This window comes from Kitasatospora sp. NPDC057692 (assembly GCF_042799475.1).
Taxonomy (GTDB): domain Bacteria; phylum Actinomycetota; class Actinomycetes; order Streptomycetales; family Streptomycetaceae; genus Kitasatospora.
The window spans coordinates 1-55,760 of sequence record NZ_JBHVIV010000038.1 but is presented as its reverse complement, the minus strand read 5'-3'; the positions used below and the strand labels follow the sequence as shown (position 1 = coordinate 55,760).

The following is a 55,760-nucleotide window of genomic DNA, read 5'->3' as shown; positions in this document are numbered from 1 at the left end:
CGCCCCCGCCGGCCGGGTTGGAGTCGTAGAAGACGAGCGAGACCACCGGGTTGGCGGCGATGTTCCGCGAGTGGAGGGTGTCCAGCCCCGACTGCCAGTAGAACCGGTCCTCGTCGTCCCAGGCGTGGGCCACGGGGGCCACCCAGGGGACGGCCTGCGGGGACGCGGTGCCGAGGGTCAGGTAGCGGGTGGAGCGCAGAAGCTCGCGGGCGGAGGTGCAGAGTTCGTCGTCCGAGCTGGGCATGAGTGCCTCCGGTTCGGTGTCGGTTGCTCCCACCGGGCGTCCTTCGGCCGGGCGCCGGGACGCCGGTTCTTCGCGCCCCCAACTGTACCGACCTCGGGCGACGGCCAGTAGGGGGCCGCGCCGTCAGAGCGAGGTGCTGAACACGTTCTGGAGGACACCCCCCTGGGCGACGTTGACGACGCCGCCGCGGCTGACCCGGCTGAAGTGCCCGAGCACGCGGTGGTCGAGGACGGCGACGGACAGGTCGCGGGTGAGGGCGCCGACGGTGGCGGGCGCGACGCGTTCCTGCACCAGCCAGCCGCGGTGCCGCGGGGAGCCCACGAGCGCGGCCCACTCCTGCGGGCCGTGCTCGCATCCGAGGTGCACGGTGTTCCCGAAGTACCCGTAGGGGGCCTTGAGCACCAGCCGGTCGCGCTCGGCGACGGCCCGCCCGACGGTGATGCCGTCGCCCAGCTTGCGGCTCCAGGGCACGACGGCCGGCAGAACCGCCCGCAGGTCGGGCGGGAACAGGTGCTCGAAGCGGGGGTCGGACAGCACGGCCAGGCAGAGCTTGTTCTCCGCCACCCACCGCTGGGCGAGGACGTTGGGGACGACCAGCTCGCCGTCGGTCACCGCCGCGCAGAACCGGTCCCAGCCGCGGACGGGGCGCGGGTCGGCCGGGATGTGCTTGAGGTGGCCCAGCCGCGGGCCGCTTCCGGGGGCGTAGCCGGACGGGTCCATCATGGCCGCCGTCCGGCCGCCGCGCCGGGCCTGTTCGGCGATCAGGTGGCGGTCGTGGCTCCGGCCCCTGGTGTGGAAGAGACCGAGGTGCCGGGTCTCCTCCTCGGTCAGGCCCCGGGCCCGGCCGTGCGCCACCAGCCAGTCCGCGAACCAGCCCTCCTCCTCGAAGCGGGCGGCCGGCACCCGCCACCGGTCGAGGAGGGCGCCGACCTCGGGCGTCCGGCGCCAGAACCGGGCCACCGCGCCCGCGCCGAGCAGGCTCCCCGGGCTGCTGGCGTTGAACTCCAGGATCCGTGCGGTGCCCAGCCGGTCGCCGAACAGGTCCAGCCGGCAGAGGTCCACGGTGAGGGACTCCGGGCGCGGGTGGCGCACGATCCAGCGGTGCAGGACCGGCGGCACGTCCAGGAAGGCCTGGAGGAAGGGGTTCCCGGGATAGGCCCGGACGATCCGCTCCAGGCAGTCCACGGCGGCGAGGACGCGCCGGTGCAGCAGCGGCCCGGCCACCGGGTGGAGCACGCTGACGGCCGGCGGTACCGGGAAGGGGGTGGGCGGCGGGGAGGAGACGTACACGCGCTCCTCCAGGACGCGTCGGCGGACCCGGTCGCGGGCCGTCAGCAGCGCGGCGTGCAGCGGGTGCGGGGCCGTGCCAGGGAAGGCGGTCAGATCGCGGTCCGGGTCGATGAGCGGCAGGTCGTCCACGGGCCGGTCCTCAGAGGTAGAGCGGGTGGAGGCGGCCGGTGCGGGCGACGTTGAGCCGCGCCTCGTGGCCGGTGCGGACGAAGGCGGAGACCAGCCGCCCGTTGACGGCGCCCACGGCCAGGTCGTGGTGGACGGGGGAGCCGCCGGGCCCGCCGTGCAGCCGGGGGCTGGGGAGGTACTCCTGGACCAGCCAGCCCTCGGCCGCGGCCCGGTCGACGGCCTCGGACCAGGCGGCGTCGCCGGTCTCCGGGCCGACCACCACGCCGCGGCCGTTGGCGTCCAACGGGCTCTTGAGGACGTAGCGCCGGCGCTCGCGGGTGATCCGGCGGACGGTCGGGCCGTCGCACCGGGCGAGGTTGCGCGACCACGGGACGGCCGGCTGGACGCGCCGGTGGTCCTCCGGGTCGAAGAGGTCGGCGAACCGGGGGTCGGAGAGCACGGCGAGGCAGAGCTTGTTGTCGCCGATCACGCGGGCGCGCAGGCCGTTCTGCACGAACAGGGCGCGTTCGCGCACGGCCCGCAGGTACGGGCCCAGGTCGCCGGCCAGCACTCCCAGGTCCCGCATGCCGATCTTGGCGTAGGCGTGCCGGAGGGGCCGGCCGTCCAGGGCGGCGGCGCCGTCCGGGCCGGTGCGCAGCTCGCGCGGATCGGCGTGCAGGACGCGGACGCCGAGGGCGGTGAGGCCGTCCTGGTAGGACCGGACGGCGTTGCGGTCGGCGCGGTGCGGGTACAGCAGCGCCACGGCGTCCGGCCGCTGGCCGGTCTCCCGCTCGGCGAGGTCGAGCAGCCAGCGGCCGGTCCACGCGGTGTCGTCGGCGGGCAGCGGCCGGGGCAGGGCGATCCCGTGCCGGGTGAGCAGCGGCCGCCAGGCGGCCCGGGCCCGGCCGACCACGGCCAGTCCGCCCGGGCCGTTGGCGTTGGTCTCCAGCACGCCCCACCGGCCGTCGGGCTGGGGCAGCAGGTCGAGCCGCAGCAGGTGCACCCGGGTGTCGCGGGCGGCCGCCGCCTGGGCGCGCAGCGACTCCGGGAGGGTGAGTACCCGGTGCAGCCGGGGGTCGTGCTCCCAGGCGGCGACGACGGCCTCGATCATGCGGTGGTAGGCGGCGACGAAGGCCGCCAACTCCTCGCGCAGCCCCGGCCGCAGGAGCAGCGGGAGGCCCAGCGGCCGGGCCTTGTGGACGGCCGGGTCGCCGACCGTGTGCGCCTCGGCCACCGCCCGTCCCTCGGCCGTCCCGGCCACGTCGGCGACCTGTCGGGTGAACGCCTCGTCGAGTCCCGACCAACTTCCGCCGCCGGCGCCGATGTCATCGGTCATGAGCAGCACCCCGCCCCTCAACTGGTGGAACGCCCGGACGGCGGACCGAGAGTAGTGGTACCGCTACTCGGCCCCAAGTAGGCATTGGTCCAGACCTATTGACTGGCCTTGCCGTCGCTCCTACGATCCGGACCGGCACATCCCCCACATGTCCCCACCCTGAGCCGGGCGTCGCGCCCCCACAGCGACGGTCATGTCCATGACGCCCGGCGGGAAGCGAGCACAGCATGTTCCGTCGGAGGTCGCGTACCCCACAGCCGCAGCGGGCGGCCGTGGAACGCGCGTCGCAGGTCCACCGGACCGGCGGCGCCCAGCCCGGATCGACCCTCCTGCAGCGCTCCCTCGCCGGGGCGAGCGCCGCCGTCCTGATCGGTGCCGGCCTCGCCGTGGCCGGTACGGTCAGCGCCGGGGCCGCCACCCCCAACCTGGTGTCCAACCCCGGCTTCGAGAACGGTCTCTCCGACTGGACCTGTTCCGGCAACTCCGGTGCGGTCGTCAGCAGCCCGGTGCACGCCGGCAGTTCGGCGCTCAAGGCCACGCCGGGCGGCCAGGACACCGCCCAGTGCACCCAGACCATCAGCGTGCAGCCCAACTCCCAGTACTCGCTGAGCGCCTTCGTCCAGGGCAGCTACATCTACCTGGGCGCCACCGGCACCGGCCTGGGCGGCACGACGTCCACCTGGACCGGCGGCAGCGCGTCCTACAGCCAGCTCAGCGTCAACTTCTCGACCGGTGCGAACACCACCTCGGTGACGGTCTTCCTGCACGGCTGGTACGGGCAGCCCGCGTTCTACGCGGACGACGTGACGCTCTCCGGCCCCGGCGGCACCACCACGCCGCCGACCACTCCGCCCACCACCCCGCCGACGACGCCTCCCACGACGCCGCCGACCACCCCGCCGACGACGCCGCCCACCACGCCTCCCACGACGCCGCCGACCACCCCGCCGGGCTCCACCTGCCCGACGAAGCCCAAGCCCGCGGGCAAGGTCCTCCAGGGCTACTGGGAGAACTGGGACGGCGCCGCCAACGGCGTCCACCCCGGCATGGGCTGGACCCCCATCACGGACAGCCGGATGGCCCAGCACGGCTACAACGTCATCAACGCCGCCTTCCCGGTGATCCTCTCGGACGGCACCGTCCTCTGGGAGGACGGCATGGACGCCGGCGTGAAGGTCTCGACCCCCGCCGAGATGTGCCAGGCCAAGGCCGCCGGCGCGACGATCCTGATGTCGATCGGCGGCGCCGCCGCGGGCATCGACCTGAGCTCCAGCACCGTCGCCGACAAGTTCGTGGCGACCGTCGTCCCGATCCTCAAGAAGTACAACTTCGACGGCATCGACATCGACATCGAGACCGGCCTGTCCGGCAGCGGCAGCATCAACACGCTGTCCGCCTCGCAGTCCAACCTGATCCGCATCATCGACGGCGTGCTCGCCCAGATGCCGGCCGGCTTCGGCCTCACCATGGCCCCCGAGACCGCGTACGTCACCGGCGGCAGCGTCACCTACGGCTCGATCTGGGGCTCCTACCTGCCGATCATCAAGAAGTACGTCGACAACGGCCGGCTGTGGTGGCTGAACATGCAGTACTACAACGGCAGCATGTACGGCTGCTCCGGCGACTCCTACCAGGCCGGCACCGTGCAGGGCTTCACCGCCCAGACCACCTGCCTGAACAACGGCCTGACCATCCAGGGCACCACCATCAAGGTGCCCTACGACAAGCAGGTGCCCGGTCTGCCGGCCCAGCCCGGTGCGGGCGGCGGCTACATGGCGCCGAGCCTGGTCAGCCAGTCGTGGAGCGCCTTCAGCGGCCAGCTGAAGGGCCTGATGACCTGGTCGATCAACTGGGACGGGTCGAGGGGCTGGTCCTTCGGCGACAACGTCAGGTCCCTCCAGGGCCGCTGACGGTCCGCTGAGGTCCTCGGTCGCTCCCCGGCCGGGGAGGGGGCACACCGCCCCTTCCCCGGCCGGTTCCCGTTGTCAGCCGATGACCGAGCTCGCCCAGTCGTTGTAGGCCCCGAGGTCGGAGCTGTAGGACTTGCCGCTCAGCCAGATCCTGCCGCCCCAGCCGCCGTTGTCCCGGGCCAGCCCCGCGGCGTCGCTCGACTGGTTGTTGCGCCAGGACGAGGTGACGTCGTTGAAGCCGTACTGGCCGAGGTTCTGCCACTTGTCGTCGCGGAACATCAGTCGGCGCCCGCGGCCCTGGATGTGCTCGTAAAGGCAGACGTAGCCGTCGGAGCACTCCGGGAGGGCGAGCCCGGGGTTCGCGAGCGCGAGCTCGTCGGTGGCGCGGCTGTAGCCCGTGGCCCGGTTCGCCTCCTCGTGCGTCCGGTAGCAGCGCACCGCGTCCACGGACCGGACGACGCAGCTGGCGGCGCCGCCCCAGCCGTCCCGCGCGAGGTTGATCGTCCGGCCGCCGTACGCCGCGACCACGCCGGGGCGGGAGACCGCGGACTGCCCGGTGCCGACGGCCGCCGCCGGGACGAGGCCGGCGCTCAGCACGCCGCCCGCCGTCAGAACGGCGGCCGTGAGGACCGCCTGGAACTTCTTCATGTCTTTCCCCCGTGATGCTCGGCCCGGGGCGGATTCCCCGGTGTGTTCCGATGCCACGACGGTACGAAGCGCGGGCCGCGCGCCGCATGCGGCCACGGGTTGAAGTTCGGGTAAACCTGGGGCGTAGCCCCGGCCGCCCTCATCCCGGCGGTTGACGGACCCGCCGCGCCGGCCCCGGAGCCGGCGCGGCCGGCGGCCCCGTCCTCGCCCGACCGGGTGGCAGAGCCGTCCGAACGGCGTCGGTGCGGCGGTCGCGCGGACCGGGCTTCCTACGATCCGCACATGACACAGCACGCACTGTCACTCCTGGCCGACGGTCTGAAGATCGACTGGGCCAGGATGCCGACCTACAACACGATCATGTCGGTGGCCGCCGGCGCCGGACTGCTCCTCGTGGTCGCGCTCGGCCGCAGGTTCCTCGCTCCCGGGCCGATCGCCACCCTGGACGGCTGGGCGCTGGCCTTCAGCGCCCTCGGCTTCACCCTCGTCGTCACCGGCCTGCACATGACCCTGACGTGGCCGCTCGCGGGGCAGGGCTTCCCCTTCGACAACATCATCTTCGGCGAACCGGCCCTCGCCTTCGGCGTCTTCCTGCTCTCCGCCGCCTTCTACCTCTGGAAGCGCGGCGCCGAACTGCTCGGCGAGGAGCGGGTGGCCCGCACGGCCCGGATCGCCGGGCCCATCTCGCTGTTCGTCTTCGGCATGGGCCTCGCCTGCTTCGGCATCGCCGCCGCCGGCTGGAAGTACACGCTCTTCGCGGCCCCGCCGGAGGAGCCCATCTCCGGCGAGTTCTCGGACTGGCCGTGGCTGGAGGCGAGCTTCATGTCGGGCCTGTACGTGCTGGTCGGCATCGGCGCGCTGCTGTTCCCGCTCGCGCTGCGCCGCCCCGCCGGGTGGCCCGTGCCGGTGGTCGGCGTCGCCTGGGGGCTGTCCGGGCTCGCCTTCCTCGTCTTCGGCGGACTCAACTACTTCACGCACATCGGCCTGATCGTCAACACCATGTGATCCGTGCCGCTCCGGGCCGCGGACTCCTGACGGGGGGCAGGCCCCCGGCCGGGGCCGGTCGGCTGGCGGGGGCGGCGCGGCGCGGCGCGTCATGCGCGGACGGGGGACGGCGCCGGGGCGGGCGGCGGTGTGCGGTCGCGGCGGGGCAGCAGGAGGGGACTGGCCAGCATGAGCAGCCCCGCCACCACGAGCGCCGCGCGGGGGCCGGTGGCGCCGGCGAGCAGCCCGCCGAGGGCGGTGAGCACGGCGATGGCCGCCTGCTGGCCGATCGACCAGGCCGACAGGGTGCGGGCGACGAGCTCCTTGGGCGTGTGTTCGAGCCGGTAGGCGGCGAGCACCGGGTTGAACAGGCTCATGTTGACGATGATCGCCAGCTCGACGGCGATCACGGTCACCAGGCCGACCACGCCGGGGCGGACGAAGGCCAGGCCGATCAGCCACACCGCGCGCAGCGCGCCGACGGTCCGCAACACCCGGTGGCGGCCGTGCCGGGCCACCACCCGGCCGGCCAGCCGGGAGCCGATCAGGCCGCCGAGGCAGGGGGCGGCGAAGGCGAGGCCGTACTGCCAGGGCGCGAACCCGAGCCGGCCGAGCATCAGCACGGCCAGCAGCGGCTCGGTGGCCATGATCAGGCCGGCCACCAGCACGCTGTTGAGGTAGAGCGCCCGCAGGCCGGGATCGCCCAGGAGGTGCCGCCAGCCGTCGAGCAGGGCGCCCGCCCGGGCCCGGGCCCCGTCGGGCGGCCGCGGCGCCTCCTCCCGGCCTCCGATCGCGCCGATGCCCAGCGCGGACAGCAGGTAGCTGCACGCGTCGGCCAGGACGGTGGTGACCGGCCCGAACAGGCCGATCGCCGCCCCGCCGAGCGGTGGTCCGACGGCGATGGCGCTCCAGTTCGTCGACTCGAACCGCGCGTTGGCCACCAGCAGGTCCTCCGGCCGGACGAGGGCCTTGAGCTGGGCGCCGCTCGCCGCGTTGAACGCGATCCTGGCGGCGGCGACCACGGCGGAGACCGCCAGCAGCTGTGCGAAGCCGAGCCGGCCGAGGGCGTAGGCGACCGGGATCGACGCCATGGCGGCACAGCGGACCAGGTCCATCGCGATCATGACCGGGCGCTTGCGGCGGAACTCCACCCACGGCGCGAGCGGCACCGCGATCAGCGCGCCGACCGCCGGTCCCGCCGCGGCGAGCGCGGACACCTCGGCGGGACCGGCGTGCACCACCAGGACGGCGATCAGCGGGAGGGCCCCGAACCCCAGCCCGGACCCGTAGGCGCTCGCCGCGTAGGCCGCCCACAGCCAGCCGAACCGCCGGCCCAGCGCTCTCCTTCCCGTCATGCCCCGCACCCTCCCCTGTACAAACGAGTGTTGACCGGTGAGAGCCAACAGGACCGGATAGAGCGGGGTCAAACAACCGGATCGCCGGATCTTGACAACTATCGGTTGTTCACTAGGGTGGGTCGGCATGGACCTCGAAGCCGTACGCACCTTCGCCGCCGTCGCCGAGGCGGGCCAGTTCCAGAAGGCGGCCGCCGACCTGTCGATCACCCAGCAGGCCGTCTCCAAGCGCATCGCCGCGCTGGAGCGCGACCTCGGCGTCCGGCTGTTCGACCGCACGCCCCGCGGCGCCGAGCCCACCATCGACGGGCAGGCGTTCCTGCCGCACGCGCGCGAGCTGCTGCGGGTGGCCGAGCGCGCGGTCGCGTCCGTGCACGCCGGCCGCCGGCCGCTGCGGGTCGACGTGATCAGCTCGCGCGGCGCCGGCTCGGGCCTGCTGCGCGACTTCCACCGGGCCCACCCCGCGACCGAGCTGGACGTGCTGATGCTGCTGGAGATCGACGCCGCTGTGGCCGCCATCCGGTCCGGGGCGATCGACGCCTCGTTCCGGGCCGTCGCCGCGCCCGGACGGCGCCTGCCCGAGGACATCGAGGCCGTCCGGGTGGTCGACGAGCCGCTCCAGCTCCTCACCGGCCCCGGCCACGCGCTGGCGGGCGCCCGGTCGGTGACCCTCGCCCAGCTCGCCGGGCACCGGATCTGGATGCCGGGTCTGCTGCCCGGCAGCGAGTGGGCGGCCTACTACGACGACCTGGTCGCCGAGTTCGGGCTCACCATCGAGGCGACCGGGCCCAACTTCGGCTCCGACGCGCTGCTCGACACCGTCGCCGACACCCCGGCCCTGGCCACCTTCATGGGCGGGCTCACCCGCCTCGTCTGGCCGGCCGGCCACGGGCTGCGCCTCATCCCGGTCACCGACCCCGTGCCCGTCTACCCGCACGCCCTCCTGTGGCACCGCGACAACCCCCACCCGGCCCTGGCCGCCCTGCGCGCCCACCTCGCCACGGCGGCACCCGCCCCCGACGCCCCCGGCACCTGGCGCCCGGCCTGGGTGATCGAGCGCTGAGCGGACCGCGGGTCCGCCGGTCCGCCGACCGCCGGGACTCACCGGCGGCGTATTCTCCGGCCGGTTTCCACCCGTACGGTTGACCGCCGGCCGCCTCCGGCGCTTGGCTCTCCCCGGGGCCGCCGGCACGGGCAGCAGCGGCGGGCCGGACCGACCACCAGGGAACCATCCGGGGAGGACGCATCACCATGGAACCGACGAACCGAACGGCCCGCACCCGCCGCCTGGCCCGCGCCGCCTGTGTGCTCGCGCTCGCCGCGGTCGTCACCGCCACCGCCGCACCCGCCCAGGCCGCTCCGGCCTGGGGCCCCACCGTCCAGGTCGACCTCGGCCCGGACGGCACCCGGGCGGACGGCCAGTCGCTCAGCCTCGGCATCAGCGGCAACGGCCGCTACGCGCTGTTCGGCTCCTCCGCGACGAACCTGCTGGCGGGGACCGCGGCCCCCGTCTACGGCCTGTACGTGCGCGACCTGCGCACCGGGCGGATCGAACTGGTCAGCCGCGCCGAGGACGACACCCCGCTGACCAACGTCAGTGATACGGCGGGCATCAGCGGCGACGGCCGCTACATCGCGTTCGCCGCCGAGGCGAACGGGGCGTTCAACCTCTACGTCCGCGACCGCGTCCGGGACCGCACCCGGCTGCTCACCGGCCCGTGGTCGGGCGTCCACCACTTCTTCCAGCCGTCCATCAGCGCCGACGGCCGGTACATCGCCTTCATGTCGTCCGACGCGGACGTGGTGCCCGGCGCCCCCGTCACCCCGGACACCCGCAACGTCTACGTCACGGACCGCGTCACCGGCGCCACCCGCCTGGTCAGCGTCGGAGCCGACGGCCAGGCCGCCGACGGCCCGTCCGAGAGCCCGACGATCAGCGCGGACGGCCGGACGGTCGGCTACGGCTCCAAGGCGACGAACCTCGTCCAGGCCGCGCCCGGGGACACCGCCGACCTGCTCCGCCCGCGCCGCACCACCCTGTACGCCACCGACCTGCGCCGCGGCACCACGGTGGTGGCCGGCCTCAACCCCGACGGGACGCCCGGGTCGGCGGACCAGGTGCTCACCCTCAGCCCCGACGGCCGCTTCGCCGTCTACGGGCTCGGCGCGTTCCCGCTGCCGGGCGGCAAGTCCCGCACCGAACTCTTCCTCAGCGACCTGCGGACCGGCCGGGTGAAGAGCCTGCGGACCTCGGCCAACCCGGACGCGATCTGCTGGGGGAGCCCCGGGGCGGCCGTCACCGACGACGACCGCTGGGTCTACTTCTCCGGCGGCTGCTCCGACACCATCATCCGGGCGCCTCAGGCCCGGTACGACCTCTACCGCCAGGACCTGAGGACCGATCGCATCGAACTCGTCAGCACGGCCGCCGACGGCACGGAGGAGGACGGCTCCTCGACCCTCCCGTTCGTCACCGACAACGGCCGTACGGTGCTGTTCTCCAGCGTCAGCGGCAACCTCGTCCCCGGTGACCCCGGCGTCGTCGACTGGCACGTCTACGCCCGCTCGCTGGGCGGCAGGTGAGCGGCCCGGCGGACGGCCGGACCGGCGGTCAGACCGCGTGCAGGCCGTGCGCGGTGAACACCGCGCGGGCCGCGGCGGTCTGCTCGGCGGTCGGGGCCGGGGTGTCGGCGAGCGGGAAGTCGAGGCCGAGGGCGCGCCACTTGGCGGCGCCGAGCTTGTGGAAGGGCAGCACGTCGACCCGGCTGACGTTGCCGAGCGAGGCGGCGAAGGAGGCGACCCCTTCGACGTTCTCGGCGGGGTCGGTGAGGCCGGGGACGAGCACGAAGCGCACCCAGACCTCGGTGCCGAGCCCGGCCAGGCGGCGGGCGAAGTCCAGGGTGGGGGAGAGCCGGCGGCCGGTCACCTGGCGGTAGAGGGCGCGGTCCCAGGACTTGACGTCCAGCAGGACCAGGTCGGTGTCGGCGAGCAGGGCGTCGTCGGCGCGGGCGCCGAGGTAGCCGGAGGTGTCCAGGGCGGTGTGCAGGCCGAGTTCGTGCTTGAGGCGGTGCAGGAGTTCGCCGGTGAGCGCGGGCTGGAGGAGCGGCTCGCCGCCGCTGACGGTCGCGCCGCCGCCGGAGGCGCCGATGAAGGCGGTGTACTTGGCGGCCTCCCGGACGATCTCGTCGGCGGTGACCGGGCGGCCGTCGCTCAGGTAGCGGGTGTCGGGGTTGTGGCAGTACTGGCAGCGCAGCGGGCAGCCGGCCAGGAAGGCCACGAAGCGGGTGCCCGGGCCGTCGACGCCGGTGGACAGGTCCCAGGAGTGCAGCATGCCGGTCGCGGAGGCGGCGGGGGCGGGGGCGCCGTCGGTCATCGCGTTCTTCCTCTCCAGCGGTACGGGGCGCCGCCGGTGCCCGGGGTTCCGGGGCACCGGCGGCGCGGGGGCGGGTGGGGGCGGCGGGGCTACAGCGCGTCGTGGAAGGTGCGGTTGATCACGTCGAGCTGCTGCTCGCGGGTGAGCCGGACGAAGTTGACCGCGTAGCCGCTGACCCGGATGGTCAGCTGCGGGTAGTTCTCCGGGTGGGCCATCGCGTCCACCAGGGTGTCCCGGTTCAGGACGTTGACGTTCATGTGGAAGCCGCCGACGGCGGTGTAGCCGTCCAGCACGCCGACCAGGTTGGTGACCCGCTCCTCCGCCGTGCGGCCGAGCGCGTCCGGGGCGACGGTGTGGGTGAGCGAGATGCCGTCCTCGGCCTCCGCGTAGGGGAGCTTGGCGACCGACAGCGCGCTCGCGACGTAGCCGTGGCGGTCGCGGCCGTTCATCGGGTTGGCGCCGGGCGAGAACGGCTCGCCCGCCCGGCGGCCGTCCGGGGTGTTGCCGGTCTTCTTGCCGTACACCACGTTGGAGGTGATGGTGAGGACGGACTGGGTGTGCTCGGCGCCCCGGTAGGTGGGGTGCTTGCGCACCTTGCGCATGAACTCCTCGACCAGGTGGACGGCGATGGCGTCCGCGCGGTCGTCGTTGTTGCCGTACGCAGGGTACTCGCCCTCGATCCGGTAGTCGGTGACCAGGCCCGTGCCGTCCCGCACCGGGGTGACCTTCGCGTACTTGATCGCGGACAGCGAGTCCGCCGCCACCGCGAGGCCGGCGATGCCGCAGGCCATGGTGCGGCGCACGTCCCGGTCGTGCAGCGCCATCTCCAGGCGCTCGTAGGCGTACCTGTCGTGCATGTAGTGGATGACGTTGAGCGCGTGGACGTACGTCCCGGCGAGCCACTCCATCTGCTCGTCGAAGCGCGCCATCACCTCGTCGTAGTCGAGCACCTCCGAGGTGATCGCCCCGGTGTCGGGGCCGACCTGCTCGCCCGACTTCTCGTCCCGGCCGCCGTTGACGGCGTAGAGCAGCGTCTTGGCGAGGTTCACCCGGGCGCCGAAGAACTGCATCTGCTTGCCGACCGCCATCGCCGAGACGCAGCAGGCGATCGCGGTGTCGTCGCCGAAGCGCGGGCGCATCAGCTCGTCCGACTCGTACTGCACCGAGGAGGTGTCGATCGACACCTCGGCGCAGAACTCCTTGAAGCCGAGGGGCAGTCGGGGCGACCAGAGGACGGTCAGGTTGGGCTCGGGCGCCGGACCGAGGTTGTACAGGGTCTGCAGGTACCGGAAGGAGGTCCGGGTGACCAGGGTGCGGCCGTCCGCGCCCATGCCGCCGATCGACTCGGTGACCCAGGTCGGGTCGCCGGAGAACAGCTCGTCGTACTCGGGGGTGCGCAGGAAGCGGACGATCCGCAGCTTGATGACGAAGTCGTCGACCAGCTCCTGGGCCTGCTCCTCGGTCAGCAGCCCGGCGTCGAGGTCGCGCTGCAAGTAGACGTCGAGGAAGGTCGAGGTGCGGCCGAGCGACATGGCCGCGCCGTTCTGCTCCTTCACCGCCGCCAGGTAGGCGAAGTACAGCCACTGGACGGCCTCCCGGCCGGTCGTGGCCGGCCCGGCGATGTCGTACCCGTAGGCCGAGGCCATCGCCTTGAGCTCGCCCAGCGCGCGGATCTGCTCGGCGAGCTCCTCGCGCAGGCGGATCGTGTCCTCCAGCCGCGCCGGGTCGGTGGGGGCGGCGTCAAGATCCGCCTTCTCGGCGAGCTTCGCCGCCACCAGCCGGTCCACGCCGTAGAGGGCGACCCGGCGGTAGTCGCCGATGATCCGGCCGCGGCCGTAGGCGTCCGGCAGGCCGGTGACGACGCCGGCCTTGCGGGCGGCCCTGATCTCGGGTGTGTAGGCGTCGAACACCCCGGCGTTGTGGGTCTTGCGGTACTCGGTGAAGACCTTCTCCAGCCCCGGGTCGACCGGGTAGCCGTAGGTCCGCAGCGCGCCGGCGACCATCCGCCAGCCGCCGTTGGGCATGATCGCGCGCTTGAGCGGGGCGTCGGTCTGCAGGCCGACGATCAGCTCCCGCTCCCGGTCGATCCAGCCGGGGGCGTGTGCGGTGATGGTGGAGGGGATGTCGTACGCGACGTCGTGGACGCCCTTGGCACGCTCCTCGGGGAAGCGCTCGGTGATCCGCCGCCAGACCGCGAGGGTCCGCTCGGTGGGGCCGGCCAGGAAGGCGGCGCCGCCCTCGTACGGGGTGTAGTTGCGCTGGACGAAGTCGCGCACGTCGACCGCGTCCTGCCAGGGGCCGCCGGCGAAGCCGTCCCAGGCTCCGGCCGGGGCGGAAGCGGTCCGCGGCTGCGTCTGCTGCGAGGTGGTCATCTCGGGGGTGTCCCTTCTCAGGCCTGGTCGCCGTAGTAGGCCTGGCGCATCAGCCGCTGCATGTCGGCGAGCAGCGGCATCCGGGGGTTGGCGGGGGCGCACTGGTCCTCGTAGGCGTTCATCGCCTGCTGCGGCAGCGCCGTCAGGAAGGCCTCCTCGTCGACCCCGGCGTCCTTGAAGGAACGCGGGATGCCGACCCGGTCGCGCAGCTCCTCGACCGCCGCCGCGAGCGACTCGACGCCCTGCTCCGGGGTGGCGGCCGGCAGGCCGAGCGTCCGGGCGATCGCCTGGTAGCGCTCCGGGGCCACGTAGCTCTGGTACTTGGGCCAGCCGGTGACCTTCGCCGGGGCCGAGCCGTTCCAGCGGATCACGTGCGGCAGCAGCAGCGCGTTGGTCCGCCCGTGGGCGACGTGGAAGGTGCCGCCCAGGGTGTGCGCCATCGCGTGCACGGCGCCCAGGAAGGCCGAGCCGAAGGCCATGCCGGCGATCGTCCCCGCGTTGTGCATCCGCTCCCGGGCCTGCGGGTCCTCCGGCCCGGCGGTCACCGCCCGCTCCAGGTTCTCGAAGATCAGCCGGATGCCCTGCAGCGCCAGGCCGTCGGTGAAGTCGTTGGCGTAGACCGAGACATAGGTCTCGATGCAGTGGGTGAGGGCGTCGAACCCGGTGTCGGCGGTGACGTCCGCGGGCAGCCGGGTGGTGAGCGCCGGGTCGACGATCGCCACGCTCGGGGTGAGCGCGTAGTCGGCGAGCGGGTACTTCTGGCCGGTGGCGGTGTCGGTGATCACCGCGAACGGGGTGACCTCGCTGCCGGTGCCCGAGGTGGTCGGGATGCACACCAGCCTGGCCTTCTCGCCCAGGTCGGGGAAGGTGAAGGCGCGCTTGCGGATGTCGAAGAACTTCTCCTTGAGGTCCGCGAACTCCACCTCCGGGTGCTCGTACATCAGCCACATCACCTTGGCCGCGTCCATCGGCGAGCCGCCGCCGAGCGCGATGATGGTGTCCGGCTCGAACTCCCGCATCAGCTCCGCGCCCCGGCGCACCGTATCGATGCTCGGGTTGGGCTCGACGTAGTCGACGACCCGGACCTCGACCGGCTCCCGGCGCCGGTCCAGCACGCCCCGGATCCGCTCCAGGTGGCCGATCGCCACCATGGTGTGGTCGGTGACCACCACGATGCGGTGCGCGTTCGGCATGCTCGCCAGGTACTTGACGGAGTTGCGCTCGAAGAAGATCTTCGGCGGGACCTTGAACCACTGCATGTTGGTGTTGCGCCGCCCGATCCGCTTGATGTTCACCAGGTTCAGCGCCGAGACGTTGCCCGCCACCGAGTTGTGCCCGTAGCTGCCGCAGCCCAGGGTCAGCGAGGGCGTGAAGGCGTTGTAGACGTCGCCGATGCCGCCCTGCGAGCTGGGCGCGTTCCAGATGATCCGGCAGGCCTTGACGGCGTGCCCGAACTCCTCGGTGAACGCCGCGTCCTCGGTGTGCACCGCGGCCGAGTGCCCGAGCCCGTCGAACTCCACCATCGCGGCGGCCAGTTCGACGCCCTCCCGGCGGGATCCGGCGGTCAGCACGGCGAGCACCGGGCAGAGCTTCTCCCGGGTGAGCGGCTCGGCCGGGCCGACCTCCTCGCAGTCGGCGAGGATCACCGAGGTGTCGGCCGGCACCTCGAAGCCGGCCGCCTCGGCGATCTCGGCGGCGGTGCGGCCCACCACCTCGGCGTTCAGCTTCGCACCCGCGCAGGAGACGCCGTCCCCGACGCCGAACACGTACCGCTCCAGCAGCGCCTTCTCCTCGGCGCTCGCGTGGTGCGCCTTCAGCCGGCGGAACTCGGCGAGCGCGGCGTCGCGGATCTCCGCGTCCAGGATCACGGCCTGCTCGGAGGCACAGATCATGCCGTTGTCGAAGGTCTTCGACAGCACGATGTCGTTCACCGCCCGGCGCAGGTCCGCGCTGCGCTCGACGTACGCCGGCACGTTGCCCGCGCCGACGCCCAGGGCCGGCTTGCCGCAGCTGTAGGCCGCCCGCACCATGCCGTTGCCGCCGGTGGCGAGGATGGTCGCGACGCCCGGGTGGCGCATCAGCTCCTCGGTGGCCGCCATCGACGGCTCCTCGATCCACTGGACGCAGTGCTCCGGTGCCCCGGCCGCCACCGCGGCCTCGCGGACGATCCGGGCGGCCTCGGCCGAGCAGCGCTGCGCGGCCGGGTGGAAGGCGAAGACGATCGGGTTGCGGGTCTTGAGCGCGAGGAGCGCCTTGAAGATCGTGGTGGAGGTGGGGTTGGTCACCGGTGTGATGCCGGCGACCACGCCGACCGGCTCGGCGATCTCCACGATGCCGTCGATCTCGTCCCGGCGCACCACCCCGACGGTCTTCGTCCGGGCCATCACATGGGTGACGTTCTCGCAGGCGAAGACGTTCTTGACGGCCTTGTCCTCGAACAGGCCCCGCCCGGTCTCCTCCACCGCCAGGACGGCGAGGCCGGTGTGCTGGGCCAGTGCGGCCAGGGAGGCCTTCCTGACGATGTGGTCGATCTGCTCCTGGGTGAAGGAGGCGTACTCCTCCAGGGCGGTGAGGGCGGCGGCGACCAGCCCGTCGACGCTGACGGGTGGGGTGGGGAGAGCGCTCGTGGGCGACGGCTGCGCGTCGCGCTGCGGGCGGGTCGTCATGCTGGACTGCCTTTCCGGTCATCGTCCGACATCGGGCGCCGTGGGCGCCTTCGATTCCAGGTTCCTTGCTCGGGGGCCGGCGGGGATCCGCCCAACGGGACCTGTTCGCGGGTCCGAAGGTCCCTGCCGCGGCGGGTGGTTGGCCCCGCCGCGGCGGCCGGGGTCAGTCGTGCGGGACGACCGCGACCGGGGCGTGCGCGTGGTGCAGCACCGACTGGGCCACCGGCCCGAGGTGGGGTCCGGTCAGCGGGTGCCTGACCGCCCGCCGGCCGAGCACCACCAGCGAGGCGCCGTGCGAGGCCTCCACCAGCGCCCGGCTCGGGCTCCAGGGGCTCACCGCGGCCTCGACCGGGACCTGCGGGTACTTCTCCCGCCAGCGGGCCAGCGCGTCCTCCAGCCGGAGCTGCTCGGCGGCGGCCATCGCCTCCCGGATCTCGGCCTGCTCGACGGGCGCCCGGGTCGTGTAGGTGTCGTGGGAGGTGCTCCGGCTCTCCACCGCCCGCAGGCCGACGCCGTGGTCGGCGGCCTGCTGGAAGGCGAACTCCAGGACGGCGTCGCACGAGCGGTCGCTCTCCACGCCCACCACGACGTCCCCGGCCGCGTCGCCGTCCTCCCGCGCCGCGGCCGCCCGGACCAGGACGACGGGGCACAGCGACCGGGCGGCCGTCCGCAGCCCGACCGAGCCCACCAGCAGCCCGGCGAACCCGCCGAGGCCGCGCGACCCCAGGACCAGCAGCTCCGCCCGCTCGCTCGCGGCGGCGAGGGTGTACGCCGGATGCCCGGGCTGCACCTCGCAGGTGACGTCCAGCTCGGGCAGCGCGGCGGCGACCCCGTCGCAGAGGTCGGCCACCCGGCCGGGCAGGGCGGCCCCGCCGCCCAGGTCGCGCTCCAGGGCGTCGGCCTCCGTCCCCGCCACGTGGATCATCCGCAGCGGGAGCCCCCGCCGGCCCGCCTCGCGGGCGGCCCACTCGGCCGCGGCCGCGCTCGGCGCCGAACCGTCGATCCCCACCGTCACGTTGTGCGCCATGCCTGCGCCCTCCCGGTCCTCGGCGGTCCGCGCCACCGGTGTGCGCGGCCCCGTTCGACCACCAGCGTCCCGCCGGCCGGACGCCCGGCCCCAGGGTCCGAGCAGCCCCATCCGCCCGCCGAAGGTCCCGGGGCGGCTGCGCCCTTCGGGCCGCCGCGCGGGCGTTCGCCGAGGCGGCGGGCGGTCCGAGCGGGCCGCCCGGGACCCTCGGGCACATCGCACCGGGACCGGTGGCGGCCGGGAGGGGGTCCTCCGGCCCTGCCTCCCCGGCGCCCGCCCCCGGAGGATCGGTGCCGTGAACACGGCGACGCGGTCGAGGTGTTCACGTCCCGGCTCCTTCAGGAAAGGACGTTCCGATGACCCAGCTCCAGAGCCCGCCCACCGTCGGGATCACCGTCGCGACCCGCGGCCAGGTCTCGCTCGCCGCGCCCGACTACGCCCGGGCGAAGGTGGAGGCCGTGCTCCGCCGGATCCACGAGCCGGTCCTGGCGGTGCGGGTGAAGCTGACCCAGGAGCCGCACCACTCGGTGGCCCGTCCGTCCGTCGCCCAGGCCGTCGTGGACCTGAACGGCCGTCCGGTCCGGGCCCAGGTCGCGGCCGCCACCATGCAGGAGGCCGTCGACCGGCTCCAGGACCGCCTCGGCACCAAGCTCGCCAAGGTGCGCCAGTGCCACCACACGGGCGCCTGGGTCGGCCGCGGCGGCGAGGAGCACAGCCCGCAGCACGTCGAGCGGGCGGCGCCGGAGCGGCGGATCGTCCGGCACAAGGCCTACGGCCTGGCCCGGCAGAGCGCCTGGGCCGCCGTGCTCGACCTGGAGGCGATGGACTACGCCTTCCACCTGTTCACCGACGCCGGGAGCGGGGCCGACAGCGTGGTCTACCGCGACGCCCGCACCGGCACCCACCGGCTCGCCTCGGTCGGTGCGACCGCCGAGCCCGTCCCCGGACTGACGGTGAGCCCGGCCGCCGTACCGGAGCTGACGACGGACGGGGCGGCGGAACGCCTCGACCTGTCGGGCCTGCCGTTCGTCTTCTTCACCGACACGGCCACCGGGCGCGGGAACGTCCTCTACCACCGCTACGACGGCCACTACGGGCTCATCACACCCGCCCGCGACTGAGCGGCTACCGCCCTCCGGTCCACCCCCGACCGGCGGCCCGGCCGGGGAACGGTCGGCGGACGTCCGGTCGAGCACCGGGCGGGGAGGCCCCCTTCGCCCACCGCGATCGGCGTCCACACCGTCCGGCCCCCGGACGGCCCGGGTGCGGCAGGCCGACGCGGATCCCGGGGCCCTCCGCCCGGGCCTCCGGCGTTCGGCGGAGGGGCGGCTCATCCCCAGGTCGCACGAGGGCGGGTGCGGCGGCCTGGAGAATGGGCCGGTGGCCTTGATCCTCCGACGCGCGTTCACGGTTCCCGGCCGACGGCGCCGGGGGCCGTGGCGTGCGTTCGCGGAGGTGGCCGGCGGCGCCGTGCTGGTGCTCGTGACCCAGCTGATCCTGCAGGGGCCCGGCCCGTCGGCCGAGGTCCGGTTCCTCCTGGCCGCCCTCGCCCTCGCCCTGCTCGCGGTGCGGCGCCGGCGGCCCGTGGCGAGCCTGCTGTGCGTCTCGGCGGTCCTGGGCCTGCTGCCCGCCGCCGGGCTGCCGGCCGCCATGACCGCGTACACCACCGCGCGCCGCCTGACGGCTTCCCGGCGGCGGGGGGCCGTGCTGCTCGCCGCGGCCGCCGTGACGACGCTGAGCTGCGGCCTCTCCGCCCCTGTGACCGGGCTCGGCGGCCACTCCTTCGGGTTCGCGACCGGCGCCGTCCTGGCCACCACCGTGCTGGTGGTGCCGGGGCTGCTGGGCATCGCGCGCGGACAGGAGGACCGGCTGCTGGGCGCGCTGCGCGAGCGCGCCGCCACCGCGGAGGCCGCCCGCCGGATCGCGGACAGCGAGGCCCGGTTGCACGAGCGGTCCAGGATCGCGGCCGAGATGCACGACCTGATCGGTCACCGGCTCAGCCTGATCTCCCTCCACACGGGCGGTCTGGAGATGGCCCTGCAGAAGGAGTCGCCGGAACTGCGGGACGAGGCGGCCCTGGTGCGCAGGACCGTCGGGGACGCGATGCGGGAGCTGCGCGAGGTCCTCGACGTCCTGGGCCCGCTGGACCGCGACACCGGGACCGGTGCCCTGACCGGTGCCACGGGCACCCGGCCCGACGTCGAGGCGCTGGTCACGGAGTCGCGCAGCTGCGGCATCCCCGTCGACCTCCGCTGGGAGGGGCCCGACCTGGACGAGCGGCCGGCGCAGGTGCGGCGCGCGGTGCACCGTGTGGTGCGCGAGTCGCTGACCAACGTGCACCGCTACGCCGCCGGGGCCCGGGTCGCCGTGGCGGTCACCCACACCGCCGACGGGGTCGAGGTGCTCGTGCGCAACGGGCCGGCGCCGGTGCTCCCGCGGGCGGCGGACGGCGCGGGTTCGGGGCGCGGCCATGCCGGGCTGCGGGAACGGGTGGCGCTGCTCGGCGGTGTGCTGGAGGCCGGCCCCACACCGGTCGGCGGCTTCGCCGTGACGGCCCGGATCCCGGCGCGGCCGGACCCGGAGGCGTACCCGGTCGCCGTGGAGCTTCCGCCGGGAGGAACGCCGTCCGGCCCGTCCGCCGCCGACGCGACGGCCGAGCGGCCGCCCACCGGTCTCCGGCGCCGTTTCGTGGGGACCCTCGGCGCGTTCCTCGGACTCCTGGGCGTGGGCGTGATGATGATGGGCAGCCTCGTGCTGGTCGGTCAGGCGTTCCCCGACCCCGAACCCCGCAGCCAGGAGCCGCCCCGGATCGGGATGCCGCGCGCGCTGGTCGAGCAGGCCGTGTACGGGGACAGCGCGCCGGCGCGCGCGGCGGCGACCGGCCGCGAGCCGGCCCGGCCCGAGGCCGTGACGGACTGCCTGTACTCGACCCTCCCGTTCGAGGGCCCCGCCGCGGACGGCGAGCGGGACCCCGACCGGCTCGGAATCACCAGGTACTGCTTCCGTGGCGATACCTTGGCAGCGATCGACCGCTTCACCGTGCCGCTCGTGTCGCGCACACCACCGTGGGAGTCCCCGTGACCGACCTTCCCCTGTCCGGGCACCGCCCGGTGCGGGTCCTGCTCGCCGACGACGAGGAGCTGATCCGGCACGGCGTGCGGCTGATCCTGCGCCATGCCGAGGGCATCGAGGTGGTGGGCGAGGCGTCGAACGGCGAGGAGGCCGTGCGGACCGCCGCCCTGACCCGGCCCGACGTGGCCCTCGTCGACATCCGGATGCCCGTGCTCGACGGCCTCGCCGCGATCGGACCGCTCCTGGAGCTGAGCCCCCGGCCGCAGGTCGTGATGCTCACCACCTTCGGCGACGAGAAGAACGTGACGCGCGCGCTGCGGTACGGCGCCACCGGGTTCCTCCTCAAGGACGAGGGCCCGCAGGAGCTGATCAGCGCGGTACGGGCCGCCGCCGCGGGCGACGCGGTCCTGTCGCCGGGAGTCACCCGCACCGTCATCGAGCGCATGCTCGACGGCGACGCCCGCGGCCCCGGCGCCGGACCGGGCCGCGGGGCGGACCCGACGGAGCCGCTGGACGCGCTCACCGACCGGGAACGCGACGTCCTCACCCTGCTGGGCCAGGGCCTCGCCAACGCGGAGATCGGCCGCAGTCTGGGCATCGGCGTGGGCACGGTGAAGACCCACGTCAGCGCCGTCCTGGTGAAGACGGGCACGGGCAGCCGCCTCCAGGCCGCGGTCCTCGCCCACCGCGTCGGTCTGGTGACCTGACCTGACCGGCGCACCGGCGCACCGGCGCACCGCGCACCGCCTCTGTCGAAGGACGGAGACGGCCGTCCGCCCGGAGGACCACCCGCACCCCCGGGTCCGCCCTCCGGCAGACGCCCCGTTCAGGCCCTGAGGGCGACGGTCCGGGCGTCCGGCGCACCGAGGATGAGGAGCAGTCACCCACCTCGTCCCGTCAAGCCCGGAGCCCTTATGCCGATGCAGGCCGCCGCCCCCGTTCCCGCCCGTCCTTCCACGGATTCCGCCGCCGCCCGGGCGACCGGGTTGTGCAAGGTCCACGGCCACGGGGAGACCCGGGTCGTCGCCCTGGACGAGGTCTCGGTGGAGTTCGAACGCGGCCGGTTCACCGCGATCATGGGCCCGTCGGGCTCCGGCAAGTCGACGCTGATGCACTGCATGGCGGGCCTCGACCGGGCCACCGCGGGCTCCGCGCGGATCGGCGGCACCGAACTGACCGACCTGAACGACCGGCAGCTCACCCGGCTCCGCCGGGACAGCGTCGGCTTCGTCTTCCAGGCGTTCAACCTGCTCCCCACCCTCACGGCACTGGAGAACATCACCCTGCCGTCGGCCATCGCGGGCCGCAGGCCCGACCCGGCGTGGCTGGAGACGGTCGTGGCGGCCGTCGGCCTCTCCGGGCGGCTGGGCCACCGCCCCGCCCAGCTGTCGGGCGGCCAGCAGCAGCGCGTCGCCGTGGCCCGGGCCCTCGCGTCCCGCCCGGAGATCGTCTTCGCGGACGAGCCGACGGGCAACCTCGACTCCCGCTCCGGCGCCGAGATCCTGGGCTTCCTGCGGGAGTCCGTCCGCCAGTGGGGCCAGAGCGTCGTCATGGTCACCCACGACCCGGCCGCCGCCGCGTACGCCGACCGCGTGGTCTTCCTCGCCGACGGCCGGCTCACCGACGAGCTGACCGCACCGACCGCCGAGGGCGTGCTGGACCGGATGCGCCGGTACGACACCGGCGCGCGCACCAGCTGACCCGGCGGCCGTCCGCCCTCCGCCGTCCGGCCCGCGCCCGCGCCCGCGCGGCCACCGCCTGCCGCCCGGCCACCGCCACACACCCAGACCACCGCCACACACCCCGGAAGCGGGAACCGCACCCATGCTGCGAACAGCCCTGCGCAACGTCCTCGCGCACAAGGCCCGACTGGCCATGACCGCCCTCGCCATCACGCTCGGCGTCGCCTTCGTCTGCGGCACGCTGGTCTTCGGCGAGTCCGTCACCCATGCCCTGCGCGGAGCATCCGCCCGGAGCCTCAAGGACGTCGCCGTGTCCGTCCAGGCCGCCTCCCGGCGGGCCTCCGACAAGGAGGCGGACGACACCCTCTCCACCGCGCTCACCGGCGAACTCGCCGACCAGGTCCGGGCCCTGCCCGGCGTCACCTCCGTGCACCCGATCGTCAACGGAACCGCGACCCTCGCGGCCAAGGACGGCCGACCGCTCAACGCCGACAGCAGTTGGCAGAACCTGGCCACCAACCACGCACCCGGCACCCCCGGCTCCGACCGTGACGACCGTTTCCCCCTGAACGCCGGACGCGCCCCCGCCACCGGCGGGGAGATCGCACTCGACCGGCACACCGCGGAGAAGGCCGGCTACGCCGTCGGTGACACCGTCCGCTTCGCGACCGAAGGCCCCACGCTCACCGCGACACTGGTCGGCACCGTCGACACCGACGACCCGCGGGTGACCGCGGGCGGCACCCTCGCGCTCTTCGACACCGGCACCGCACAGCGGCTCTTCCTCCAGGCCGGCCGGTTCGACGAACTCGCCGTCGCCTCCGCCCCCGGCACCGACGACCAGGCCCTCACCGATCGGATCCGTGCCCTGCTGCCCACCGACGGCATCACCGTCACCTCCGGCGCCCGGCTCGCGGACGAGCAGGCCCGGCAGATCGCAGCCGGCACCAAGGAACTCACCCGTACGCTGCTGGCCTTCGCGGGGGTCTCCCTCTTCGTCGGTGCCTTCGTGATCGCCAACACCTTCGCCATGCTGACCGCCCAGCGCAGCCGGGAGACCGCCCTGTTGCGCGCGGTGGGAGCCTCCCGCCGCCAGGTCGTGCGAACGGTGCTCGCCGAAGCCGCCCTCCTCGGGCTCGGGGCCTCCGCCGTCGGCATCGCCCTGGGCACCGGCATCGCGGCCGCCACGCGTCCGATCCTGAACGCGGCCGGCGCGGGCCTGCCGCCGGGCCCCCTGATCGTCTCCGTGGACACGCTCGTCCGCGCCCTGCTGGTCGGCGTCGGCGTCACCGTACTCGCCGCCTGGCTGCCGTCCCGGAAGGCGGCCAGGACCGCACCGGTGGAGGCCCTCACCGCCGTCGACCTGGCACCACCCCGGCGCGGCCTGCTGCTCCGCAACAGCCTCGGCACCCTGCTCACCGGCGCCGGCGTCCTCGTCATGCTGTACCTCGCCACGCGCCGGAACGGCTCCGACGCCAACCTCGGAGCCGCCGCGCTCGGCTCCGCGCTCACCCTCACCGGCGTGATCGTGCTCGCGCCCCTGCTCTCCCGCCCGCTGGTTCTTCTGACCGGGATGATCACCACCCGGCTCTTCGGCGCCACCGGCAGGCTCGCCCGGGAGAACGCCCTGCGCAACCCGCGCCGCACCGCGGCCACCGCCTGCGCCCTGATGATCGGACTCACCCTGATCACGGGCCTGAGCGTGACCGGCAGCTCCATGAACGCCGCCCTCAGGGCGGCGGCGGTCGGGGCCCTGACCGCGGACTACCAGGTGACCAACACCGGCTCCGGCGGCATCGACCCCGCCCTCGCCGCCAAGGTCTCCGCCGTCCCGGGGGTCGCACGGGCGGTGCCCCTCGCCTCCACGTCCCTGGGCGCGCGGGGCGAGTACACCACCCTCACCGGCGCCGACCCGCACCGGTTCGCCGACGTGGCCGCGCTGGAGTTCAGCAGCGGATCCCTCGCCGCCGTCGGCCCCGGCCGGATCGCGCTCTCCGACAAGCTGGCCGAGGGCACGGGGCTGACGACGGGCGACACCTTCCGCGGCACCGTCGGCTTCGGCCACGACAAGGAGCTCACCGTCGCGGGCGTCTACCGGTACACCCGCGTGGTCGGCGGCGCCCTGGGCGCCATGGACGACGTCCTGCCGTACGCCGACGGCGGGAGCCCGGACACCGTCCTGGTCAAGGTCGCGCCCGGCGCCGACGGACTCGACCAGCGCATCCGCGAAGCCCTCGGCAACAGCCCGCTGCTGCGGGTGCAGACCCAGGAACAGCTGACGAAGGCCCAGTCGGGACCTGTCGACGCGGTGCTCGGGATGATGTACGGCCTGCTCGGCATGACCGTCGTCATCGCCGCCTTCGGCGTGGTCAACACCCTGGCGATGTCGGTCGTCGAGCGCACCCGCGAGATCGGTCTGCTGCGCGCGATCGGCCTCGACCGGAGGGGCGTCAGGCGGATGCTGCGCCTGGAATCGGTGGTCATCTCGCTGTTCGGCGCCGCCCTGGGCATCGGCACCGGGATCTTCCTGGCCTGGTCGTGCGGGAGCCTCGCCAGGTCCTCGCTCCCGCAGTACGCGATCGTGCTGCCCTGGACGAGCCTCGGCCTGTTCCTGCTGCTCGGCCCGACGATCGGCGTGCTGGCCGCGCTCTGGCCGGCGCGGCGGGCGGCCCGCCTGGACACCCTGCGGGCGATCGGCGCCCACTGAGGGGGCCCGGCGCCGGCGCGCGGGCACCGCGCGGGCGGAGGCCGGCCCGGCGGCGGCTCTCGGCCGTACCGGGCAATTTCCGCGGCGTCCTCGGGCCGGTCGCGTGCGCCCGGCCCCGGGGATGTGGCAGGCAGGAGGGCGGCGGCCGCGCGCCCTCGCCCGTCGCGGGCGGGGCGGCCGACCCTCCCGTCCTGCGACCGAACGGAGCCCCGCCCATGCGCCGACGCCGCGGCGTCCTGCTGACCGCCGCCCTCCTGGCCCAGCTCGCCGCCGGGCCGTCGCACGCGGTGGGCTCCGTTCCCCCCGTCTGGGATCCGGTCGACCAGTGCGGGGTGGTGCGCAGCGGTGACACCCCGTTGGCGGACGCCGAGGTGACGCTCTACCGGGCGGGCGACGGCCCGGACGGTGCGCCGCAGGTGCTGGCCCGTGCCCGCAGCGGGGAGGACGGGCGGTTCGGCCTCGACTACCGCCGCCCGGACGACCCGCACGCCGTGCTCTACGTGCTCGCCGAGCTGCCCCGGTCCGGGGAGAGCGGCGCCCGGGGCGGGCCGGTGGTGCTCGCGGCCGTGCTCAGCGGGGCGCAGGCCCCGCCCGAGCTGGTCGTCAACGAGCGCACCACCGTCGCCGTCGCCTACGCGCTGGCCCGCTTCACCGGCCCGGCCGGCGTCTCCGGCACCGGGCCCGGGCTGCGCAACGCGGCCGCCGTCGCGCACAACCTCGCCGACACCGGTACCGGCGGCGTCGCCGCGACGCTCGCCGCCCCGCCCAACGGTGACCGCACCTCCACCCTGGCCGAGTTCAACACCCTCGCCAACCTGCTCGCCGCCTGCGTCACCGGCGACTCCTGCGAGCTGCTGTTCGACCTGGCCCGCCGCCCCGGCCGGGACCGGCCCCGCGACACCCTGCGGGCCGCCGTGGACATCGCCCACGACCCCGGGCACAACGCCGCCGCCCTCTACGACCTGGCCGCCACCGCCCCGAGCTACCTCCCCGCGCTGCCCGCCGCCCCGGCGGCCTGGACGGTCGCCCTGCGCTACGGCGGCAACGGCCGGGAGCTCGACGGCCCCGGCAACATCGCCTTCGACCGGGACGGCAATGCCTGGGTCACCAACAACTACGAGTACGGCGCCGACCCCGCCGTCCCGGTCTGCGGCGGCCGCGCGGTGCTCAAGTTCACCCCCACCGGCCGGGACGCCCCCGGTGCGCCCTTCCAGGGCGGCGGCCTCTACGGCGCCGGCTTCGGCGTCACCGTCGACGCGCGGGGCAGCGCCTGGGCCGCCAACTTCGGCTTCCAGGGCTCCGGCTGCCCGATCGACCCGGCGCCGCTGGAGCGCAGCGTCTCGCAGTTCGCCCCGGACGGCGCCCCGCTGTCCCCGCCCGACGGCTGGCGCCGGGGCGGCATCGCCCAGCCCCAGGGCATGGCCGCCGACCGGGCCGGCACGGTGTGGGTGGCCAACTGCGGCGGGAACAGCGTGACCAGGATCCCGGACGGTGACGCCACCCGCGCCCAGGAGGTCCCCACCCCCGGTCTGCAGAAGCCCTTCGGCGCGGCCGTGGACCCGGCCGGACGGCTCTGGGCCACCGGCAACGGCAGCGACAGCGTCCAGGTCCTGGCTCCCGACGGCACCCCGGAGCGGACCGTCACCGGCGGCGGCCTGCGCCGTCCGCTGGCCGTCGCCACCGACAGCCGGGGCAACGCCTGGGTCGGCAACAGCGGCATCCTGCCGGTCCCGTGCGGGGACACCACGGCGCAGGAGCTGGCGGACGCCGCCGTCGGCGGCGACGACGGCCCGCGCCCGGGGGCCTCGGTCACCCTGATCGGGGCCGACGGCACCCCGGCCCCGGAACCCTTCGTCAACGGCGGCCTGTTCCTGCCGTGGGGCATCGCCGTCGACGGCGAGGACACGGTCTGGGTCGCGAACTTCGGCGGCCACCGCGTCGCCCGGCTGTGCGGGACCGACCTCTCCGCCTGCCCGCCCGGCTTCCGCACCGGACAGCCGATCTCACCGCCCGACACCGGCTATCCGAGCGACGGCCTGGAGCGGAACACCGGCCTGCGGATCGATCCCTCGGGCAACGTCTGGTTGGTCAACAACTGGCGCACCGTCCCCGTGCAGACCAACCCCGGCGGCCATGAGCTCGTCGTCCTGGTCGGTGCCGCCGCGCCCGTCGCGACCCCGCTGCTCGGCGGTCCTGACCGTCCCTGACCCGCCCGTCCCTGACCCGCCGTCCCTGACCCGCCGGCCCTGACCCGGTCGGGGCAGGGCCGAACGGCCCACGCCCCGCGCCGACCGGGCCCGGGCCGGGGATCCTGCGAGGGGAGCGTTCGAGGGGCGGGCGTGACGAGGAGACCGTGAGCCGAGGAGCCGACCGATGAACCGCACTCCCGACCTTGAGGCCGTCCGGCGGGCCGACCCCGCCGAGGTGGCCCGCCGGATCGTCGAGCGCCGCGACGAGCTGGTCCTCGACGACCGGACCCTGGCCCACCAGGCCGCCATGTCCCCGGCGTACCTGCGGTACCTGCTGGCGGCGGGCCCGTCCTTCGACCCGGCCGGCTTCGTGCGGATCGCGGCCGCGCTGAAGATGACCTGGGCCGAGCTGCTGGAGGACCGGACGGGCGCCCCGCCGGGGCAGTCGCAGCCCGTGCCCGGGACGCCGCGGCCCCTCCTGCTGCACCTCTCCGAGCCGGAGTGCTGGGTCCTGGTGGGCACCCACGGGGTCGGCCGGGTGGGTCTGCCCGGCACCCCGGCGCCGACCGTCTACCCGGTGAACTACGCCGTCGACGGCCGGACGGTCGTCTACCGCACCTCCCCCCGGAGTTCCGCGGCGGCGCCGGACGGCTCACCGCTCTCCTTCCAGGTCGACCACATCGACGACCGGCTGAGCGAGGGCTGGAGCGTGCTGATGCTCGGCTCGGCGCAGCGCGTCGACGACCCCGGGGAGGAGCGGCGCCTCGCCCACCTGCCCGGCGCGACCCCCTGGGCGGGCGGCGACCGTCCGCTGTGGGTGCGGATCACCCCGGACGAGGTGACCGGCCGCCGCCTCGGCGACGGCTGACCACCCCGCCGGGGCCTCAGGGGGTCAGTTGTGGGCGGGCACACCGCACAGGACGCCCGGCAGGCGCAGGAAGCCGTGGTCCGTCGGATCGGCCGCGCCCGCGCCCTGGCAGATCCAGCCGGTCCGGCCGAAGACGGCACCCAGGGCGGCCCCGCGGGTGTCGGTGCCGGTCCAGTCCGACCGACCGCCGGAGCCACACCGAACAGAACGCCATGCGCGCGCCGAACCGAAGACCGACTCCGCCCGGCCCACGGCTGCGCGACGGCGGTGGGCACTTCGTGAGGTCCGCGGTCCGCGCCGAATAATCCGTGGCGCCCGGCCGGATGCTCCGCCTACGATCCGGCCATGCTCAACGCCGAGTTTCGCGATCCCCTGCTCGTGGCCGTCTACGACGCCGAGTTCCCGTGGTCGTACCGGGACGACTTCTTCCTCTCCGTCGTCGAGGAACCGGCGGAGCGCCTGCGTGTCCTCGACCTGGGCTGCGGCACGGGCCGCCTCGCCCTCGGCATCGCGGCCGCCGGACACACGGTGACGGGAGTGGATCCCGCCGCGGCGTCGCTCGACGCCGCTCGTGCGAAGCCCGACGCGGAGAAGGTGACCTGGACGGAGGGCACGTCGCGCGACCTCCCCGACGCGGCCTTCGACGTGGCGGTCATGAGCTCCCATGTCGCACAGTTCTTCGTGACGGACGACGCGTGGGCGGAGGTGCTCGCCGATCTGCGGCGGAGCCTCGTGCCGGGCGGCCGGATCGTCTTCGATTCCCGCGACCCACGGCCCCGGGAATGGGAGGAGTGGACCCCGGTCGAGTCGCTGCGCCACGTCACCCTCCCCGACGGCCGCGAGGTCGCGCTGTGGAACGACGTGGCCGAGGACCGGCCCGGCGTCGTGAGCTTCTCCCAGTACTACCGCTTCCCCGACGGCGGGGAACTGCTGAGCACGGGCACGCTCGCCTTCCGCGGCGAGCACGACCTCCGCGCGTCATTGACGGACGCCGGCTTCACCGTCGATCGGATCTACGGCGGCTGGCACCGCGAACCCGTCGGCTCCGGCGACGGCGAATTCCTGGTGGTCGCGCACATCTGAGCGACCGGTACCGGCCGCCTCGGCCGAGGCGGCCGGCTCGAAAGGGGAGGCCTTGCGGGCCGGATCCGCGCCGTTCAAGTCACTTCGGCAGACCGTCGAGCCCGTCGGCCGGACCCTCAAGGCCCAGCCCGAACTCCAACGCCACCCAGGGCGGTACTTCGGGCGGCGTGATGGCCCGAGTCCTCGCGCCGACCTGCGCGATCTGGCACAACGACCACACCGGCCAGCCCGTCATGCGCTCGCTGACCGCCTACGACCACCGATCCTTCGCATCATTCCCCTAGACGCCGAGGGCCTGGAGGATCGGGCGGCCCAGGGTGCCGAGCCAGCCGGCCAGTGCGGAGATCGGGCCGATCAGGCCGGTGCCCGCGGTCACCAGGGCGCCGGCCGAGGTGAGCAGGCGGGTGACCCGGGTGAGGCGGCCCGCGACGGCCTCGCGGTCCGGCTCCGGGCGGGCGACCTCGGTGTCCAGCGCGTCGATCTCGGACCGGACCTCGGGAGCCACCGCCGGGGGCAGCGGTTCCCGCTCCACGGCCGCGCGCAGCTCGCCGACCAGCTCCCGGACGTCCCGGCCGTCGGCCGTGAGGTGGCCGCGCTGGCCGCCGTGGACGGTCTGGTCGCCCGCGACGTTGTTGATGACGCCGCCCTGCTGGCTGCCGATGTTGAAGACCATGACGGTCCTTTCGCCAGGGACCCGGGCCGCCTCAGCCGGACGGCGACGGGTCCGGGTCCGGATTGAGGCGGCGCTCCTCCTCCCTCTCGTACCGGCGCTGCCGGATCACCGACCGGATCAGCACCGCGCAGCCGAAGACCAGCAGCAGCACGCCGGTCACCCCGAGCACGACGCTGGCGCTGTGCGCGATGCCCTGGATCCGGTCGCCGAGCACGTCCGGGTTCGAACCCTCCCATCCGAGGAAGGCGCTGCCGAGCAGGGCCAGCGCCAGGCCCGTGACCAGCACGTGCCGGGCCCAGATCCGGGTGGTGGCGATCTTGCGGAAGAAGGTCTCGCGGCGGGCCACCTGCAGGTGGTCGTCCTGCCAGATGTAGTTGACCTGGTCCCTGCCGATGTTGCTGAGGTTCCCCTTGGCCCGCTGCTGGTTGACGTCGAATCGCGGCGCGTCCCGCGGCGGGACGTTCAGCCGCGGCAGCGAGGCCTGCGAGTCCGGCGAGCCCTTTGAGGCCTGCGGAACCTGCGAGGCCTGCAAGACCTGTGAGTACTGCGCGGACTGCGGGGCCCGCGCGCGGTGCCGGGGAGGCGGGGAGTACGGCGGCGCGGACGGCCTCGGCGGGTCGGCGGGCCCGGGCGGGGGCTTCGCCTTCGGGGGCTCCTTGCGGCGGGCCGCCTGCTCCGGCGGGGCGGTTCCCTCCTGCGCCGTCGCGAGCTGCGGCTGGGGCCGCGGATGCGGCGTCGGCGCGGCCTCACCGCGGTGCCGGGGGGCCGGGGGGTCTTCGCCGGTGAGGAGGGCCGACACCTCCGGGTCCTTCTCGGCGACCTTGGTCGCCGCGTCCGCCGGCTCCTCGTAGTGGACCTCCAGTGGGCCGAAGCTCAGGACGTCCCCGCTGCGCAGAATCTGCTGGCCGAGCACCCGCTGGCCGTTCAGCCGGGTGCCGTTGGTGGAACTCAGGTCCTCCACGGTGGTGTGCCCGCCGGCCCACCACACCATGGCGTGGCGCCGGCTGAGCAGCGGGTCGACCAGCTGGAGCCCGCAGGTGGAGTCCCGGCCGACCACCAGTGGGTCATGGTCGAGCACGTACGACCGACCGCGGATCCGGTCGGGATTGTCGACGATCAGGCGAGGTAAGACCTGATCCTGTGAGGGCGGGCTCATGGCGCGGCCTCCTGCCGGGTGTCACCGGTCGAACCGGTGGGCCGCAGGGGCGGTGAAACGCCTCCCGGCCCGCCGGCTCGAATGCGTTCACTTCCAGTAAAGGCCACTTCGGGCCCGCCGCACAGCCCCGTCGGGACATCCCCGGTCAGGCCGCACGGCGACGGGACGGAGCGATACGCTGTGAACACCCTGTGTGATGTTCGGGAGGTCCTCATGAGCGTGACGAACCGGTACCGCGACTCCTGGGAGGGCTTCTGGCGCGACGCGCCCGAGGACGAGGGGGCGGTGATCTGGGACGCGGATCCGGCCCTCACCGCCGAACGCCACCTCGCGCTGTTCGAACCGCACCTGGCCGACCCCGGGCTGCCGGTCGTCGACCTCGGCTGCGGCAACGGCACCCAGACCCGCTTCCTGGCCGGCCGCTTCCCCCGCGTCCTCGGCGCCGACCTGTCCGCCGCCGCCGTCGCGCTGGCCCGGCGCTCGGACCCGGGGGAGCGGGCCTCCTACCTCCAGTTGGACGCCACCGACCGGGCGGCCGTCCGGGCCCTGCACGAGCGCCTCGGCGACGCCAACGTCTATCTGCGCGGCGTGATCCACCAGAGCGAGCCGGCCGACCGCGGCCCGGTCGCCGAGGCCGTCGCCGCACTGCTCGGCGCCCATGGCCGGGCCTTCCTCGTCGAGCTCTCCGAGGCGGCCAAGCGCGTCCTGGGTGACCTCGCGGGCGGCCCGGCCGGCCCGCCCCCGAAGCTGCGCCCGGTGTTCTCCCACGGGCTGGCCCCCGCCGAGGTCGCCGACGAGGCCTTCGGAGAGCTGCTCCGGGCGGCCGGTCTCACCGTTCTCGACTCGGGTGAACTCCCGCTTTCCACCACGGAGTTCACCGTGGACGGCGAGCGGATCGAGCTGCCGGCGCACTGGGCGGCGGTGGCCCCGGACGGCGCGCGGCCGTCCTGAGCCGCCCGCCGCCGCCACCCTGTCTTGCGTGATCCGGTGAACCGGGCGGGGCCGGTGGCGCGTCCTTCCTGACATGACCGTTGCACTGCCTGCTCCTCCGTTCCGCGCCCCCGCGCCGCCCGACCGCGCCGAGATACCCGGCGCCGGCGCCCGGCGATGCGGGTGAGGGCGCCGGGCCTCGGCGGGCGGGCGGGGTACGCGGCGGTCGCGCTGGCGGTGGTGGCCGCCGTGGCGGCGGGGCTGCTGTGGTGGAAGCCGTGGGCCGAGGACGCGCCGAAGCCGCTGGCGTTCACCACGGCGACCGGCGGCTCCGCCCGGTTCGGCACCGGTGAGAAGCTCTACCGCTACAAGGTGCGGGCCGAGAACGGGCTGAAGGCCAGTCCGGAGCAGTTCGCCGCCGAGGTGGACAAGATCCTCGGAGACACCAAGCGGGGCTGGGCGGCGGGCGGCGGCTGGTCGTTCCAGCGGGTGGACGCCGACCCGGTGGACTTCACGGTCTACCTGGCCACCCCGGAGTCCACCGACCGGATCTGCGGCCAGTACGGGCTGGACACCGGCGGCTGGGTCAACTGCGCCGCGAACCGCCAGGTCGTCATCAACCTCAAGCGCTGGACCGAGCTGTCGGAGTTCTACGTCGGACAGCCCGAGGAGTACCACGCCCTCGCCGTCAACCACGAGGTCGGGCACATCCTCGGGCAGGGCCACGTCGAGTGCCCCGGCCCGGGGGCGCCCGCGCCGGTGATGATGCAGCAGATCAAGGGCCTGCACGGCTGCGTGCCGAACGGCCGGCCGTACGGCGCGGACGGCACCCTGCTCACCGGCCCGCTGCTCCCGCCGGCCACACCCGCGCCCTGAGCAGGGCGCCGTCAGCGTGTCGTGAGCGCGCCGTGACCCTCCGGAGGATCCGCCGGGCCGATGCCCCGCCCGGCGGATCCTCCGGTCCCGCGCCGGTGACCGGGCCTCGGCCCAGGCCCCGGCCCTCGACCCGGCCCTAGACCCCGGCCCGGTCGGCGGCCGGGGCCGCGCCCGCCGGGAGCTCGGCGTCCAGGGCGCGCAGGATGTCCTCGACGCTCTGCTTGGCGTCGCCGAACAGCATGGCGCTGTTCTCCCGGAAGAACAGCGGGTTCTGCACCCCCGCGTAGCCGGAGGCCATCGACCGCTTGAACACGATCACCTGCTCCGCCTCCCAGACCCGCAGTACCGGCATGCCCGCGATCGGGCTGGCGGGGTCGTCCATGGCCGCCGGGTTGACGGTGTCGTTGGCGCCGATCACCAGGACGACGCCGGTGGCGGCGAGGTCGTCGTTGATCTCGTCCATCTCCAGGACGATGTCGTAGGGCACCTTCGCCTCGGCCAGCAGCACGTTCATATGACCGGGCAGCCGTCCGGCGACCGGGTGGACGCCGAAGCGCACGTCCACCCCGCGCTCGCGCAGCCGCCGGGTGAGCTCCGCGACCGGGTGCTGCGCCTGCGCCACCGCCATGCCGTAGCCCGGCGTGATGACGACCGACTTGGCCTGCGCGAGCTGCCGGGCCGCCTCCTCGGCGCGGACCTCCCGGTGCTCGCCCTGCTCCTCGCCGCCGCCCGACGGTGCCTCGATGCCGAAGCCGCCGGCGATGACGGACAGGAAGGACCGGTTCATCGCCCGGCACATGATGTACGACAGGTAGGCACCCGAGGACCCGACCAGCGCACCGGTGACGATGAGCAGGTTGTTGTCCAGCAGGAACCCGGCGGCCGCCGCGGCCCAGCCCGAGTAGCTGTTGAGCATGGAGACGACCACGGGCATGTCGCCGCCGCCGATCGAGGCGACCAGGTGCCAGCCCAGCGCGAGGGCGAGCACCGTCACCGAGATCATCAGGCCGGGGCCGGGGCTGACCGTGAACCAGACCGTCAGCGCCGCGAACGCGCCCAGCGCGCCCAGGTTCAGCGCGTTCTTGCCGGGCAGTGTCAACGGGCGCGAGGCGATCCGCGCGGACAGCTTGAGGAAGGCGATGATCGAGCCGGTGAAGGTGACCGCGCCGATGAAGATGCCGATGAACACCTCGGCGTGGTGGATGCGCAGCAGGTCCCCGGCGACGGCGGTCTGCGCCGCGCCGTGCGCCTCCACCTCCAGGTAGCTGTTCCAGCCGACCAGCACCGCGGCCAGGCCGACGAAGCTGTGCAGCACGGCGATCAGCTCCGGCATCCGGGTCATCTCGACCTGCCGCGCCCGGAGCAGGCCGATCGCGCCGCCCACCGCCATCGCGACGACGATCAGGGCGACGGCCCCGGCCGTGATGCTCCGCGCCGCCACCACGACGGTGGCGACCAGGGCGAGGGCCATGCCCGCGATGCCGTAGACGACGCCGGCCCGGGAGGTGCGGTGCTGGGAGAGCCCGGCCAGGCTGAGGATGAACAGCAGGGCGGCGACCAGGTCCGCGGCGTGGGCTGCCGTTGTGGAGGTCATCGGGCCTCAGCGCCTTTCGGGGGAGGTCGAGAACATGCTCAGCATCCGGCGGGTGACGGCGAAGCCGCCGAAGACGTTGACGCTGGTCAGGAGGATCGCCACGAAGGACAGCACGGTGACGAGCGTGCTCTCGTGCCCGATCTGCAGCAGCGCGCCGATCACCACGATCCCGGAGATCGCGTTGGTGACCGACATCAGCGGGGTGTGCAGTGCGTGGTGCACCTTGCCGATCACGTAGTAGCCGATCACCACGGCGAGCGCGAACACCGTGAAGTTCCGGGCGAGTTGGGCTGGAGCGAAGCCGACCAGCAGGAACATCGCCAGCATCCCGGCGCCGATCAGGCCGAACCGGGCCGCCGGGGTGAGCCGGGGCCGCCTCGGCTCGGCGGCCGCGCCGTCCGCCGCGGCGGGCACCGCCGCGGGGGCGGGCGCGGCGGAGACCGCGACGGGCGGCGGCGGCCAGGTGACCTCACCCGGGCGGGCCACCGTCACCGCCCGCTGCACCACGTCCTCGAAGTCCAGCACCAGCCGCCCGTCCCGTCCCGGCGTCAGCAGCTTCAGCAGGTTCACCAGGTTGGTGCCGAACAGCTGCGAGGCCTGGGCCGGCAGCCGGGCGGCGAGGTCGGTGTACCCGATGAGGGTGACACCGTTGTCGGTGACCACCGTCCGGCCGGCGACCGTGCCCTCGACGTTGCCGCCCTGCGCGGCGGCCATGTCGACGATGACGCTGCCCGGTTTCATCGCCGCCACGTCCGCCGCGGTGAGCAGTCGCGGAGCCGGCCGGCCGGGGATCAGCGCGGTGGTGACCACGATGTCCACGTCCTGCGCCTGCGCGTGGTAGAGCTCGGCCGCCGCGCGGTCGTAGTCGGCCGAGGTCGCCTTGGCGTAGCCGTCGGTGCCCGCCTCCTGGGCGACGTCCACCGCCAGGTACTCGCCGCCCAGCGACCTGACCTGGTCGGCCACCTCGGGCCGCGGGTCGGTGGCGCGGACGACGGCCCCCAGGCTGGAGGCGGCACCGATCGCGGCGAGCCCCGCCACGCCGGCCCCCGCCACCAGCACCTTCGCCGGGGGCACCTTGCCGGCGGCCGTCACCTGGCCGGTGAAGAACCGTCCGAACACGTGGGCCGCCTCGATCACCGCCCGGTACCCGGCGATGTTCGCCATCGAGCTGAGCACGTCCATCGACTGGGCGCGCGAGATCCGCGGCACCGCGTCCAGCGCGAGCGCGGTGACCGGGCGCTCCGCCAGCGCGGCCAGCAGCTCGGGCCGCTGCGCCGGGGCGAGCAGGCCGATCAGGGTCGCGCCGTCGCGCAGCCGGGCGAGCTCGGCGGTGGAGGGAGCGTTGACCTTGAGGACGACATCGGCCGCCCAGGCGTCGCCGGTCTCCGCGCCGGCCCCGGTGTAGGCCTCGTCGGTGAAGCCGGAGGCGGTGCCCGCCCCGGACTCGACCACGACCCGGTAGCCGAGGGCCAGGATGCCGCGGACCGTCGACGGTGTCGCGGCGACCCGGGTCTCGCCGGCGGTCGACTCGGCGACCACACCGATGCGCTGCGGTGGGTGGTGCGTTGAGCCCTGTGCAGTCATCACTCGTGCCTCTCTGATCGGAGGAACCGTTGACGGCGGGATCCGCCATTTCCAAGGAGTCGCGCCCCTTGGAGGCAGGAACCTACCCGCCACGGCCCCGGGAGGCGACGGGGCGTGGCCGTGACGTCCTTCACCGGTTCGGGTCCGACCGGGCCCGGGGCTTCAGAATCCGTGGGCGGCGGAGCCGTCGCGCAGCAGGCCGAAGGCGGTGGCGGTCTCGGCGGCGGCGGTCCGGCCGACCTCCTCGGCGTCCTCCCCGGCGGCGAGCCGGGTCCAGACGGCGTGCGCGAGCACCTGGCGGACGGCCACGTACTGGGCGGCGACCAGGCGGGCGGCGGTGCCGCCGTCCGGGTCCAGCGCCTCGGTGAGCGCGCGGGCGTCGGTGGCGAGGTAGTCCACCAGGTGGGCGGAGAGGCTGGGGGTCTCGTAGACCAGCCGGAGGAAGGCGAGCGCCCCGGGCTCGGTGGCCATCCCGGTGCTGGGGTCGTGGGCCGCCAGCCCCTCCAGGCGGTGGCGCTCCAGCGCGTCCAGCGGGGTGACCCCGGCGGGGCGGTCGCGCACCACCCGGCCGGCCTCGCCGAGGTGGTCGGCGAAACGGTGCAGGACCAGCTCCTCCTTGCTGGCGAAGTACCGGAACAGGGTGGGCTTGGAGACCTCGGCCGCGGTGGCGATCTCGGCCACCGAGACCTGGTCGAAGCCCCGGGCCAGGAAGAGGGCGATGGCGGTGTCGGCGATGGCCCGGCGGGTGCGCTGCTTCTTCAGGGTCCGCAGGCCCGTGTCCGGTTCGTTGGGGATCATGAAGGGATCATAACTCAGGCACTTTTGTTACTCGGTTGCGTTTGTTACCGAGTTGCTGTTCCATGGGGTCATCGACAACCGGAAGGGGCGAGACACATGACGACCGTGGTGATCGCGGGGGCGGGGCCGACCGGACTGACCCTGGCGTGCGGGCTGGCCCGGCAGGGCGTGGCGGTCCGGGTGATCGACCGGGCGCCGGAGTTCCCCACCGGCTCGCGCGGCAAGACGCTCAACCCGCGCAGCCTGGAGATCCTCGCCGACCTCGGCCTGGGCGAGGGGCTGGCCGCCGCCGGCCGCACCCACCTGCCGTTCCGCAAGTACTTCGACGGTGAGTTCGTCAACGAGACCGAGCCGTTCGCGGGAGCCGAGGCGACCGCCGCCATCCCGTACGCGGCGAGCCTGTGGCTGCCGCAGACCCGGGTGGAGCGGCTGCTGCGCGAGCGGCTGGCCGGGTTCGGGGTGCGGGTCGAACGCGGCACCGAACTGGTGGACCTGCGGCAGGACGGCGCCGGGGTGGAGGTCCGGCTCGCCGGCGGCGGGCGGATCGCTGCCGAGTACCTGGTCGCCTGCGACGGCGGGCGCTCGACGGTGCGCAAGCTGCTCGGCATCCCGTTCGTCGGCACCGGCGACCCGGAGCCGGTGATGGTCTGCGGCGACGTCGAGGTGGAGGGGCTGGACCCGGCCGCCTGGCACCAGTGGTTCGGGCCGCAGGGCGCGTTCATGCTCTGCCCGTTCCCCGGCACCCGCCGCTGGCAGCTGCAGTCGAGCCCGGAGACGGGCACCGACGGCCGGCCGGTGGCCCCGTCGCTGGAGGGCTTCCAGCGGCTGGCCGCCCTGCACACCGGGCGCGCCGACCTCAGGCTGGACAACGCGACCTGGCTGTCCACCTGGCGGGTCAACGTCCGGATGGCCGAGCGCTACCGCGAGGGGCGGGTCTTCCTGGCCGGCGACTGCGCCCACGTCCACCCCACGGCGGGCGGCCTCGGCATGAACACCGGGATCCAGGACGCCTGGAACCTCGCCTGGAAGCTCGGGTACGTGCTGCGCGGCCTGGCCGGACCGGCCCTGCTGGACACCTACCAGGAGGAGCGGCTGCCGATCGCCGCCTGGACCCTCGACGTCACCAGCGCCGGGATGGCCGCCGTCACCGAGGGCATCACCACCCCCGGGATCGGCGTCGAGGTCGGCCGGGTGGGCGACCTCACCGGCATCGCCCTGACCTACCGGTGGAGCAGCCTGGCCGCCGGCCGCCCCGCCGGACCCGTCCGGGCGGGCGACCGGGCGCCCGACAGCCCCTGCCCGGCCCCCGACGGCGGTCCGGCCCGCCTCTTCGAGCACTTCGCCGGCGACCACTTCACCCTGCTCGGCCTCGGACCCGGCGCCCGCCCCGCTCTCGCCGGCCTCCCCGCCCACGTCCGCCCGGTCCCGCTCGCCGACCCCGACGGCGCGATCCGCCGGGCCTACGGAATCACCGGTGACGCCCTGGTCCTCGTCCGGCCGGACAACCACATCGCCCTCACCGCACCGCCCACCGCCCCCGACGCGGTCCTCGGCTACCTCGCGGGACTGGGAGCGTAGGCCTGTCGACCGCCGGGGCGACGGGCCGTCAGGGGCGGGGGCGGATGGCCATGCCGGGCCGCCGCCGGTGGACGGTCAGATAGACGACGCCCTCCGGCCCCGCCGACACACCGCGGGCCGCGCCGCGCGGCAGCAGCCGCAGCACGCCCGCCTCCAGCGGGTGCGCGACGCCGCCGCAGCGCAGCGTGCCCTGCCCGGCGATCCCCAGCACCAGCACGTCCAGCTCCGGCTCGACGTGCTCGGCGACGGTCGCCCCGGGCCGCAGCCGCACCACATTGGCGTCCAGCTGGCGCTCCGCCCCGGTCAGCCGCCACAGGGCCCCGGTCCCGTCGGCGGCCGCCTCGCGCAGCAGTTCGTCCAGGACCGCGCCCTCGCCGAGGGTCTCCTCGTCCGTCATGCCGGACATCATGGCACCCGTCCGGTCCGCGCCCGTCATTTGCTGCACGCGCCCTGCGCCGGCCCGGCCCCGTCCCCGCACGGACGGGCCCGGCCGACCGGTTACCGCGCGGCCAGGGCGACGGGCAGCCCGGCCTCGATGCGCTGCAGCAGACGGCCCCCGTGGACGCCGGGGGCGTCGAAGTTGCGCAGCTCGTCGGGGTCGTTCTCGCCCTCGGCGCGCAGGACCTCGGGCACCAGCACGCTCTCGGGGGCGACCGGCGCCTCCCCGTCGGGCGCGAGGTACGGGGGCGCCAGCACCGGGCCGTGCAGGGTGCCGCCGATGAGGTCGGGGCTGAACTCGGAGGACAGGACGGTGACCTGGGCGCGCAGATCGCCGCTGATCATCACCAGCTTGTCGGTCATGTGGCCGACGAAGGCGCCGACCCTGACGTCCCCCCGGACCAGGAGCTTGGCATCGCCCTCCAGGTAGACCGCGGCGGCCCGGAGGTCGCCCAGGACGATCAGCGCGGGGCAGCCGTCGTCGGTGTTGAGGATCGCGCCGCCGACGGTGAGGTCGCCGTCGACGATGTAGCCGGTGCCGTCCGGCTCGGCGGCGTCGAGGTCGAGGTTCCCCTCGACCGCCAGGTCGCCGGTGTGGACGTCGTACTCCTCCTCGTAGAGGTTCTCGTAGGAGTCCTCGGGCAGGCCGCGGCGCTCGAAGAGGGCCACGGAGTCGTCCCAACTGCGCAGTGTGGTCGTGATGTTCATGGACGGAACTGTCCCACGCGCCACTGTCAGCCGCCCCGTCGGCGGTCCTCCGGCCGCCCGGGGCGGCGGCTCCGAGGCCGTGCGGGTCCTGGGGGAGCGTCTCGCGGGCCGCTGAGGCACGGCGGCCCCGGACACGCCTTCGGGTGTCCGGGGCCGCCGGGCCGTCGGCGGGTCAGTGGACGATCGTGCCGCAGACGGGCGAGGGCAGGCTCTGGAACCCGTGGCTGCGGATGGTGGCCTGGCCCTGCCGGCAGATCCACCCGGCGGTGCCGAAGACGGCGCGCAGGGCGGTGCCGTGGGCGTCCTGTGCGGTCCACTCGGCCGGGCGGACGACGGAGGACAGCATCCGGCCGAACGGCGTCGCCGTGAAGGAGGGGTTGATGGTCTGGGTGGCGGTGACCGGGGCGACGCCGTTGATCGACCGCGGGGTCAGGACGCCGGGTTCGTCGCCGGGGGTGGTGTGGCCGCCGTACACCTGGCCGATGTAGCGGCCGACGGAGTACGGCACCAGGGCGTCGGGGTTCTGGAGGATCGGGTCGGTGCCCTCGTTCTCGCGGGACACCACGCTGACGCAGGAGTGGTCGAAGCCGAGGTCCTGGACGGCCTGGGCGTAGCCGATCTTCTCCAGGAAGAAGATCGTGGCGTCGAGTCCGGTGCCGTGCACGCCGTAGTAGTCCACCGTGAGCTGGCCGCTGACGACCGGCCGGATGACGGTGTTGGGGAGCGACGGGCTGATCTGGCTCCACCGGGTGATCTGGCAGGAGTAGATCGCGGTCAGCTGGGCGGTGGTCAGGGTGGCCGGCGCGTTGCCGGCGGCCGGCGCGGCCCAGCTGACGGCGTCCTTGGCCAGCGCGACGAAGGTCAGCGGGAGGTTGGTGGCCCCGTCGACCGGGTCGGTGGGCTTCGGCGGACGGGTGGCACGGGCGAAGTCGAGCGTGTCCTTGGTGGTCCCGGTCAGGGCGTAGAGGCCGGCGTCCGTGCTCCACGGCCGGGCGATGGCCGTCGCCCCGTACTTGGTGAAGACCGGGTTCGGTCCGGTGGAGTCGAAGCTGTAGAGCCGGGGCGAGGTGGTGTTCCCGGCGAGGAAGGCGTTGTACTCGGTGGAGAGCTGGGTGTACAGGCTCTCGGTCGCCTCCGCGCCGACGCCGACGATGTCCTGGGCGTTGGGGAGGGCGATCGGGTCGGCGGGGGCGGGGGCGGTGGCGGTGAGCACCAGCGCGCCGGCGAGGGCGAGGGCCGAGGCGGCCCGGGCGACGAAGCGGAGCATGGACAGACCTGCTCTCCGGAAGGGGTGTCGGGCGGAGTCCCGGCGGTATCCTCGGCCTCCCGTCGGGCGGCCGGAAGTGCCCTTCCGCCGGTGGTCCGACCGGGCCTGCCGTCGCGCCGCAGGTCACCCCCGCCCGGCCGCCAGGTCGGCCCCCGGCCGTACTTCCGCAGGACGTCCAGCGGCCTCCTGCCGGCCACCGCCCGAGGGGTCCTGGGGGTGGCCGGTGGAAGAACAGTCGGCGCCCGCTCGGGGGGCGGGGCCGCGCGACCTGCGGCGTGCGGCCGCCCCGGGGCCGGGCCGAGGAGGTGCGGGGTTCCGGGGGCCGGGTCGGGCCGTCAAGGATGCCGTCGGGTCCACGAACGACGAACGACGACGAACGACGACGAACGACAACTCCCCGTGGAGAGAAGGCCTGTCCATGCTCCGTCTCGCCGCCCGGGCCGCCTCGGCCCTCGCCCTCGCCTTCCTGGTCCTCCCCAGGGGGGCCTGCGGCGCGACCCTCCACATCTGACCGGCGCGCGCCGAGGCCCCGGTCGTCCGGCGGCGGTGAGACCGTCGGACGGCCGGGGCTCCGGCGCGGGCCGGTCAGGCCGCGACGAACTCGACGAGGTCCTTGGTGAACGCGGCCTCGTAGGCGCCGACCAGGCCGTGCGGCGCGCCCGGGTAGACCTTCAGGGTCCCCTGGGGGAGCAGCTCGACGGCCTTCTGGGCAGAGGCGGCGATCGGGACGATCTGGTCGTCGTCACCGTGGGCGACCAGGACCGGGATGTCGATCTTCTTGAGGTCCTCGGTGAAGTCGGTCTCCGAGAACGCCTCGATGCAGTCCAGGGCGCCCTTCAGGCCGGCCTGCATGCCCTGCAGCCAGAACTCCCGGCGCTTGCCCTCGGAGACCTCCGCGCCCGGGCGGTTGAAGCCGTAGAAGGCCTCGCTCAGGTCGTAGTAGAACTGCGAGCGGTCGGCGGCGACACCCGCGCGGATGCCGTCGAAGGCCGACAGCGGGGTGCCCTCGGGGTTGGCGTCGGTGCGCAGCATCAGCGGCGGGACGGCTCCCAGCAGGACGGCCTTGCGCACCCGGGCGCTGCCGTGCCGGCCCAGGTAGCGGGCGACCTCGCCGCCGCCGGTCGAGTGGCCGACCAGCACCGCGTCGGTCAGGTCGAGCTGGTCCATCAGCTCGGCCAGGTCGTCGGCGTACTGGTCCATGTGGTTGCCGTCCCACGTCTGGGTGGAGCGGCCGTGGCCGCGCCGGTCGTGGGCGATGACCCGGAAGCCGGCGGAGGCGAGCGCCACGGCCTGGCCCTCCCACGCGTCGGCGTTCAGCGGCCAGCCGTGCGAGAGGACGACGGGCCGTCCGCTGCCCCAGTCCTTGTAGAACTTCTGGGAACCGTCGGAAAGGGTGATGAAGGGCATGACGGCCTTTCGGTCGTGCTCGCTGAGCAGGGAGATGATCGGCCGGTCCGGATTCAGGCGTTCCGTCCGGCCGATCCCCAGCATGACCGGCCGACTGCCCGTCGGCACCCTTTCGGGGCCTCCTGTGCACCGTCGGTCAAGGTCCGTGCGGTCCGGGACAGGTCCGCACCCCGATCCGGCGGGTGCGAAGCCCCGGACGGGTTCCTAGGCTGGGGGTATGGGCGACTTCGACACGTTCGCGGCCCTGCTGGACTACCCGGTGTACGTGGTCACCGCGCCCGGGCCGCCGCCGGCGGGGTGCCTGGTCGGCTTCGCGGGCCAGTGCTCGATCGACCCCGTGCGGTTCGTGGTGTGGATCTCCAAGGCCAACCACACCCACGACGCGGCCCTCGCCGCCGACGCGCTGGGCGTCCACCTGCTGCCGTACGGGCACGGGCTGGCCGCGCTGTTCGGCGGCCGCAGCGGCGACGACACCGACAAGTTCGCGGGCGTCGAGTGGTACCACGGCCCGTTCGGGGTGCCGGTGCTCGCGGAGGCGCCCGCGTGGTTCGTCGGCCGGGTGCTGGACTGCGCCGACTGGGGCGACCACACCGGCCTGCTGCTGGCCCCGGTGGCCGTCGAGGCGCCGCCCGCCGGCACCGCCGCGGTCCTGTCCTACCGCGACGTCGACGGCATCGAGGCCGGCCACCCCGCCTGAGCGGGCGGCGGGGCAGCCGGCGGACCGCCTGTCGGTGGCCCGGCCTAGGCTGCGGCCATGAGCATGATCGGGCGGTACCTCCGGCTCAGCGCCGGGGAGTTGGAGCGGGCGGAGCGGGAGCCGGAGTGGGTCCTGGGGCTCGTGGAGGAGCTGGACGAGGCGGACGGCGGTGAGCGTGCGGGCGGTTGGGCGCGGCTGCACGAGACCGGGAAGGCGTGGCAGGCGCTCGACTTCCTGCTCCGGCGCCACGGGTTCCCGGTCGACCTCGTGCACGGTGAGGAGGAGCTGCCGGGGGCGGAGGACTGGGGCTACGGGCCGCCGTCGCGGATCGCCCCGGACCGGGTGCGGCTGGCCTCCGAGGCGCTCGCCGCGCTCGATCCGGGGCGGCTGACCGAGGGGGTCGCGGCGGCGGACCTCCTCGCGGCGAAGGTCTACCCGCAGGGCCTGTGGACGGACGAGGACGCGCTGCACCTGGTGACGGCCGAGTACCGCGCCCTGGCGGACTTCCTCCGGGCGGTCGCGACCCGCCGGCACGGCGTGCTGGTCTGGATCGAGTGAGGGGCGGCGGTGCTGAGCGGGCGGCCGGCGGCGGGCGGCAGGCCGAGTGGCATCTCGGTACATTGAGGACATAGCGGACACCTGTGAGCGGTTCCGGGCTCCGCGTGTCCAGGCAGAGAAGGCCGAGCGGCCTTCGGAAAGGGTCCCCATGCAGCGTGCCCTCAGCCCCGCCGTCCTCGCCGAGCTGCGCCGGCCGAGGCCGTATCCGGCGGTGTCCATCCTGATGCCCACGCACCGCCGGGAGCCGGACAGCGCGCAGGACCCGGTCCGGCTGCGGAACCTGCTGGCCGAGGCCAAGGAGCGGGTCCAGGCCGACCCCGAGGTCTCCCGCGGGGACCGGATCGACGTGCTGGAGCAGCTCGACCGGGCCCTCGCCGAGGTCGACCTGGTGCACGCCGAGGACGGCCTGGCGATCCTCGCCGCCCCCGGGGAGCACCAGGTCTGGTCGCTCGGGCGCACCGCGCCCGCCCGGGTGGTGCTGTCGGACACCTTCCTCACCCGCAACCTGGTCGCCGCCCAGGCCGCCGAGCGCCCCTACTGGGTGCTCGCGGTCGCCGCCGACCGGGTGGTGCTGTGGGGCGGCGACGAGGAGCGGGTCACCGAGGACCGCGGCCACGGGTTCCCGCTGGTGCGGGTCTTCGACAACCCCGACCCCGAGCGGCAGGAGCGCATCGGCGACACGCCCAGCACCTTCCGCGACGAGGAGACCAAGACCTTCCTGCGGCAGGCCGACACCGAGGTCGGCAAGCTGCTCGCCGCCGACCGCCGCCCGCTCTACGTGACCGGCGAGGCCGCCGCGCTCGCCCTGCTGGACGCCGTCGGCCCGATCGCCAAGGAGGCCACCGAGCAGCTCCCGTACGGCGGTCTCGCCCAGGCGGACGCCGAGACGGTCCGCAAGGTGGTCGAGCCCGCCGTGCGCGCCCACGCCGAGCGCGAGACCACCGAGGCCCTCGCCCAACTCGACGCGGCGCGCGGCCGCCAGACCTTCGCCGCCGGCCTGGACGAGGTCTGGCGCGCCGCCGGCGACGGCCGGCTCGGCCGGCTGGTGGTCGAGGAGAACTTCCGCACCACCGTCCGCGACGACGGCGAGCACCTGGTGCCGGCCGCGGCCGAGGAGTCCGGTGCCCGCGAGGACATCGTCGACGAGGTCGTCGAGCGCACCCTCGACACCGGCGGCCTGGTCAGCTTCGTGCCCGACGGCACCCTGTCGGACGCCGGCCGGATCGCCGCCGTCCTGCGGTACTGAGAACCGCGCGGGCCATCTGCGGCACGGCGGCGCACCGGGGACCCCGGTGCGCCGCCGTACGCGTTCCGGGGCCTGTCCGGGGACCTGACGGGCCGGGCGGTCAGTGGAGGAGGACGGACAGCAGCTCGGCGAGGGTGGGCCCGGCGTCGGCGGGATGCCGCAGCTGCTTGCTGTCGATGACGCTGTAGTGGTTGGTCCGTCCCTGGCGCTCGTGGCTGAGGTAGCCGGCCTCCTCCAGGTCGGCGATGATCCGCTGCACGGCGCGCTCGGTCAGCAGGCAGCGGGCGGCGATGTCGCGCACGCGGATGCCGGGGTCACGGGCGATCTGCACGAGCACGCGCGCGTGGTTGGTCAGGAAGGTCCACTGCCGCGAGTTCGCACCGCCGTTCTCCATGGATCAAGGATAGGACCAATGATTCATGATTCCGAACACACGACAAAGAATTCGTGCAATGGTTGACATGTAAGCCGAACGGGCGAACAGTGAACCGGGGAGGTGGTTCGGTGTCCCAGCTGACCAGAGAAGGACTGGAGCGGCTCGCGTCCTTCCTGACCGAGCGCATCGGCCCGCCGTGCGAGGAGGGCGAGCACGCCTCCCGGGTGGAGCCGCTGCGCCGGCAGGTGCGGCACGCCGTCACCGGCATCGACGCCTATCTGAGCGCCGTCGAGGCGAGCGACGCCGCGGCCCGGCACCTGCACGAGCAGGCGCTCGGCCTCTGGCAGGGGCTGGAGCGCATCGCGGACGCCTGGTCCGACCCCGCCGGCGAGGAGGCCGTCCGGCCGGCCCGGCGGGTTCTCTGACGGCCGCGCGCGCCTACCGGACCGCGATCCCGACCAGACAGGTGTCGTCGTCCGTGTCGGCGCTGCTGTAGCGCAGCAGGTGGTCCAGATGCTCCTCCAGCCCGTCCACGCCGTCGGCCGCCGCGGTGCGGGCCTGCTCGGCGAGCGCCATCAGACCGGTCAGCGACGCCTGGAGCGACTCGTCGCGGCGCTCGATCAGCCCGTCGGTGTACATCACGAGCTTGTCGCCCGGCTCCAGCACCAGTTCGCCCTCCGTGTACTCGGCCTGGTCGACGGCGCCGAGCAGGATGCCGCCCAGCTGCGGGAGCATGGTCGCCCGCCCGCCGCGCAGCAGCACCGGCGGCGGGTGGCCCGCCCGCGCCCAGCGCAGCCGGCGCGAGCCGGGCCGGTAGAGGCCGCAGACGGCGGTGGCGGTGACGTTGTCGGTCAGGTGGTGGGTGACGCTGTTCAGCCAGCCCAGCAGCTGGGCCGGCCCGGCCCCGGTGGCGGCCAGGCCGCGCAGCGCGTTGCGCAGGGCGACCATCCCGGTGGCGGCCTCGATGCCGTGGCCGGCGACGTCGCCCACGCACAGCAGCACGTCCCCGGAGGGCAGCGGCAGGGCGTCGTACCAGTCGCCGCCGACCAGGTGGCCCTTCTCGGCCGGCCGGTAGCGCACGCCCACCCGCAGGTCCGGCAGGTCCAGCGGGCCGCGCGCGGGCGGCATGATCGCGTGCTGCAGCTGGAGGGCGAGGCGGCTGCGCTCCGCCGCCTGCTGCTCGCTCTGGGCGAGCTGGTCGCGGGTGGCGGCGAGCGCGACCTCCGTCCAGTGCTGGGCGGAGATGTCCTGGTAGGCGCCGCGCACGGTGCGCAGCCCGCTGCCGGGCTCGTGGACCGGCTCCGCGACGACCCGGATGTGCCGGGTGACGCCGTCGGGGCGCTGCAGCCGGAAGGCCGTGGACGCCGGGCGGTGGTGGTGCAGCAGGGTGCGCAGGAAGCGGCCGAGGGCGTGCCGGTCGTCCGGGTGGGCGTGCTCGGGGAGCTGGTCGAGGGCGATCGGCGGCGCGGTGGGCGGCAGCCCGTGCAGCTCGAACAGGGTGTCGTTCCAGACGATCCGGCGGGTGCGCAGGTCCTCCTCGAAGCCGCCGATCCGGCCCAGCCGCTGCGCGTGCTGGAGCAGCCGGGCCACCCGCGGGGTGCCGTCGTCCAGGCGCCAGACCACCGCCAGGTGGCTGCCGTGGCGGCTGATGCTCACCTGCGCCCGGGTGACCAGCGGCACCCCGTCGACCAGGGCGGCGAGCCGCAGGTCCGGGGTGCGGAACGGCTCCCCGGTGGCGAAGACGTGCTCGACCTTCTCGGCCAGCCCGCCCGGCTCGGCCGCCAGCGGGTAGGCCTCCAGCAGCCGGGCGCCGGCGATGGCGCCGGTGGGCCGGCCGGCGAAGTCGACGAAGGCCGGGTTGACGTGCCGGATCACGAACGGCGGCGGCACGTCGTCGCCGTCGGGCGCCACCCGCAGGACCATGCACGGGTCGAGCAGGCCGTCGGTCAGCTCCCGCAGCTCGTCGAACTGCGTGTCGGCGGCCTCCGGCGTGCGCGGGTCCCGCCCGCCGGCGGACTCCAGGGTGGCGGCGGCCACCTCGGCGAGCGCCTCGAACTGGCGCTGGAGCGGCTGGGACAGCTCCGGCAGCGCCTCGTGCCAGCAGAGCTCCAGGACCCCGATCAGCCGTCCGCCCTTGCCCGCCGGGACGGCCAGCCGGCCGCCGCGGATCTCGTGCTGGCCGACCGAGGGCAGCGAGGCCTCGGCGAGGGTCGGATAGCCGACCGCCGCCCGCTCGTCCAGGGCGCGGCGGGCCGGGGTCGGCACGCCCGGCGGGACGTGGCGCCAGCGGCGGGCCTCCTCCTCGTGGAAGCCGGCGCTCCCGGCCAGCGACAGCGAGAGGTCCGGGTGGGCCGCCCAGACCGCGACGGCCGCCACGCCGAGCGGGCGCAGCGCGTGGTCCAGCATGGCCCGGGCGGCCGCCGCGGCGTCCCCGCCCGCCAGGGCGTCCGCCTCGGTGCTCCGCAGCCGGACCGCCACCGGCTCGGCCGGGCCGTCCGGGGGCACGGCCGCCCCTTCGACGAACGCGCGGGCGAGCGCCGAGATCTGGTCCGCGGCGGCCTGGTTGACCAGGTCGGCGGCCAGCGCCAGGGCCGACACCCCGGCCTGCTCGGCGAGGCCCTCCAGCTGCCCGGCCGCCTCGGTGGGGCCGCAGCGCAGCCGTTCGACCAGCACGCCGACGCCCATCTCCACCACGGCGCGGCCCGCCGAGTGGGCCTGGGCCCGCTCCAGTTCCAGCCGCAGCCGCTCCACGGTGCCGGCCAGCCGCCCGACCGCCGTCGCCTCACCGCCCGCCGTGCCCGCCACCGCGGGGGGACCGGGCTGCGGGCCGACCCGCGGCGCTCCCTCGGACGGCGCGGGAAGGCCCGTGGTCGGGGGGTCCTGGGGCTGCTGCACGGCGGTGACTCCTGGGGCTCGGGGCCGGGGCTTCGGCGGGCGGACGCTACCGGGTCAGGTGGTGCTTGATCCGGGCGACCACCTCGGCCGCCTCGACCGGCTTGGTGATGTAGTCGCTGGCGCCCGAGGCCAGGCTCTTCTCCCGGTCGCCGATCATCGCCTTCGCGGTCACGGCGATGATCGGCAGCCCCTCGTGCTCGGGCATCGCGCGGATCGCCGCGGTGGCCGTGTACCCGTCCATCTCCGGCATCATCACGTCCATCAGGATGACGTCGATCCCGGGGTGCGCGGCCAGCGCCTCCAGCGCCGCGCGGCCGTTCTCCGCCTGGAGCACCCGCAGGCCGTGCAGCTCCAGGATGCTGGTGAGCGCGTAGAGGTTGCGGTCGTCGTCGTCGACCACCAGCGCGGTGCGGCCGGCCAGCGTCGGATCGGCCTCCGGGCTCCAGGCGGTGTCCCGCTCGGTGCCGCGCACCAGCGGCAGCACGGCCCCGGGCCGGTCGGCGCTCATGTGCAGCGCGACGCGCTCGCGCAGCTCGTCCAGGCTGGACAGGAACTCCAGGGGCCTGCTGCCGTCGCGGCGCACGGCGTGCTCGTCCTCCGCGCCGACGCCCCGGTTGTGGTGCGCCAGCACCGGGACGGCGTGCAGCGCCGGGTCGCGCTCCATCTCCTCCAGGAGCCTTGCCGCGGTGCCGTCGGGCAGGTCGAGCTCCAGGACGACGCAGTGGCAGGCGGAGGTGGCCAGCGCGGTGGCGGCCTCCTGGGCGCCGACCGCGGTGACGATCTCCACCTGGCGCTGCGCACCGGCGTAGCGGGCCAGGTCGGCCACGGCGTTCTCGGCCACCAGGGACAGCAGGCCGTTCGGGCGGCCCTCCACCACGAGCAGGCGGCGCGGACCGTCGGCGGCCGGGTGGCCGCCGGGGCCGTGCTCCTCGCCGCCGGCCGGCTCCGGGGCGCGGCTCAGCGCCCGGCGCGGAGCGCCGTCGGTGCCGACGGCCGTGTCGGGCCGGGTGGCGGGCAGGTACAGGGTGAAGGTGCTGCCCCGGCCGAGGGTGCTCTCGACGGTGATGGCGCCGCCGAGCAGGTAGGCGATCTCCCGGCTGATCGACAGGCCGAGACCGGTGCCGCCGTACTTGCGGCTGGTGGTGCCGTCGGCCTGCTGGAAGGCGCCGAAGACGGTCTCCAGGTGCTGGGGTGCGATGCCGATCCCGGTGTCGCCCACCCGGAAGGCGAGCACCGGGCCGTCGCGCCGTACGCCGTCGGGGAGTTCGGCCGCGGCGGCCGGCTCGATGCGCAGCTCGATCCGGCCCTGCTCGGTGAACTTGACCGCGTTGGACAGCAGGTTGCGCAGCACCTGGCGCAACCGGTAGTCGTCGGTGGCGAGTTCGGCGGGCACGCCGTCGACCGTCTGGACGGCGAAGGCCAGGTTCTTCTGACCGGTCATCGGGCGGAAGGTGGCCTCGACGTAGTCGAGCAGCGCGCGCAGCGGCACGGCCTCGACGTTGACGTCCATCTTGCCCGCCTCGACCTTGGAGAGGTCGAGGATGTCGTTGATCAGCTGGAGCAGGTCGGAGCCGGCCGAGTGGATGATGCCGGCGTACTCGACCTGCTTGGCGGTCAGGTTCCGGGTGGGGTTCTGGGCGAGCAGCTGGGCCAGGATCAGCAGGCTGTTGAGCGGGGTGCGCAGCTCGTGGCTCATGTTGGCCAGGAACTCCGACTTGTACGTCGAGGCGAGCGAGACCTGGTGGGCGCGGTCCTCCAGCTCCTGGCGGGCCTGCTCGATCTGCAGGTTCTTGGCCTCGATGTCGCGGTTCTGCGCGGCGAGCAGCTCGGCCTTCTCCTCCAGTTCCGCGTTGGAGGCCTGGAGCTCCTCCTGGCGGGCCTGCAACTCCTGGGAGCGGGCTTGGAGTTCGCCGGTGAGCCGCTGGGACTCGCCGAGCAGTTCGTCGGTCCTGGCGTTGGCGATGATGGTGTTGACGTTGACGCCGATGGTCTCCATCAGCTGGTCGAGGAAGTCCCGGTGAACCTGGGTGAACGGCTGGACGGAGGCCAGTTCGATCACCCCGAGGACCTGCTCCTCGACCACGATCGGCAGCACCACCAGGGACAGCGAGCCGGTGCGGCCGAGCCCGGAGGAGGCGGCCAGGTAGTCGGACGGCAGCGAGTCGACGGTGATGGTCCGCCGGCTGCGGGCCGCCTGGCCGACGAACGACTCGCCCAGCCGGAAGCGGGTGGGGCGCTCGCCGTCGGGGAACGCGTAGGCGCCGACGAGCTGCAGCGCCGTCCCGTCGGGGCCCTCCTCGGCGAGGTAGAAGGCGCCGCACTGCGCGGAGACCAGCGGGGCGAGCTCGTCCATCACGGACTCGGCGACGACCACGAGGTCGCGCCGGCCCTGCATCAGCGCCGAGAAGCGTGCCAGGTTGGTCTTCAGCCAGTCCTGCTCCTCGTTGGCGCGGGTGGTCTCGCGCAGCGACTCCACCATGAAGTTGACGTTGTCCTTGAGGTCGGCGACCTCGCCGGAGGCGTCGACGGTGATCGAGCGGGTGAGGTCGCCGGCGGCGACGGCACTGGTCACCTCGGCGATCGAGCGCACCTGCCGGGTGAGGTTGCCGGCGAGGCGGTTGACGTTCTCGGTCAGCCGCTTCCAGGTGCCGGAGACGCCGTCCACCTGGGCCTGGCCGCCGAGCCGCCCCTCGGAGCCGACCTCGCGGGCGACCCGGGTCACCTCGTCGGCGAAGGAGCTGAGCTGGTCGACCATCGTGTTGATGGTCTCCTTCAGTTCCAGGATCTCGCCGCGGGCGTTGACGGTGATCTTCTGCGAGAGGTCGCCGCCGGCCACCGCGGTGGCCACCTGGGCGATCGCCCGGACCTGGCCGGTGAGGTTGCCGGCCATGAAGTTCACCGAGTGGGTGAGGTCGCGCCACGTCCCCGAGACGCCCTTCACGTCGGCCTGGCCGCCGAGGATGCCCTCGGTGCCGACCTCGCGGGCGACCCGGGTCACCTCGCCGGCGAAGGAGCTGAGCTGGTCGACCATCGTGTTGACGGTGTTCTTCAGCTCCAGGATCTCGCCGCGGGCGTCGACGGTGATCTTCTGCGACAGGTCTCCCTTGGCGACCGCGGTGGCCACCTGGGCGATGTCGCGCACCTGGGTGGTGAGGTTGCCGGCCATCGCGTTGACCGAGTCGGTGAGGTCCGCCCAGGAGCCGGAGACGCCCGGGACCTGGGCCTGGCCGCCGAGCTGTCCCTCGGTGCCGACCTCGCGGGCGACCCGGGTCACCTCGGAGGTGAAGCGGGACAGCTGGTCGACCATGCCGTTGAACACGGTGGCGATCTCGCCCAGCAGGCCGTCCGCGTCGTCCGGCAGCTCGGTGCCGAAGTCGCCGTCCCGCACCGCGGTCAGCCCGGCGAGCAGCAGCCGCAGCTCGGGCTCGCCCACGTGCGCGGTGTCGGGTCCCTCGCCCTGGTCGGGCTGCGGGCCGTGGAAGGTCGTGGGGCCGGCCATCGAACGCTCGCCTCCGTAGAACACCCGGCCGCGCGGCCCGGCGTTCGATCCTGGGCGCCGCGGGCACGGGTCGGCCGACCGGTCCCCGGGCGCGTTGTGTACCGTCCCCGGAGGCTACCCCACCCCTTACCGAGCTTGAAAACGGTTGGTGCCCGAGGCAACCTTCTTGGTGGTTCCGTTGCCCCGGGGGCGTCGGCCGGTCGATCGTCCGCAGAAAACCTTCACAATCGGCGACTGCATCCTTTGGCCCATCCGGGGTAACGGCGCAGGACCGTACCGACTCGACGGAAGGACTCCCATGGTGGCCCCCACCGGTGAACTGCTCGTTTCCGCCGCTGCGTCGACGGAGGTCCCGTCCGCCGCGACCCGGCCCGGGATCGCCTCCCCGGGCGGACTGCGGGACCTGCTGCCGCCCGAACTGGCGGCCGTGGAGGACCCGCGCGAGGTCGCGCCCGCGGACGCCCGCGAACTCACCAAGGTGCTGCTGCGCCGCCTGGCGACCCTGGAGGAGGGGACCCGGGAGTACTCGTACGTCCGCTCCACGCTGGTGGAGATGAACCTCTCCCTGGTGCGGTTCGCGATCCGCCGCTTCGACTCGCACCGCGAGCCGAAGGAGGACCTGCTCCAGGTCGGCGCCCTCGGCCTGATCAAGGCCATCGACCGGTTCGATCCCGAACTCGGTGTGGAGTTCACCACCTTCGCCCTCCCGACCGTGCTCGGCGAGATCCGGCGGCACTTCCGCGACACCACCTGGGCCGTCCACGTCCCGCGCCGCCTCCAGGAGCTGCGCATCACGCTGGCCAGGGCCCAGGAGCGCCTGGCCCAGCGCCTTGACCGCGCCCCGACCGTCGCCGAGCTGGCCGAGCACGTGGGGATCAGCGCCGAGGAGGTGGTCGAGGGCCTCACCGCGGCCAACGGCCACACCGCGGGCTCCCTGGACGGCGGTGGCGGCGAGGACGGCGACGGCCCCGGCCCGCTGGCCGATCACCTCGGCGAGGACGACCGCGAACTCGACCTCGTCGAGGACCTGGTCGCGCTCAAGCCGCTGGTGACGGCCCTGCCGGAGCGCGAGCGCCTGATCCTCTCCATGCGCTTCTGCGAGGACATGACGCAGTCCCAGATCGGTGCCCGCCTCGGCCTGTCGCAGATGCACGTCTCCCGGCTCCTGAGCCGCACGCTGCGACATCTGCGGCAGGGGATGGAGGCCGCCTGACCGCACCGCGAGGTGCCGCCACCGGGGGCGCGAGGGTCCCGATTTACCACCCCTCACTTGGCCGACGGGCGCGATCTCCGTATGGTCGGAAGGCACGGACATGGAGGGGAACGACGATGATGCCATCCGACAACCACCGGGGAGAGACTGTGCTGGCGGCCTCCCAACCGCGTCCGGAACTGGTGGTGGAGACCCGCCCGGGACCGGACGGAGCCGCGGTCTGCGTCCTGGCCGGAGACCTGGACGTCGAGACGCTGGCGCCGGCCGCCGAGGCCCTCGCCGGCCTGGTCGCCCAACGGCCCACGGCCGTGGTGATCGACCTGCGCGGGGTGGGCTTCTGCGACTCCTCGGGCCTGAACGTCCTGCTCCGCACCCGCCTCGCGGCGGAGCGGGCGGGCCTGGAGCTGCGGCTCGCCGCCGTTCCGCCCACGGTCATGCGGGTCCTCGACCTGACCGGGGCGCGGACGGTGTTCGCCATCCACGAGTCGGTCGGCGCGGCCCTGGCGGGATGAGCCGGGGCGCGCGCCGTCCCGTCCGGCGCGCGGGATCCGGAGCGGCGCACTTCGGGCGCCCTCCGGCCCGGCGGCAGGCATAATTCCGGAACCGCCGGGAAACCGACCAAGCGGAAAACGCCGTCGATCCGAAAGGGTGCCCTCCTATGACGCTGAGCCGGGGAACCCTGGACGGAGAACCCCAGCAGGCCGGGCCCGCGGCACCTCCGGGCGGCCAGCGCCGACGGCTGACCCTCGCCGGGCTGCCCAAGCCGGTCGCCCACGCGAGAAGGTTCACCGCCCAGGCGCTCGCCGACTGGTACCCGTCCGGTACCGGTGACGGGGCGGCCGAGGACATCGTGCTGCTGGCGGCGGAGCTGGTCGCCAACGCGATGCTGCACGGCGACGGCCCGCTGGAGATGGTCCTGGACGTCACCGCGGCCCGCCTGCGGGTCGAGGTCAGCGACCGCAGCCCGGTCATGCCCACCCCGCGCCAGCCGCACAACCCGGCCCTGCCCGGCGGTCACGGCCTGTTCATCGTGGAGCGCACCGCCGACCGCTGGGGCGCCGAGCCGCACAGCCAGGGCAAGGCGATCTGGGCCGAGGTCGACACCGCGCGCCTCCTGCGCGGCCACTGAGAGGCCACTGAGCGGCGCCCGGCCGTCCACCGGCCGGGGCGGCCTCCTACAGGCCCTCGACCGCGCGGGCGTCGCCCGTCAGTGCGTAGCGCCGGCAGGCCAGCAGTTCGTCGCAGGTGCTGCCGACCTCCTCCGCGAGCAGGTGCAGGACCGGCTCGCAGTCGTGGTCCGAGAGGTAGCCCGGTGCGACGCGCAGGGCGAGCAGGCCCAGCTCCCGGAAGCCGCCCCGCAGCCGCCGCTGCGTGTCCAGCCCCTCGGCGACGGTGGCGCGCCAGGCCTCGACGTCCATGCCGTCCGGCCCGTGGACGGTCCGCAGATCGGCGGGCGGGACGTCCGGGCGCTCGCGGAGCTCGGCGACGGCGTCGGCCACGGCGGCGGCGACCCGGCCGGGCTCCTGCGGCTCGTCGCCGGCCTCCGCGCGCAGCAGGCCCAGGCGCTCGGCGAGCAGATCGGCCAGCTCGGACAGCCGGCCGCGCAGCTCCACCACCGCCCCCACGTCCAGCACCGCCCAGGTGTCCCAGGAATGGGCGAACGAGGGGCCGGCCGCGCGGGCCACGGTCTCCTCGATCACCCCGGCGGCGGCCGCGAGGTCCAGCAGCCGGTAGGCCGTGGGCCGGGGGACTCCGAGTTCGGCCATGGCGTAGGCGTCCCACGAGGGATGGCCCAGCGCCGCCCACGCCCGGCCCTGGTGCGCGGCGCGCACCCTCCGGGTCAGCACCAGCGCGGCGGTGCGGGGCTCCGCCACCGCCGCGCGCAGCTCGTCCGTCAGACGCCGCGCGTCGGCCCCGCCGACCGCGGTGTCCACCTGGGGGTTGCGGGTGTCCTCCATACGCCTTGCTTGCCCGCTGCGCGGCGGACGAACCACCGGATAGCGGGGCGAACCGTGCGTGACCGCCCGGCTCCGAACGGGCGTCCGCGCCCGTTCCGCCCGCCGGGTGGCGCGCCGGCCGATTCCGTGGCATGGGCGGGGGCCGCCGGGGCAGACGGTGCCCACAGCGTTCGACAGGACGAGTCGAGGGAGGGCGAGGCCGATGTCCGACATGGTGGCGGCACAGCTGAGGATGCGTCTGATCACCGGCGAGGCACAGGGGCGGGACCTGGACGTCGAGTGCCGCTACGAGAGCGGCGACCCGTTCGCCGTCCACCTGGACTTCGGCGCCGACGAAGGGGCCGTCTGGGTCCTGGCCCGCGACCTGCTGGCGGCCGGCCTGCGCGGGCCGGTGGGCGACGGCGACATCCACATCGAGCCCAGCGGCACCGGCGAGCACGTCTTCATCGCCCTGGGCGGCGAGGACGGGGTGGCGCTCCTGAACGCCCCGATGCGCCCGCTCGCCCGCTTCCTGCGCGACACCGGCCGGGCGGTCCCGGTCGGCTCCGAGTCCGACCGCATCGACTGGGACCGCTGCATCAGGGACCTGCTCTCCGCCTGACCGCCTTGACCGGCCTGACCGCCTTGACCGGCCTGACCGGCCTGACCGGCCGCACCGGCCGCACCGAGCATCCGGACCGACCGGGCATGAACCGCCGGATCGGGGTTAGACGGGCGGGTGACACCGACCACCGTCCCGCGTCAGGAAAGGGCCGCCGTGACCGACATCTCCCGCCTCCCCGGAGCCGCCGAGCAGCACTGGAGCTGGCAGCTGGACGGAGCCTGCCGCACCGTCGACAGCAGCATCTTCTTCCACCCGGTCAACGAGCGCGGCGCCGCCGCGAAGGAGCGCGAGCAGCACGCGAAGTCGGTCTGCGCCCGCTGTCCGGTACGGGTGGCGTGCCGGCGGTACGCGCTGGCCACCCGGGAGCCCTACGGCGTGTGGGGCGGGCTGACGGAGGAGGAGCGGCGTGCGCTGTTCACCGAGGCCTCCGCACCGGGCACCCGGGTCGCGTAGCGCGGGCCGGGACCGCTGCCGCGACCCCCGGCGCCGCGGCGACCCGCGCGACGGCCGTGTTTGCCCGACCGGGAGGGTGGTACACGCAGCGCCAGGGCGGGGCCCGGGAGTGGCAGCTCACCGGCCCTCCGCGGCTCCGCCCGTCCGCACCCACCGGGAGGCTTCCGTGATCGTCCTCGGCGTCATACTGCTCATCATCGGCTTCGTCACCGGCATCTCGGTGCTCTGGACCATCGGCATCGTCCTCGTGCTCGTCGGCCTCGTGCTGTGGGTCGCCGGCGCCCTCGGCCACGCCGTCGGCGGACGCCGCCACTACTACTGAGCACCCGTCCACGGCC

Annotated in this window: 47 protein-coding genes (1 of these 47 running past the window's edge); 25 read left to right on the top strand and 22 right to left on the bottom strand. The window is 74.5% G+C overall.

Annotated features, from left to right (window positions below; all coding sequences use genetic code 11):
- From ACFVFS_RS21960 to ACFVFS_RS21950, 3 genes are all read right to left on the bottom strand, one after another.
- Window positions 1–244 carry the beginning of a pyridoxamine 5'-phosphate oxidase family protein gene (locus ACFVFS_RS21960; RefSeq protein ID WP_380626287.1) on the bottom strand. Its footprint begins 278 nt before the window's first position, so 244 of the gene's 522 nt are visible here — the first part of the coding sequence; the start codon lies at window positions 242–244; its stop codon lies off the left edge, out of view.
- Window positions 245–367: 123 nt separating this feature from the next.
- Entirely contained in the window at window positions 368–1,663 is a 1,296-nt protein-coding gene (locus ACFVFS_RS21955) for a hypothetical protein (RefSeq protein WP_380626286.1), read from the bottom strand.
- A 10-nt stretch (window positions 1,664–1,673) separates the two neighbouring features.
- A complete protein-coding gene (locus ACFVFS_RS21950; protein WP_380626285.1) occupies window positions 1,674–2,978 on the bottom strand; it encodes a hypothetical protein in 1,305 nt (434 codons plus the stop codon).
- Between the two features lie 272 nt (window positions 2,979–3,250).
- On the opposite strand from ACFVFS_RS21950, the gene ACFVFS_RS21945 reads away from it, so the two are divergent.
- Window positions 3,251–4,888, top strand: coding sequence for a carbohydrate binding domain-containing protein (locus ACFVFS_RS21945; RefSeq protein ID WP_380626284.1), 1,638 nt, complete (start codon window positions 3,251–3,253; stop codon window positions 4,886–4,888).
- Window positions 4,889–4,963: 75 nt separating this feature from the next.
- Here ACFVFS_RS21945 and ACFVFS_RS21940 read toward each other — a convergent pair whose 3' ends face one another.
- The gene (locus ACFVFS_RS21940) at window positions 4,964–5,536 is read right to left on the bottom strand and encodes a peptidase inhibitor family I36 protein (protein WP_380626283.1); all 573 of its coding nucleotides are present in this window, start codon (window positions 5,534–5,536) and stop codon (window positions 4,964–4,966) included.
- A gap of 282 nt (window positions 5,537–5,818) precedes the next feature.
- On the opposite strand from ACFVFS_RS21940, the gene ACFVFS_RS21935 reads away from it, so the two are divergent.
- Window positions 5,819–6,541: a DUF981 family protein gene (locus tag ACFVFS_RS21935; RefSeq protein WP_380626282.1), complete on the top strand. Its 723-nt coding sequence runs from the start codon at window positions 5,819–5,821 to the stop codon at window positions 6,539–6,541.
- An 89-nt stretch (window positions 6,542–6,630) separates the two neighbouring features.
- On the opposite strand, the gene ACFVFS_RS21930 is transcribed toward ACFVFS_RS21935, so the two are convergent.
- Window positions 6,631–7,875, bottom strand: coding sequence for an MFS transporter (locus ACFVFS_RS21930; protein WP_380626281.1), 1,245 nt, complete (start codon window positions 7,873–7,875; stop codon window positions 6,631–6,633).
- Window positions 7,876–8,002: 127 nt separating this feature from the next.
- Between ACFVFS_RS21930 and ACFVFS_RS21925 the strand changes: the two genes are divergently transcribed.
- Window positions 8,003–8,938, top strand: a complete 936-nt coding sequence (locus tag ACFVFS_RS21925; RefSeq protein WP_380626280.1) for a LysR family transcriptional regulator — start codon at window positions 8,003–8,005, stop codon at window positions 8,936–8,938.
- 188 nt (window positions 8,939–9,126) lie between these two features.
- Window positions 9,127–10,458, top strand: coding sequence for a TolB family protein (locus ACFVFS_RS21920; protein WP_380626279.1), 1,332 nt, complete (start codon window positions 9,127–9,129; stop codon window positions 10,456–10,458).
- A 28-nt stretch (window positions 10,459–10,486) separates the two neighbouring features.
- On the opposite strand, the gene pflA is transcribed toward ACFVFS_RS21920, so the two are convergent.
- From pflA to ACFVFS_RS21900, 4 genes are all read right to left on the bottom strand, one after another.
- The gene (gene pflA / locus ACFVFS_RS21915) at window positions 10,487–11,248 is read right to left on the bottom strand and encodes a pyruvate formate-lyase-activating protein (RefSeq protein WP_380626278.1); all 762 of its coding nucleotides are present in this window, start codon (window positions 11,246–11,248) and stop codon (window positions 10,487–10,489) included.
- Between the two features lie 89 nt (window positions 11,249–11,337).
- Window positions 11,338–13,620 carry a formate C-acetyltransferase gene (gene pflB, locus ACFVFS_RS21910; protein ID WP_380626277.1) on the bottom strand — a complete coding sequence of 761 codons (2,283 nt, stop codon included), beginning with the start codon at window positions 13,618–13,620 and terminating at the stop codon, window positions 11,338–11,340.
- Between the two features lie 17 nt (window positions 13,621–13,637).
- Window positions 13,638–16,286 (bottom strand): bifunctional acetaldehyde-CoA/alcohol dehydrogenase, encoded by a 2,649-nt coding sequence (gene adhE, locus ACFVFS_RS21905; RefSeq protein WP_380626276.1) that lies wholly within the window; start codon window positions 16,284–16,286, stop codon window positions 13,638–13,640.
- A gap of 163 nt (window positions 16,287–16,449) precedes the next feature.
- Window positions 16,450–17,313, bottom strand: coding sequence for a universal stress protein (locus ACFVFS_RS21900; protein WP_380626275.1), 864 nt, complete (start codon window positions 17,311–17,313; stop codon window positions 16,450–16,452).
- Between the two features lie 356 nt (window positions 17,314–17,669).
- Here ACFVFS_RS21900 and ACFVFS_RS21895 point away from each other — a divergent pair, with 356 nt between their 5' ends.
- The 8 genes from ACFVFS_RS21895 to ACFVFS_RS21860 all read left to right on the top strand — a co-directional run bounded on the left by ACFVFS_RS21895 (window position 17,670) and on the right by ACFVFS_RS21860 (window position 28,914).
- A complete protein-coding gene (locus ACFVFS_RS21895; RefSeq protein ID WP_380626274.1) occupies window positions 17,670–18,434 on the top strand; it encodes an HPF/RaiA family ribosome-associated protein in 765 nt (254 codons plus the stop codon).
- Between the two features lie 259 nt (window positions 18,435–18,693).
- A complete protein-coding gene (locus ACFVFS_RS21890) occupies window positions 18,694–20,394 on the top strand; it encodes a sensor histidine kinase (RefSeq protein ID WP_380626273.1) in 1,701 nt (566 codons plus the stop codon).
- On the top strand, window positions 20,391–21,092 hold the full coding sequence (locus tag ACFVFS_RS21885) for a response regulator (RefSeq protein ID WP_380626272.1): 702 nt from the start codon (window positions 20,391–20,393) through the stop codon (window positions 21,090–21,092). The genes ACFVFS_RS21890 and ACFVFS_RS21885 overlap by 4 nt, the downstream gene beginning before the upstream one ends.
- Window positions 21,093–21,299: 207 nt before the next feature.
- Window positions 21,300–22,085, top strand: a complete 786-nt coding sequence (locus tag ACFVFS_RS21880; RefSeq protein ID WP_380626271.1) for an ABC transporter ATP-binding protein — start codon at window positions 21,300–21,302, stop codon at window positions 22,083–22,085.
- A gap of 124 nt (window positions 22,086–22,209) precedes the next feature.
- Window positions 22,210–24,774 carry an ABC transporter permease gene (locus tag ACFVFS_RS21875; protein WP_380626270.1) on the top strand — a complete coding sequence of 855 codons (2,565 nt, stop codon included), beginning with the start codon at window positions 22,210–22,212 and terminating at the stop codon, window positions 24,772–24,774.
- 215 nt (window positions 24,775–24,989) lie between these two features.
- Entirely contained in the window at window positions 24,990–26,981 is a 1,992-nt protein-coding gene (locus tag ACFVFS_RS21870; protein ID WP_380626269.1) for a hypothetical protein, read from the top strand.
- Window positions 26,982–27,147: 166 nt separating this feature from the next.
- The gene (locus tag ACFVFS_RS21865) at window positions 27,148–27,831 is read left to right on the top strand and encodes a pyridoxamine 5'-phosphate oxidase family protein (protein ID WP_380626268.1); all 684 of its coding nucleotides are present in this window, start codon (window positions 27,148–27,150) and stop codon (window positions 27,829–27,831) included.
- A gap of 345 nt (window positions 27,832–28,176) precedes the next feature.
- Window positions 28,177–28,914 (top strand): class I SAM-dependent methyltransferase, encoded by a 738-nt coding sequence (locus ACFVFS_RS21860; protein WP_380626267.1) that lies wholly within the window; start codon window positions 28,177–28,179, stop codon window positions 28,912–28,914.
- Window positions 28,915–29,194: 280 nt separating this feature from the next.
- Here the strand turns inward: ACFVFS_RS21860 and ACFVFS_RS21855 are convergent, their stop codons facing one another.
- On the bottom strand, window positions 29,195–29,587 hold the full coding sequence (locus ACFVFS_RS21855) for a hypothetical protein (RefSeq protein WP_380626266.1): 393 nt from the start codon (window positions 29,585–29,587) through the stop codon (window positions 29,195–29,197).
- 31 nt (window positions 29,588–29,618) lie between these two features.
- The gene (locus ACFVFS_RS21850; protein WP_380626265.1) at window positions 29,619–30,743 is read right to left on the bottom strand and encodes an FHA domain-containing protein; all 1,125 of its coding nucleotides are present in this window, start codon (window positions 30,741–30,743) and stop codon (window positions 29,619–29,621) included.
- 213 nt (window positions 30,744–30,956) lie between these two features.
- On the opposite strand from ACFVFS_RS21850, the gene ACFVFS_RS21845 reads away from it, so the two are divergent.
- Entirely contained in the window at window positions 30,957–31,694 is a 738-nt protein-coding gene (locus ACFVFS_RS21845) for a class I SAM-dependent methyltransferase (RefSeq protein ID WP_380626264.1), read from the top strand.
- A 156-nt stretch (window positions 31,695–31,850) separates the two neighbouring features.
- On the top strand, window positions 31,851–32,549 hold the full coding sequence (locus ACFVFS_RS21840; RefSeq protein WP_380626263.1) for a DUF3152 domain-containing protein: 699 nt from the start codon (window positions 31,851–31,853) through the stop codon (window positions 32,547–32,549).
- Window positions 32,550–32,685: 136 nt separating this feature from the next.
- Here ACFVFS_RS21840 and pntB read toward each other — a convergent pair whose 3' ends face one another.
- From pntB to ACFVFS_RS21825, 3 genes are all read right to left on the bottom strand, one after another.
- Entirely contained in the window at window positions 32,686–34,143 is a 1,458-nt protein-coding gene (gene pntB, locus ACFVFS_RS21835; RefSeq protein ID WP_380626262.1) for a Re/Si-specific NAD(P)(+) transhydrogenase subunit beta, read from the bottom strand.
- Between the two features lie 6 nt (window positions 34,144–34,149).
- On the bottom strand, window positions 34,150–35,727 hold the full coding sequence (locus ACFVFS_RS21830) for a Re/Si-specific NAD(P)(+) transhydrogenase subunit alpha (protein WP_380626306.1): 1,578 nt from the start codon (window positions 35,725–35,727) through the stop codon (window positions 34,150–34,152).
- Window positions 35,728–35,889: 162 nt separating this feature from the next.
- Window positions 35,890–36,525: a TetR/AcrR family transcriptional regulator gene (locus ACFVFS_RS21825; protein ID WP_380626261.1), complete on the bottom strand. Its 636-nt coding sequence runs from the start codon at window positions 36,523–36,525 to the stop codon at window positions 35,890–35,892.
- 96 nt (window positions 36,526–36,621) lie between these two features.
- On the opposite strand from ACFVFS_RS21825, the gene ACFVFS_RS21820 reads away from it, so the two are divergent.
- Entirely contained in the window at window positions 36,622–38,103 is a 1,482-nt protein-coding gene (locus ACFVFS_RS21820) for an FAD-dependent monooxygenase (RefSeq protein ID WP_380626260.1), read from the top strand.
- Window positions 38,104–38,131: 28 nt separating this feature from the next.
- Here ACFVFS_RS21820 and ACFVFS_RS21815 read toward each other — a convergent pair whose 3' ends face one another.
- The 4 genes from ACFVFS_RS21815 to ACFVFS_RS21800 all read right to left on the bottom strand — a co-directional run bounded on the left by ACFVFS_RS21815 (window position 38,132) and on the right by ACFVFS_RS21800 (window position 41,923).
- Entirely contained in the window at window positions 38,132–38,500 is a 369-nt protein-coding gene (locus ACFVFS_RS21815; RefSeq protein WP_380626259.1) for a cupin domain-containing protein, read from the bottom strand.
- 101 nt (window positions 38,501–38,601) lie between these two features.
- The gene (locus ACFVFS_RS21810; RefSeq protein ID WP_380626258.1) at window positions 38,602–39,249 is read right to left on the bottom strand and encodes a hypothetical protein; all 648 of its coding nucleotides are present in this window, start codon (window positions 39,247–39,249) and stop codon (window positions 38,602–38,604) included.
- Between the two features lie 172 nt (window positions 39,250–39,421).
- The gene (locus ACFVFS_RS21805; RefSeq protein WP_380626257.1) at window positions 39,422–40,516 is read right to left on the bottom strand and encodes a substrate-binding domain-containing protein; all 1,095 of its coding nucleotides are present in this window, start codon (window positions 40,514–40,516) and stop codon (window positions 39,422–39,424) included.
- Window positions 40,517–41,101: 585 nt separating this feature from the next.
- Window positions 41,102–41,923 carry an alpha/beta fold hydrolase gene (locus tag ACFVFS_RS21800; protein WP_380626305.1) on the bottom strand — a complete coding sequence of 274 codons (822 nt, stop codon included), beginning with the start codon at window positions 41,921–41,923 and terminating at the stop codon, window positions 41,102–41,104.
- Window positions 41,924–42,140: 217 nt separating this feature from the next.
- On the opposite strand from ACFVFS_RS21800, the gene ACFVFS_RS21795 reads away from it, so the two are divergent.
- The 3 genes from ACFVFS_RS21795 to ACFVFS_RS21785 all read left to right on the top strand — a co-directional run bounded on the left by ACFVFS_RS21795 (window position 42,141) and on the right by ACFVFS_RS21785 (window position 44,424).
- Window positions 42,141–42,620 (top strand): flavin reductase family protein, encoded by a 480-nt coding sequence (locus ACFVFS_RS21795; RefSeq protein WP_380626256.1) that lies wholly within the window; start codon window positions 42,141–42,143, stop codon window positions 42,618–42,620.
- Window positions 42,621–42,677: 57 nt separating this feature from the next.
- Window positions 42,678–43,178, top strand: coding sequence for a YfbM family protein (locus ACFVFS_RS21790; protein WP_380626255.1), 501 nt, complete (start codon window positions 42,678–42,680; stop codon window positions 43,176–43,178).
- A 148-nt stretch (window positions 43,179–43,326) separates the two neighbouring features.
- On the top strand, window positions 43,327–44,424 hold the full coding sequence (locus ACFVFS_RS21785; RefSeq protein ID WP_380626254.1) for a chemotaxis protein: 1,098 nt from the start codon (window positions 43,327–43,329) through the stop codon (window positions 44,422–44,424).
- A 100-nt stretch (window positions 44,425–44,524) separates the two neighbouring features.
- Here the strand turns inward: ACFVFS_RS21785 and ACFVFS_RS21780 are convergent, their stop codons facing one another.
- Complete coding sequence (locus ACFVFS_RS21780; protein ID WP_380626253.1) at window positions 44,525–44,818, bottom strand: helix-turn-helix transcriptional regulator; 294 nt, start codon at window positions 44,816–44,818, stop codon at window positions 44,525–44,527.
- A gap of 110 nt (window positions 44,819–44,928) precedes the next feature.
- On the opposite strand from ACFVFS_RS21780, the gene ACFVFS_RS21775 reads away from it, so the two are divergent.
- On the top strand, window positions 44,929–45,225 hold the full coding sequence (locus ACFVFS_RS21775; RefSeq protein ID WP_380626252.1) for a hypothetical protein: 297 nt from the start codon (window positions 44,929–44,931) through the stop codon (window positions 45,223–45,225).
- A 13-nt stretch (window positions 45,226–45,238) separates the two neighbouring features.
- Here the strand turns inward: ACFVFS_RS21775 and ACFVFS_RS21770 are convergent, their stop codons facing one another.
- Both ACFVFS_RS21770 and ACFVFS_RS21765 read right to left on the bottom strand, forming a co-directional pair.
- Window positions 45,239–47,695 carry a SpoIIE family protein phosphatase gene (locus ACFVFS_RS21770; protein WP_380626251.1) on the bottom strand — a complete coding sequence of 819 codons (2,457 nt, stop codon included), beginning with the start codon at window positions 47,693–47,695 and terminating at the stop codon, window positions 45,239–45,241.
- A gap of 46 nt (window positions 47,696–47,741) precedes the next feature.
- A complete protein-coding gene (locus ACFVFS_RS21765) occupies window positions 47,742–51,194 on the bottom strand; it encodes a HAMP domain-containing protein (RefSeq protein WP_380626250.1) in 3,453 nt (1,150 codons plus the stop codon).
- A gap of 298 nt (window positions 51,195–51,492) precedes the next feature.
- Here ACFVFS_RS21765 and ACFVFS_RS21760 point away from each other — a divergent pair, with 298 nt between their 5' ends.
- The 3 genes from ACFVFS_RS21760 (at window position 51,493) to ACFVFS_RS21750 (ending at window position 53,536) form a co-directional block, all read left to right on the top strand.
- Window positions 51,493–52,407: a SigB/SigF/SigG family RNA polymerase sigma factor gene (locus tag ACFVFS_RS21760; protein ID WP_380626249.1), complete on the top strand. Its 915-nt coding sequence runs from the start codon at window positions 51,493–51,495 to the stop codon at window positions 52,405–52,407.
- Window positions 52,408–52,523: 116 nt separating this feature from the next.
- Complete coding sequence (locus tag ACFVFS_RS21755; RefSeq protein ID WP_380626248.1) at window positions 52,524–52,919, top strand: STAS domain-containing protein; 396 nt, start codon at window positions 52,524–52,526, stop codon at window positions 52,917–52,919.
- A 146-nt stretch (window positions 52,920–53,065) separates the two neighbouring features.
- Entirely contained in the window at window positions 53,066–53,536 is a 471-nt protein-coding gene (locus ACFVFS_RS21750) for an ATP-binding protein (protein WP_380626247.1), read from the top strand.
- Between the two features lie 46 nt (window positions 53,537–53,582).
- Here ACFVFS_RS21750 and ACFVFS_RS21745 read toward each other — a convergent pair whose 3' ends face one another.
- The gene (locus ACFVFS_RS21745; protein WP_380626246.1) at window positions 53,583–54,365 is read right to left on the bottom strand and encodes a hypothetical protein; all 783 of its coding nucleotides are present in this window, start codon (window positions 54,363–54,365) and stop codon (window positions 53,583–53,585) included.
- Between the two features lie 202 nt (window positions 54,366–54,567).
- On the opposite strand from ACFVFS_RS21745, the gene ACFVFS_RS21740 reads away from it, so the two are divergent.
- From ACFVFS_RS21740 to ACFVFS_RS21730, 3 genes are all read left to right on the top strand, one after another.
- Window positions 54,568–54,966 carry an SsgA family sporulation/cell division regulator gene (locus ACFVFS_RS21740; protein ID WP_380626245.1) on the top strand — a complete coding sequence of 133 codons (399 nt, stop codon included), beginning with the start codon at window positions 54,568–54,570 and terminating at the stop codon, window positions 54,964–54,966.
- 156 nt (window positions 54,967–55,122) lie between these two features.
- On the top strand, window positions 55,123–55,422 hold the full coding sequence (locus ACFVFS_RS21735; RefSeq protein WP_380626244.1) for a WhiB family transcriptional regulator: 300 nt from the start codon (window positions 55,123–55,125) through the stop codon (window positions 55,420–55,422).
- A gap of 166 nt (window positions 55,423–55,588) precedes the next feature.
- Window positions 55,589–55,744, top strand: coding sequence for a DUF6131 family protein (locus tag ACFVFS_RS21730; RefSeq protein ID WP_380626243.1), 156 nt, complete (start codon window positions 55,589–55,591; stop codon window positions 55,742–55,744).
- Window positions 55,745–55,760: the final 16 nt, after the last annotated feature.

What these genes read in the sequence shown, in the direction of transcription:
- ACFVFS_RS21950 (WP_380626285.1), bottom strand. Translation starts at nt 2,978, where the DNA reads ATGACCGATGACATCGGCGCCGGCGGCGGAAGTTGGTCGGGACTCGAC.
- ACFVFS_RS21940 (WP_380626283.1), bottom strand. Translation starts at nt 5,536, where the DNA reads ATGAAGAAGTTCCAGGCGGTCCTCACGGCCGCCGTTCTGACGGCGGGC.
- ACFVFS_RS21935 (WP_380626282.1), top strand. Translation starts at nt 5,819, where the DNA reads ATGACACAGCACGCACTGTCACTCCTGGCCGACGGTCTGAAGATCGAC.
- ACFVFS_RS21930 (WP_380626281.1), bottom strand. Translation starts at nt 7,875, where the DNA reads ATGACGGGAAGGAGAGCGCTGGGCCGGCGGTTCGGCTGGCTGTGGGCG.
- ACFVFS_RS21925 (WP_380626280.1), top strand. Translation starts at nt 8,003, where the DNA reads ATGGACCTCGAAGCCGTACGCACCTTCGCCGCCGTCGCCGAGGCGGGC.
- ACFVFS_RS21920 (WP_380626279.1), top strand. Translation starts at nt 9,127, where the DNA reads ATGGAACCGACGAACCGAACGGCCCGCACCCGCCGCCTGGCCCGCGCC.
- pflA (WP_380626278.1), bottom strand. Translation starts at nt 11,248, where the DNA reads ATGACCGACGGCGCCCCCGCCCCCGCCGCCTCCGCGACCGGCATGCTG.
- pflB (WP_380626277.1), bottom strand. Translation starts at nt 13,620, where the DNA reads ATGACCACCTCGCAGCAGACGCAGCCGCGGACCGCTTCCGCCCCGGCC.
- adhE (WP_380626276.1), bottom strand. Translation starts at nt 16,286, where the DNA reads ATGACGACCCGCCCGCAGCGCGACGCGCAGCCGTCGCCCACGAGCGCT.
- ACFVFS_RS21900 (WP_380626275.1), bottom strand. Translation starts at nt 17,313, where the DNA reads ATGGCGCACAACGTGACGGTGGGGATCGACGGTTCGGCGCCGAGCGCG.
- ACFVFS_RS21895 (WP_380626274.1), top strand. Translation starts at nt 17,670, where the DNA reads ATGACCCAGCTCCAGAGCCCGCCCACCGTCGGGATCACCGTCGCGACC.
- ACFVFS_RS21880 (WP_380626271.1), top strand. Translation starts at nt 21,300, where the DNA reads ATGCCGATGCAGGCCGCCGCCCCCGTTCCCGCCCGTCCTTCCACGGAT.
- ACFVFS_RS21875 (WP_380626270.1), top strand. Translation starts at nt 22,210, where the DNA reads ATGCTGCGAACAGCCCTGCGCAACGTCCTCGCGCACAAGGCCCGACTG.
- ACFVFS_RS21870 (WP_380626269.1), top strand. Translation starts at nt 24,990, where the DNA reads ATGCGCCGACGCCGCGGCGTCCTGCTGACCGCCGCCCTCCTGGCCCAG.
- ACFVFS_RS21865 (WP_380626268.1), top strand. Translation starts at nt 27,148, where the DNA reads ATGAACCGCACTCCCGACCTTGAGGCCGTCCGGCGGGCCGACCCCGCC.
- ACFVFS_RS21860 (WP_380626267.1), top strand. Translation starts at nt 28,177, where the DNA reads ATGCTCAACGCCGAGTTTCGCGATCCCCTGCTCGTGGCCGTCTACGAC.
- ACFVFS_RS21855 (WP_380626266.1), bottom strand. Translation starts at nt 29,587, where the DNA reads ATGGTCTTCAACATCGGCAGCCAGCAGGGCGGCGTCATCAACAACGTC.
- ACFVFS_RS21850 (WP_380626265.1), bottom strand. Translation starts at nt 30,743, where the DNA reads ATGAGCCCGCCCTCACAGGATCAGGTCTTACCTCGCCTGATCGTCGAC.
- ACFVFS_RS21845 (WP_380626264.1), top strand. Translation starts at nt 30,957, where the DNA reads ATGAGCGTGACGAACCGGTACCGCGACTCCTGGGAGGGCTTCTGGCGC.
- ACFVFS_RS21840 (WP_380626263.1), top strand. Translation starts at nt 31,851, where the DNA reads ATGCGGGTGAGGGCGCCGGGCCTCGGCGGGCGGGCGGGGTACGCGGCG.
- pntB (WP_380626262.1), bottom strand. Translation starts at nt 34,143, where the DNA reads ATGACCTCCACAACGGCAGCCCACGCCGCGGACCTGGTCGCCGCCCTG.
- ACFVFS_RS21830 (WP_380626306.1), bottom strand. Translation starts at nt 35,727, where the DNA reads ATGACTGCACAGGGCTCAACGCACCACCCACCGCAGCGCATCGGTGTG.
- ACFVFS_RS21825 (WP_380626261.1), bottom strand. Translation starts at nt 36,525, where the DNA reads ATGATCCCCAACGAACCGGACACGGGCCTGCGGACCCTGAAGAAGCAG.
- ACFVFS_RS21820 (WP_380626260.1), top strand. Translation starts at nt 36,622, where the DNA reads ATGACGACCGTGGTGATCGCGGGGGCGGGGCCGACCGGACTGACCCTG.
- ACFVFS_RS21815 (WP_380626259.1), bottom strand. Translation starts at nt 38,500, where the DNA reads ATGACGGACGAGGAGACCCTCGGCGAGGGCGCGGTCCTGGACGAACTG.
- ACFVFS_RS21810 (WP_380626258.1), bottom strand. Translation starts at nt 39,249, where the DNA reads ATGAACATCACGACCACACTGCGCAGTTGGGACGACTCCGTGGCCCTC.
- ACFVFS_RS21805 (WP_380626257.1), bottom strand. Translation starts at nt 40,516, where the DNA reads ATGCTCCGCTTCGTCGCCCGGGCCGCCTCGGCCCTCGCCCTCGCCGGC.
- ACFVFS_RS21800 (WP_380626305.1), bottom strand. Translation starts at nt 41,923, where the DNA reads ATGCCCTTCATCACCCTTTCCGACGGTTCCCAGAAGTTCTACAAGGAC.
- ACFVFS_RS21795 (WP_380626256.1), top strand. Translation starts at nt 42,141, where the DNA reads ATGGGCGACTTCGACACGTTCGCGGCCCTGCTGGACTACCCGGTGTAC.
- ACFVFS_RS21790 (WP_380626255.1), top strand. Translation starts at nt 42,678, where the DNA reads ATGAGCATGATCGGGCGGTACCTCCGGCTCAGCGCCGGGGAGTTGGAG.
- ACFVFS_RS21785 (WP_380626254.1), top strand. Translation starts at nt 43,327, where the DNA reads ATGCAGCGTGCCCTCAGCCCCGCCGTCCTCGCCGAGCTGCGCCGGCCG.
- ACFVFS_RS21780 (WP_380626253.1), bottom strand. Translation starts at nt 44,818, where the DNA reads ATGGAGAACGGCGGTGCGAACTCGCGGCAGTGGACCTTCCTGACCAAC.
- ACFVFS_RS21765 (WP_380626250.1), bottom strand. Translation starts at nt 51,194, where the DNA reads ATGGCCGGCCCCACGACCTTCCACGGCCCGCAGCCCGACCAGGGCGAG.
- ACFVFS_RS21760 (WP_380626249.1), top strand. Translation starts at nt 51,493, where the DNA reads ATGGTGGCCCCCACCGGTGAACTGCTCGTTTCCGCCGCTGCGTCGACG.
- ACFVFS_RS21755 (WP_380626248.1), top strand. Translation starts at nt 52,524, where the DNA reads ATGATGCCATCCGACAACCACCGGGGAGAGACTGTGCTGGCGGCCTCC.
- ACFVFS_RS21750 (WP_380626247.1), top strand. Translation starts at nt 53,066, where the DNA reads ATGACGCTGAGCCGGGGAACCCTGGACGGAGAACCCCAGCAGGCCGGG.
- ACFVFS_RS21745 (WP_380626246.1), bottom strand. Translation starts at nt 54,365, where the DNA reads ATGGAGGACACCCGCAACCCCCAGGTGGACACCGCGGTCGGCGGGGCC.
- ACFVFS_RS21740 (WP_380626245.1), top strand. Translation starts at nt 54,568, where the DNA reads ATGTCCGACATGGTGGCGGCACAGCTGAGGATGCGTCTGATCACCGGC.